The 57671-nt window shown below is 61.8% G+C and carries 48 protein-coding genes and 1 pseudogene (2 of these 49 running past the window's edge); 28 read left to right on the top strand and 21 right to left on the bottom strand.

Going from position 1 to position 57671, the window contains the following annotated elements:
• A protein-coding gene (locus R8871_RS30865; protein WP_175053854.1) for a DNA phosphorothioation-associated putative methyltransferase crosses the window boundary here: on the bottom strand, positions 1 to 2343 show its 5' portion. It extends 261 nt beyond the left edge of the window; only the first 2343 of its 2604 coding nucleotides appear in the window; it begins with the start codon at positions 2341 to 2343; its stop codon lies off the left edge, out of view.
• Positions 2344 to 2474: 131 nt separating this feature from the next.
• On the opposite strand from R8871_RS30865, the pseudogene R8871_RS38885 reads away from it, so the two are divergent.
• Positions 2475 to 2965: pseudogene (locus R8871_RS38885) on the top strand (YqaJ viral recombinase family protein); the annotation flags it as partial.
• A gap of 293 nt (positions 2966 to 3258) precedes the next feature.
• On the opposite strand, the gene gyrB reads toward R8871_RS38885, so the two are convergent.
• The 3 genes from gyrB to dnaA form a co-directional block, all read right to left on the bottom strand.
• A complete protein-coding gene (gyrB, locus tag R8871_RS30870; protein ID WP_054037059.1) occupies positions 3259 to 5730 on the bottom strand; it encodes a DNA topoisomerase (ATP-hydrolyzing) subunit B in 2472 nt (823 codons plus the stop codon).
• Positions 5731 to 5844: 114 nt separating this feature from the next.
• Positions 5845 to 6948, bottom strand: coding sequence for a DNA polymerase III subunit beta (gene dnaN, locus R8871_RS30875; protein ID WP_054037057.1), 1104 nt, complete (start codon positions 6946 to 6948; stop codon positions 5845 to 5847).
• 219 nt (positions 6949 to 7167) lie between these two features.
• On the bottom strand, positions 7168 to 8805 hold the full coding sequence (dnaA, locus tag R8871_RS30880) for a chromosomal replication initiator protein DnaA (RefSeq protein WP_217468926.1): 1638 nt from the start codon (positions 8803 to 8805) through the stop codon (positions 7168 to 7170).
• A 403-nt stretch (positions 8806 to 9208) separates the two neighbouring features.
• Here dnaA and rpmH point away from each other — a divergent pair, with 403 nt between their 5' ends.
• The 4 genes from rpmH (at position 9209) to yidC (ending at position 11895) form a co-directional block, all read left to right on the top strand.
• Positions 9209 to 9343: a 50S ribosomal protein L34 gene (rpmH, locus tag R8871_RS30885; RefSeq protein ID WP_004198824.1), complete on the top strand. Its 135-nt coding sequence runs from the start codon at positions 9209 to 9211 to the stop codon at positions 9341 to 9343.
• Between the two features lie 13 nt (positions 9344 to 9356).
• The gene (gene rnpA / locus R8871_RS30890) at positions 9357 to 9854 is read left to right on the top strand and encodes a ribonuclease P protein component (protein WP_175053855.1); all 498 of its coding nucleotides are present in this window, start codon (positions 9357 to 9359) and stop codon (positions 9852 to 9854) included.
• Positions 9855 to 9972: 118 nt separating this feature from the next.
• Complete coding sequence (gene yidD, locus R8871_RS30895; RefSeq protein ID WP_007180115.1) at positions 9973 to 10203, top strand: membrane protein insertion efficiency factor YidD; 231 nt, start codon at positions 9973 to 9975, stop codon at positions 10201 to 10203.
• A gap of 30 nt (positions 10204 to 10233) precedes the next feature.
• Positions 10234 to 11895: a membrane protein insertase YidC gene (gene yidC / locus R8871_RS30900; protein WP_175053856.1), complete on the top strand. Its 1662-nt coding sequence runs from the start codon at positions 10234 to 10236 to the stop codon at positions 11893 to 11895.
• 108 nt (positions 11896 to 12003) lie between these two features.
• On the opposite strand, the gene R8871_RS30905 is transcribed toward yidC, so the two are convergent.
• Positions 12004 to 12480 carry an XRE family transcriptional regulator gene (locus R8871_RS30905; RefSeq protein WP_244864164.1) on the bottom strand — a complete coding sequence of 159 codons (477 nt, stop codon included), beginning with the start codon at positions 12478 to 12480 and terminating at the stop codon, positions 12004 to 12006.
• Between the two features lie 349 nt (positions 12481 to 12829).
• Between R8871_RS30905 and mnmE the strand changes: the two genes are divergently transcribed.
• The 3 genes from mnmE to R8871_RS30920 all read left to right on the top strand — a co-directional run bounded on the left by mnmE (position 12830) and on the right by R8871_RS30920 (position 16063).
• Positions 12830 to 14224: a tRNA uridine-5-carboxymethylaminomethyl(34) synthesis GTPase MnmE gene (mnmE, locus tag R8871_RS30910; RefSeq protein ID WP_175053857.1), complete on the top strand. Its 1395-nt coding sequence runs from the start codon at positions 12830 to 12832 to the stop codon at positions 14222 to 14224.
• 174 nt (positions 14225 to 14398) lie between these two features.
• On the top strand, positions 14399 to 15610 hold the full coding sequence (locus tag R8871_RS30915) for a tyrosine-type recombinase/integrase (RefSeq protein ID WP_175053858.1): 1212 nt from the start codon (positions 14399 to 14401) through the stop codon (positions 15608 to 15610).
• Positions 15611 to 15901: 291 nt separating this feature from the next.
• On the top strand, positions 15902 to 16063 hold the full coding sequence (locus tag R8871_RS30920) for a hypothetical protein (RefSeq protein WP_172737712.1): 162 nt from the start codon (positions 15902 to 15904) through the stop codon (positions 16061 to 16063).
• A 96-nt stretch (positions 16064 to 16159) separates the two neighbouring features.
• On the opposite strand, the gene R8871_RS30925 is transcribed toward R8871_RS30920, so the two are convergent.
• Positions 16160 to 16501, bottom strand: a complete 342-nt coding sequence (locus R8871_RS30925) for an ecotin precursor (RefSeq protein WP_175053859.1) — start codon at positions 16499 to 16501, stop codon at positions 16160 to 16162.
• Between the two features lie 269 nt (positions 16502 to 16770).
• Between R8871_RS30925 and R8871_RS30930 the strand changes: the two genes are divergently transcribed.
• From R8871_RS30930 to R8871_RS30960, 7 genes are all read left to right on the top strand, one after another.
• Positions 16771 to 18396, top strand: a complete 1626-nt coding sequence (locus R8871_RS30930) for a methyl-accepting chemotaxis protein (protein WP_175053860.1) — start codon at positions 16771 to 16773, stop codon at positions 18394 to 18396.
• A 77-nt stretch (positions 18397 to 18473) separates the two neighbouring features.
• Positions 18474 to 18938: a chemotaxis protein CheW gene (locus tag R8871_RS30935; RefSeq protein ID WP_175053861.1), complete on the top strand. Its 465-nt coding sequence runs from the start codon at positions 18474 to 18476 to the stop codon at positions 18936 to 18938.
• Positions 18935 to 20461 carry a CheR family methyltransferase gene (locus tag R8871_RS30940; RefSeq protein WP_175053862.1) on the top strand — a complete coding sequence of 509 codons (1527 nt, stop codon included), beginning with the start codon at positions 18935 to 18937 and terminating at the stop codon, positions 20459 to 20461. The genes R8871_RS30935 and R8871_RS30940 overlap by 4 nt, the downstream gene beginning before the upstream one ends.
• On the top strand, positions 20454 to 21137 hold the full coding sequence (locus R8871_RS30945) for a chemotaxis protein CheW (protein ID WP_175053863.1): 684 nt from the start codon (positions 20454 to 20456) through the stop codon (positions 21135 to 21137). The genes R8871_RS30940 and R8871_RS30945 overlap by 8 nt, the downstream gene beginning before the upstream one ends.
• Positions 21134 to 23674, top strand: a complete 2541-nt coding sequence (locus tag R8871_RS30950; protein ID WP_175053864.1) for a hybrid sensor histidine kinase/response regulator — start codon at positions 21134 to 21136, stop codon at positions 23672 to 23674. The genes R8871_RS30945 and R8871_RS30950 overlap by 4 nt, the downstream gene beginning before the upstream one ends.
• Positions 23675 to 23691: 17 nt before the next feature.
• Positions 23692 to 24708, top strand: coding sequence for a chemotaxis response regulator protein-glutamate methylesterase (gene cheB, locus R8871_RS30955; protein ID WP_175053865.1), 1017 nt, complete (start codon positions 23692 to 23694; stop codon positions 24706 to 24708).
• Positions 24709 to 24779: 71 nt separating this feature from the next.
• The gene (locus R8871_RS30960) at positions 24780 to 25889 is read left to right on the top strand and encodes a diguanylate cyclase (protein WP_175053866.1); all 1110 of its coding nucleotides are present in this window, start codon (positions 24780 to 24782) and stop codon (positions 25887 to 25889) included.
• On the opposite strand, the gene mdeB is transcribed toward R8871_RS30960, so the two are convergent.
• Positions 25890 to 28652: an alpha-ketoglutarate dehydrogenase gene (gene mdeB, locus R8871_RS30965; protein ID WP_175053867.1), complete on the bottom strand. Its 2763-nt coding sequence runs from the start codon at positions 28650 to 28652 to the stop codon at positions 25890 to 25892. It lies immediately after the preceding gene.
• A 152-nt stretch (positions 28653 to 28804) separates the two neighbouring features.
• Here mdeB and R8871_RS30970 point away from each other — a divergent pair, with 152 nt between their 5' ends.
• The gene (locus R8871_RS30970) at positions 28805 to 29332 is read left to right on the top strand and encodes an Lrp/AsnC family transcriptional regulator (RefSeq protein ID WP_054037036.1); all 528 of its coding nucleotides are present in this window, start codon (positions 28805 to 28807) and stop codon (positions 29330 to 29332) included.
• Between the two features lie 30 nt (positions 29333 to 29362).
• Here R8871_RS30970 and R8871_RS30975 read toward each other — a convergent pair whose 3' ends face one another.
• The gene (locus R8871_RS30975; RefSeq protein ID WP_175053868.1) at positions 29363 to 30163 is read right to left on the bottom strand and encodes an SDR family NAD(P)-dependent oxidoreductase; all 801 of its coding nucleotides are present in this window, start codon (positions 30161 to 30163) and stop codon (positions 29363 to 29365) included.
• A gap of 174 nt (positions 30164 to 30337) precedes the next feature.
• On the opposite strand from R8871_RS30975, the gene R8871_RS30980 reads away from it, so the two are divergent.
• Together R8871_RS30980 and R8871_RS30985 are read left to right on the top strand one after the other, a co-directional pair.
• Positions 30338 to 31273, top strand: coding sequence for a GlxA family transcriptional regulator (locus tag R8871_RS30980; RefSeq protein WP_175053869.1), 936 nt, complete (start codon positions 30338 to 30340; stop codon positions 31271 to 31273).
• Positions 31274 to 31354: 81 nt separating this feature from the next.
• On the top strand, positions 31355 to 31825 hold the full coding sequence (locus R8871_RS30985; RefSeq protein ID WP_175053870.1) for an HIT family protein: 471 nt from the start codon (positions 31355 to 31357) through the stop codon (positions 31823 to 31825).
• Positions 31826 to 32054: 229 nt separating this feature from the next.
• On the opposite strand, the gene R8871_RS30990 is transcribed toward R8871_RS30985, so the two are convergent.
• Positions 32055 to 32234, bottom strand: a complete 180-nt coding sequence (locus R8871_RS30990) for a hypothetical protein (protein WP_175053871.1) — start codon at positions 32232 to 32234, stop codon at positions 32055 to 32057.
• Between the two features lie 277 nt (positions 32235 to 32511).
• On the opposite strand from R8871_RS30990, the gene speG reads away from it, so the two are divergent.
• Together speG and sap1 are read left to right on the top strand one after the other, a co-directional pair.
• Positions 32512 to 33051: a spermidine N1-acetyltransferase gene (speG, locus tag R8871_RS30995; RefSeq protein WP_093634539.1), complete on the top strand. Its 540-nt coding sequence runs from the start codon at positions 32512 to 32514 to the stop codon at positions 33049 to 33051.
• 448 nt (positions 33052 to 33499) lie between these two features.
• Complete coding sequence (gene sap1 / locus R8871_RS31000) at positions 33500 to 33838, top strand: surface attachment protein Sap1 (RefSeq protein WP_115781471.1); 339 nt, start codon at positions 33500 to 33502, stop codon at positions 33836 to 33838.
• A 290-nt stretch (positions 33839 to 34128) separates the two neighbouring features.
• Here sap1 and R8871_RS31005 read toward each other — a convergent pair whose 3' ends face one another.
• The 5 genes from R8871_RS31005 to R8871_RS31025 all read right to left on the bottom strand — a co-directional run bounded on the left by R8871_RS31005 (position 34129) and on the right by R8871_RS31025 (position 41307).
• Positions 34129 to 35862, bottom strand: a complete 1734-nt coding sequence (locus R8871_RS31005) for an IlvD/Edd family dehydratase (protein ID WP_175053872.1) — start codon at positions 35860 to 35862, stop codon at positions 34129 to 34131.
• Between the two features lie 57 nt (positions 35863 to 35919).
• On the bottom strand, positions 35920 to 36924 hold the full coding sequence (araH, locus tag R8871_RS31010; RefSeq protein ID WP_093634676.1) for an L-arabinose ABC transporter permease AraH: 1005 nt from the start codon (positions 36922 to 36924) through the stop codon (positions 35920 to 35922).
• 85 nt (positions 36925 to 37009) lie between these two features.
• Positions 37010 to 38560 carry an L-arabinose ABC transporter ATP-binding protein AraG gene (gene araG, locus R8871_RS31015; protein ID WP_175053873.1) on the bottom strand — a complete coding sequence of 517 codons (1551 nt, stop codon included), beginning with the start codon at positions 38558 to 38560 and terminating at the stop codon, positions 37010 to 37012.
• A gap of 107 nt (positions 38561 to 38667) precedes the next feature.
• The gene (locus R8871_RS31020) at positions 38668 to 39672 is read right to left on the bottom strand and encodes an arabinose ABC transporter substrate-binding protein (RefSeq protein ID WP_175053874.1); all 1005 of its coding nucleotides are present in this window, start codon (positions 39670 to 39672) and stop codon (positions 38668 to 38670) included.
• A gap of 186 nt (positions 39673 to 39858) precedes the next feature.
• On the bottom strand, positions 39859 to 41307 hold the full coding sequence (locus tag R8871_RS31025) for an aldehyde dehydrogenase family protein (protein ID WP_175053875.1): 1449 nt from the start codon (positions 41305 to 41307) through the stop codon (positions 39859 to 39861).
• Between the two features lie 177 nt (positions 41308 to 41484).
• On the opposite strand from R8871_RS31025, the gene R8871_RS31030 reads away from it, so the two are divergent.
• Positions 41485 to 42462: a LysR family transcriptional regulator gene (locus tag R8871_RS31030; protein ID WP_093634533.1), complete on the top strand. Its 978-nt coding sequence runs from the start codon at positions 41485 to 41487 to the stop codon at positions 42460 to 42462.
• Between the two features lie 153 nt (positions 42463 to 42615).
• Positions 42616 to 43173 (top strand): YaeQ family protein, encoded by a 558-nt coding sequence (locus tag R8871_RS31035; RefSeq protein ID WP_054037178.1) that lies wholly within the window; start codon positions 42616 to 42618, stop codon positions 43171 to 43173.
• 42 nt (positions 43174 to 43215) lie between these two features.
• Here R8871_RS31035 and R8871_RS31040 read toward each other — a convergent pair whose 3' ends face one another.
• Positions 43216 to 43641 (bottom strand): VOC family protein, encoded by a 426-nt coding sequence (locus R8871_RS31040; RefSeq protein WP_175053876.1) that lies wholly within the window; start codon positions 43639 to 43641, stop codon positions 43216 to 43218.
• 397 nt (positions 43642 to 44038) lie between these two features.
• On the opposite strand from R8871_RS31040, the gene ada reads away from it, so the two are divergent.
• The 4 genes from ada to R8871_RS31060 all read left to right on the top strand — a co-directional run bounded on the left by ada (position 44039) and on the right by R8871_RS31060 (position 48854).
• Positions 44039 to 45214, top strand: a complete 1176-nt coding sequence (gene ada, locus R8871_RS31045; protein ID WP_175053877.1) for a bifunctional DNA-binding transcriptional regulator/O6-methylguanine-DNA methyltransferase Ada — start codon at positions 44039 to 44041, stop codon at positions 45212 to 45214.
• On the top strand, positions 45211 to 46128 hold the full coding sequence (locus R8871_RS31050; RefSeq protein WP_175053878.1) for a DNA-3-methyladenine glycosylase family protein: 918 nt from the start codon (positions 45211 to 45213) through the stop codon (positions 46126 to 46128). Before ada ends, R8871_RS31050 begins: the two co-directional genes overlap by 4 nt.
• Positions 46129 to 46461: 333 nt before the next feature.
• Positions 46462 to 48078, top strand: a complete 1617-nt coding sequence (gshA, locus tag R8871_RS31055) for a glutamate--cysteine ligase (protein WP_175053879.1) — start codon at positions 46462 to 46464, stop codon at positions 48076 to 48078.
• A gap of 275 nt (positions 48079 to 48353) precedes the next feature.
• Positions 48354 to 48854 (top strand): hypothetical protein, encoded by a 501-nt coding sequence (locus R8871_RS31060; protein ID WP_175053880.1) that lies wholly within the window; start codon positions 48354 to 48356, stop codon positions 48852 to 48854.
• A 423-nt stretch (positions 48855 to 49277) separates the two neighbouring features.
• Here R8871_RS31060 and R8871_RS31065 read toward each other — a convergent pair whose 3' ends face one another.
• A complete protein-coding gene (locus R8871_RS31065) occupies positions 49278 to 50840 on the bottom strand; it encodes a DHA2 family efflux MFS transporter permease subunit (RefSeq protein ID WP_175053881.1) in 1563 nt (520 codons plus the stop codon).
• 135 nt (positions 50841 to 50975) lie between these two features.
• A complete protein-coding gene (locus tag R8871_RS31070) occupies positions 50976 to 51518 on the bottom strand; it encodes a MarR family winged helix-turn-helix transcriptional regulator (RefSeq protein WP_175053882.1) in 543 nt (180 codons plus the stop codon).
• Positions 51519 to 51770: 252 nt separating this feature from the next.
• Here R8871_RS31070 and R8871_RS31075 point away from each other — a divergent pair, with 252 nt between their 5' ends.
• Both R8871_RS31075 and R8871_RS31080 read left to right on the top strand, forming a co-directional pair.
• Entirely contained in the window at positions 51771 to 52133 is a 363-nt protein-coding gene (locus R8871_RS31075) for a hypothetical protein (protein WP_175053883.1), read from the top strand.
• 249 nt (positions 52134 to 52382) lie between these two features.
• Complete coding sequence (locus R8871_RS31080) at positions 52383 to 53951, top strand: efflux transporter outer membrane subunit (RefSeq protein WP_175053884.1); 1569 nt, start codon at positions 52383 to 52385, stop codon at positions 53949 to 53951.
• A 91-nt stretch (positions 53952 to 54042) separates the two neighbouring features.
• On the opposite strand, the gene R8871_RS31085 is transcribed toward R8871_RS31080, so the two are convergent.
• The 4 genes in view from R8871_RS31085 to gspK are tightly spaced (at most 28 nt apart) and all read right to left on the bottom strand, a layout consistent with a single transcriptional unit that may run on beyond the window.
• Positions 54043 to 54822 (bottom strand): type II secretion system protein N, encoded by a 780-nt coding sequence (locus tag R8871_RS31085; protein ID WP_175053885.1) that lies wholly within the window; start codon positions 54820 to 54822, stop codon positions 54043 to 54045.
• A gap of 22 nt (positions 54823 to 54844) precedes the next feature.
• On the bottom strand, positions 54845 to 55348 hold the full coding sequence (locus tag R8871_RS31090) for a type II secretion system protein M (RefSeq protein WP_175053886.1): 504 nt from the start codon (positions 55346 to 55348) through the stop codon (positions 54845 to 54847).
• Positions 55345 to 56766, bottom strand: coding sequence for a type II secretion system protein GspL (gene gspL, locus R8871_RS31095; RefSeq protein ID WP_175053887.1), 1422 nt, complete (start codon positions 56764 to 56766; stop codon positions 55345 to 55347). Before gspL ends, R8871_RS31090 begins: the two co-directional genes overlap by 4 nt.
• 28 nt (positions 56767 to 56794) lie before the next feature.
• Positions 56795 to 57671: the 3' portion of a type II secretion system minor pseudopilin GspK gene (gene gspK / locus R8871_RS31100; RefSeq protein WP_407673239.1), read on the bottom strand. It continues 482 nt past the right edge of the window; only the last 877 of its 1359 coding nucleotides appear in the window; the start codon falls outside the window, past its right edge; its stop codon occupies positions 56795 to 56797.

Here is a 57671-nt window from a genome sequence, read left to right on the forward strand (position 1 = left end):
GTGTTGATCCAGCTTTGGCGCGATCCGCCCGTTTATCTTTGATGCCAAGGCTGGAGAACAAAAGCCGAACGTCAGTTTAACCATGCCGAAGTACTCGATGACTGGGTCAATTACGTGGGAAGCCAGATCAAAGATCGCATTAAAGCTTTCCGGCTCAAGTGGCATATTTTCGATATCCAATGCCGCCTGCGTTTCACCGCATTCAATTAATTCCCGAAACGTCAAATAACGCCCACATTTCTGATCCAATGACGGAATCGATTTAGATCGAATCAGCCTATAGCCATCTAAAACCAATCGCATCTCATCGATTTTTTTGTTAAACGTCTCAGCATTCGGCCCGTAACCATCAAAGTTGAACACCCCTAACTCATCTAGCATGGACTCAAACAACACCTGCTCGGCAAAAAAAGGCGATTCCTCGTTAAGGAAGCGAGATTTTCTATATAAATACGGTTCAAGGTAGGCATCCCCGTAATCGAAAATGGTCAATTCTTGCTTACGCAAATTAATCTTTACTCGTTGAATCATTCGAGGTAGAGGTGATCCAAAAAAATCGTCAAATTTCATCATCGTCAGCTTTCCAGACGAAATATGGATCTTCAACAGATCTGCGCTCGTGACATCGCCATAAAGAACCGTACCGCAACCAATATAGGCACGCAGGATTGGAGGCAGTCGCTCAACAAGGCCCGTATGGAGCTGAAGAGAAACACCGTCCTCCAGCCATCCTAGACCTTGCTCCGCCGCCTGAGCGCACGCACTAGATATCTGCGCCACATCCGCCAAGCTGAACAGTAGCTCTTTGCCGGCGAAAAGTGCACCCGGATAGCTGCCGAAGAATGCTTTCACGTCAGCCTGGAGTTGAGGCTCGAGCCTGCTGTATGGGGAACGCTTATCGAATTGCAGTAACGCGAAGTAGACGCGGAGATCATCCGCGCGAGAGGACGCCGCTTGCTCAAGGAGGAGCGTGGCATCATCCTTTGTCTCTTTAAGAAACCTGATGGCGGCAGCTATCGATCCGAACGCGCCAACCTCTTGCTGCAGCTCCTGCAATTCGTTTCTGACCGGATCGCGACCGAGCGTCAGGCAAAGTCGCCAGAGCTCATCGAGAGACTCCCGATGACGTTCATACAGCAGCTCAAGGCGATTTGTCTTGCGCTTAACAATAGGATTTTCGGCAGGGCTTCGAGCCACCGGACGTGCCAAGGACCTGGGCGGGACGGTTCGCCGCTTACTTTTGACTCGAGCAAAACGAAAGCGCTGCTCCTGATCCTTATCCTTGAAGACAAAAAATACACCCGGCCCAACGGCTATGGCATCGTTCCCCGTGACGCGATCGATGAAGGCCTTCAATTCCGCTTGCGAGTAGTACTTTTGGAAAGTATTTCTCGAAGTTAGGACGCCGTCACCATAGGGAACACCGCGGACAGGATCCTGATTGGAAAGCATGGCTGAAACGACAAGGATCTCGTTCGACAGAGAATACGATGTCTTAATAGCGAGTTCACGTTCAGCCAGGTTCTCAATCACATTTATGACAAATCCAAGATTAACGATGGAAGCAGATGTGATCGGCTGCTCATTCGCGTAGTGAGGGTCCCAGCCCGCGGCGTCAACGCCAAGCCCCTTGAGTCCTCTTATGTCGTCCCCTCGTCCGCAACCGTAATCGAATAGCGAGCGCGTACCGTCGAGAAATCCAAAGCGGGAAAGCATCTGTATCGGCGCCGACAAGCTGTAGCGAGACAACGCAGTGCGATGACGTTCGATTAGACCGCTACTGCTTGCGCCCTGCGAGTCCTCCGGTTCGTGGTTCGCAATCGGCACGAGCTCGTGATCCGACAACCGGTAGCCCCGCTGCTTGATGAGAGCTTCGAAATTCTGGCGGAAGCCAATACGAGCTGGATCGTCGAATAGCCCTATCTGCTCAGCCACATCGGTCAACTGCCTGAAGACTTCCCAACGCGGATGATCACGGGCTATGAGCAATTCCTTACGATGCAAGATCGGTGGGTTGATCGACGATTCGTAGCTCCGAAACCGGCACTTCTTCTGATCAAGATCAACAGACCAACTGCGCTTCAGGACGGGGAAGGCCTCGTCAAAGAACCTCGGGTAGTCGAGCAAAGACATATTCGCCATGGACAGTCCTATCCGAATAACATTGAAATCGCTCCCGGCAGTCAGGCTCGTCAGCGAAATACCTTCGTCTATGCTGCGCCGCAACGTATCTGGAAGGCGCGCCAGAAGAGACACATGAAAATATGCGTCGCTCGCAACGACCTTTCCGATCTCGGCACCTAGATGCGTCAAAAAATTTTCCCTGATGGTTGTCAAGCTCATCTCGTAACTCTCGACACTGGAATCACCGTTCTCGCGCGCCTGCCGCCTTCGTAGAGGGCCACCTAGCTCGACCTCACAACAGGATAACGCGCCTCAAGATGACAAGTGCTCTACCGACCGATCGAATTGCAACACTAAAAACCGGCAACCGTGTGCGGCGCGTCAAGCCGTTCTACAGCATCCGCCATTACCGTGGATGCTCGCCAACGTCGATCGAGAAGTCGTCGGAAACCGCGACGTGGAACTGCTCGAATGCAAGACCGCTGGGGAATTCGGCGCACTCTCGTGGCGCGATGGCGTTACCGGCGTTACTCTGGGAATCCTCGTTCTTCGTTCGCGGTATAGGTGGCGTTCTATGATGAGCGTGTGGGTCTTAGAAGACTCAACGGTTCTACGGCACCAGAGCATCATGATGATGGATCGGAGTGGATCTGAGCGGACCGAATCCGGGTACACAGCGGTTACACGGCATCCAGAAACAAAAAAGGGTTACAGGCAAGCCGCCTGTAACCCTTTGATTTTATTGATGGAGTGGAGGAGGGTCGAACTCCCGACCTTCCCATTGCAACAGCGACTTCCGCCTATTCGCGGTTTCTGGCACGTGCCAGCCTCAAAACTGTGACGTCAGTCCCAAATTAATCCCACGGGCCCCGCCTGCGATTGGCGGTCATTTGATTCTGAACGAGGCCAGTCACATTAATCCCGTCCCACAGTCGCATAGCTACAGCGCCAGTCGCACTTACTCTGTCGCCCTACGATCAAGAAAACGACGACTACATCAACTAGATGCCCGACGCTCTTCAGGCCATGACGTCAATCGCGTTCGCCGTGTGAGCTATCGGGTCGCATCCATCGATAAATGTCTCAATAGACGCTTCCCAAAATCTCATATTATGGTTCCTGCTACAAAGAACATCAAACATCAATATTCCCCGCCCGCAACGCATTCGACTCAATGAAAGCCCGACGCGGCTCCACATCATCCCCCATGAGCGTCGTAAAGATGCCATCAGCCGCAATAGCATCCTCAATCTGCACCCTCAGCAAGCGACGCACAGTCGGATCCATCGTCGTTTCCCAAAGCTGCCCAGGGTTCATCTCACCGAGACCCTTATAGCGCTGCTTCGAGATATTCCGTTCAGCATCAGCCAGCAACCACTTCATAGCGCTCTTGAAGTCGGTAACAGCCATACTCCGTTCGCCGCGCTTGATGACAGCACCAGTCCCAATCAACCCCTTAAACGTATTAGCGGTATTGATCAGCTGCTGGTAATCAGCAGTGAGCTGAAAATCCTGATCCAACACAGAAATCTTCTGATTCCCGTGATGAGTCCGCGCAACGCGCAGCGAGCGCAGCTCACGCACCGGGTCATACATCGTCGTGACCTTAACCTCAGGCTTCAACGCATCATCCCGCAACTTGGCCTCAAGAGCCGCCGCCGACACCGCAGCCGCTTCCTCACTGGACAGGTCAATAACAACCCCATCCATCACAGCCTCAAGCGCCCCAGCGTCATATAACCGGCTCAGACGATTCACCACAGCTTGAGCCAGCAAATAGGCCCGAGCCAACTCACCAAGCGCATCGCCGGTGATAGGCGTAGCGCCTTCGGAAGCCAGCAGTTCAGACCCCTGCAACGCCAGCTTCAGGATGTGAGCATTAACCTCAGCCTCATCCTTCAAATACCGTTCATCCTTACCCGCCTTGATCTTGAACAGCGGCGGCTGCGCGATATAGATATACCCACGCTCGATCATGTCCGGCATCTGACGATAGAAGAACGTCAGCAGCAGCGTGCGGATGTGCGCGCCGTCCACGTCAGCATCGGTCATGATGATGATGCGGTGATAACGCAGCTTATCGAGGTTGTAGTCTTCCTTGCCGATGCCACAACCCAAGGCAGTGATCAAAGTCACAATCTGCTCCGAAGAAAGCAGCTTGTCATAGCGCGCCTTCTCCACGTTGAGCACCTTGCCGCGCAGCGGCAAGATCGCCTGAAACTTCCGGTCACGCCCCTGCTTCGCCGAGCCGCCAGCCGAGTCACCCTCGACGATATAAATCTCAGACTTCGCCGGATCCTTCTCCTGGCAATCCGCCAGCTTCCCAGGCAAACCCACGCCATCCAGCACGCCCTTACGACGCGTCATTTCACGCGCCTTCCGAGCCGCATCCCGCGCCCGCGCCGCATCAACAATCTTGCCGCAGATGATCTTCGCGTCGTTCGGCGTTTCCAGCAGGAATTCTTCGAGCGCCTTCGCGACCACATCCTCCACCGGTGCGCGCACTTCCGACGACACCAGCTTGTCCTTGGTCTGCGCGCTGAACTTCGGCTCCGGCACCTTCACCGACAGCACGCACGAGAGCCCTTCGCGCATGTCGTCGCCGGCCGTTTCGACCTTCGCTTTCTTCGCGACTTCGTGATCGGTGATGTACTTGTTCAACACGCGCGTCATCGCCGCACGCAACCCGGTCAGGTGGGTGCCGCCGTCGCGCTGCGGAATGTTGTTCGTGAAGCACAGCACGTTTTCGTTGTAGCTGTCGTTCCACTGCATCGCCACTTCCACGCCCACGCCGTCTTTCTCGCCGCTGATGTGGAAAATGTTCGGGTGCAGCACGGCCTTGTTCTTGTTGATGTACTCAACAAAACCCTTCACGCCGCCCACGAACGCGAAATCTTCTTCCTTGCCCGTGCGCTGGTCGGTCAGCTTGATTCGCACGCCGTTATTCAGGAACGACAGTTCGCGAATCCGCTTGGCCAGAATGTCGTAGTGATATTCGACATTGCCGAAAATCGTCTCGTCAGCCAGGAAGTGCACTTCGGTGCCGCGGTTTTCGGTGTCGCCAATCAGCTGAATCGGCGAGACAGCCACGCCGTCGATCTCTTCGATCACGCGGTTCTGCGGCACGCCACGGTGGAATTCCATGAAGTGCTTCTTGCCGTCGCGGCGAATGGTCAGGCGCAGCCACGCCGAGAGCGCGTTCACGCACGAGACGCCCACGCCGTGCAGACCGCCGGACACCTTGTAGCTGTTCTGGTCGAACTTGCCGCCGGCGTGCAGCTCGGTCATCACGATTTCAGCGGCGCTGCGCTTCGGATCGTGCTTGTCGTCCATCTTCAGGCCGGTCGGCACACCGCGGCCGTTGTCGGTGATCGAGATCGAGTTGTCCGCGTGAATGATCACCTGGATATCGTTGCAATGCCCCGCCAACGCTTCGTCGATGGAGTTGTCCAGCACTTCGAATACGAGGTGATGCAAACCGGTCCCGTCTGACGTATCCCCGATGTACATCCCCGGCCGCTTGCGTACCGCCTCCAGACCTTCGAGGATCTGAATCGAGGAGGCGCCGTAGCTGTTATCGGGTTGCGAATTGTTCGTTTCAGTCATGGATTTTTTCCGGTTCTGCGTTACTGCAAGGTTGCTGCTCGGGACTTTTCAAAACACCATAAAAACGCCAAAGGGGCACTGCGCCCCTTGGTGTGTTCTTTGGTTTTGGACGCGTTAGATGCGCATCGGCATCACGACGTATTTGAATTCGTCGTTCTCGGGAATCGTGATCAACGCGCTGGAGCTGGCGTCGCCAAGGCTCACTTGCAACATGTCGACTTTCAGGTTCGCGAGCACGTCGAGCAGATACGTGACGTTGAACCCGATATCGACGCTGTCGCCGTCGTACGCGATTTCCAGTTCTTCCTGCGCCTCTTCCTGATCGGCGTTGGTCGACATGATCTTCAACTGGCCCGGCTCGATGATGCAGCGCACGCCCTTGAATTTGTCCGACGTCAAAATCGCGGCGCGTTGCAGCGAGCGCTGCAGTTCTTCACGGCCGATCACGAACTGATTCTTGTGCGACTTCGGAATCACGCGCTGGAAGTCGGGGAATTTGCCTTCCACCAGCTTCGACACCAGTTCGACCTGGCCGAAGGTGAACTTCACCTGCGTGGGCGCGATGTCGATCTTCAGCGTGTCGTCGATGTCCTCCAACAGACGCTGCAGTTCGAGAATCGTCTTGCGCGGAATGATGACTTCCTGGCGCGCGAACGAGCCTTCAATCTTCATCGACGAGAACGCGAGGCGGTGGCCGTCTGTTGCGACTGCCATCAGCTGGTCGCCGTCTACCACCAGCAGCATGCCGTTCAGGTAGTAGCGGATGTCCTGCTGGGCCATCGAGAAATGGACCATGCCGAGCAACTGGCGGAACGTTTTCTGGGGAACCACCAGGTTCGCGCCGTAGTCTTTAGCCTGAGCGACGGTCGGGAACTCGTCGGCCGCCAGGGTTTGCAGCGCAAAGCGGCTCTTGCCGGATTGCACGGTCAAACGCTTGTCGTTCAGCGTGAGCGTGACCTGCCCGTCGGGCATGGCACGCAGAATGTCGAGGAGCTTTCTTGCTGCCACCGTGGTCGCGACCGAATCGCCGCCCACGCCAAAATCGGCACGCGTGGTGATCTGCAACTCGAGGTCGGTCGACAGGAACGACACTTCAGGGCCGTTCTTGGTAATCAGCAAATTGGCGAGGATCGGCAACGTATGGCGGCGTTCGACGATGCCGCTCACGGTTTGCAGCGGCCTGAGGAGGTTATCGCGTTCGGTCTTGACCAGTTGCATAGAGTTCCTTCGTTGATATAACGGCCTGCGCGCCTGACTTGCCAGCCTTACAGCGCGCAACCGCGGCTCCCCGCCGGCGCTACGCAGCGCCTGTCACGGCGTGAATTCCGCCCGCGGCCGCCGGGCGGTTAAACCTGTATTGTGCCTGAAAACGGAACCGCTCCACTAAAATGGGGGCGAGTTCCGAAATAAACAGATCGAAATTTCCTTCCAGGCTGCTTAACCTTTCAGCGTTTGCTCCAGCACGTGCAGTTCGTGGTTCAACTGCGCGTCCGTGCCACGCTCGGCAGCGATCTTGCGCACCGCGTGCAGCACGGTGGTGTGGTCGCGCCCGCCAAACAGCTCGCCGATTTCCGGCAAACTCTTCTGCGTCAGCTCCTTCGCCAGATACATCGCGATCTGCCGCGGCCGCGCAATGTTCGCCGGACGCTTCTTCGAATACATGTCCGCGACCTTGATGCTGTAGAAGTCAGCCGTGGTCTTCTGGATGTTTTCCACCGAAATCTGCCGGTTTTGCACCGTCAACAGGTCTTTCAGCGCTTCTTTTGTCACTTCGATCGTGATTTCGCGGCCGTGGAACTTCGAATACGCGAGGATCTTGCGCAGCGCGCCTTCCAGTTCACGCACGTTCGAGCGCAGATGCTTGGCCACGAAGAACGCAACGTCTTCATTCAGGCTCACGAACTCGGATTGAGCCTTGCGCATCAGAATCGCGACGCGCATTTCCAGCTCGGGCGGCTCGATCGCGACCGTCAGGCCGGAGTCGAAGCGCGAGATCAGACGGTCGTCGATGCCGGAGATTTCCTTCGGATACGTGTCGCTGGTGATGATCACCTGCGCCTTGTTCGCGACCAGCGCCTCGAACGCGTAGAAGAATTCCTCTTGTGTGCGCGACTTGCCTGAGAAAAATTGAATATCGTCGATCAGCAGCAGGTCGAGCGAGTGGTAGTAGCGCTTGAAATCGTCAAACGCCTTGCGCTGGTAGGCCTTCACCACGTCGGACACATACTGTTCCGCGTGGATGTAGCGAATCCGCGCGCCGGCTTTGTCCATTAGAAGCTGGTTGCCGATTGCGTGAATCAGGTGGGTCTTGCCGAGACCCACGCCGCCGTACAGAAACAGCGGGTTGTACGAGATCCCGGGGTTGTCCGCGACCTGAATCGCCGCGGCGCGCGCCAACTGGTTGGCCTTACCGGTCACGAAATTGTCGAAGGTCAGCACGGGGTTGAGCTTCGAACGCTCGTACATCGAGTCGTTGTCGCCGTTACCGTTCGAACTCGCGCTTTGGCCCGGACGCCACGTGCGGCGTGCGGCGGCGGCTTCGTTCGCGTCGAGGCTGGGGAGATCGAGGTCGGCGGCATCTTCGGCGACCGCGCGTGCGTTCGCGTTGTGGTCGGCCGCAGCGCGTGCATTCGCGTTGAGGGTCGCCATCGCGCTGTTCGCGCCATTGGCGCGCGCGGCTTGCGACGCCTGGACGGCGCCGACGGCTGCGTCCACGGCGGCCCCACCACCGTTTGCACCCGACGAATGGCCACCGCCCATTGCGCCCGACGCAGAAGATGGACGCGACGGAGCCGGCGACGACGTCGCCGCTGGCGCGCGCATGCCTGCTTTCGGGTCCAGCACAAATTGCACATCGACCGGCGTCTGCCAGAAATCGCGGGCCATATCCGCGATGCGGCCGGAGAACTGGCTCTTGACCCAGTCGAGCTTGAAGCGGTTCGGCGCAGCGATGCTAAGCGTGTTCGCAGCGGCGTCGAAGGCGACCGGGGCCAACGGTTTGATCCACGTCACGTACTGCTGGGGCGTTAGCTCGCGCTCCAGCAATGCGGAACAGTGTTGCCAGAAATCGTTCATCGAGTTGCTGTCGTTATGATGTGCACGGCGGTTCGCCCCTGCCCCTGTCGCGCGTACGCAACAAGGCCCTGAGCAGTCAGGCCGAACCAGGCGTAATGGCTCCAGGCGCTTGTGCCACAAGGGTTTGCGGGGCAAGCGAGCCGGAGCGGCGTGCAGAATTTTTGGGAAGTAAGGCGAGATTCTAACGCCAAATCGTCGGCGAAAGGGAGTTATCCACAGGGACGGATCATCGGGCGAACTCCTCTTGGGGTCAGGCCGAAGCAGGCTAAACTATTGACGGCCAAAAGAAAACCGGTTTAAATAGCGGGTTCCGCGAAAACCAATTCTGCACAACCTCCGGCCATTGCCGCTTCAGCGATGATCGTGCGGTTAATTTTCGATCAGTCGATCAAGTGAGAGCAACATGAAACGTACTTACCAACCTTCCGTTACCCGTCGCAAGCGCACCCACGGCTTCCGCGTTCGCATGAAGACAGCAGGTGGCCGCAAGGTCATCAACGCACGTCGCGCGAAGGGCCGCAAGCGCCTCGCCATCTAAGGTAGCGAGCGGATTGCGCGCTCCGTCTGTGGCAAGCGATGCCCGCGGCGAAGCGGGAGCGGCTGGGGCGCCGCAACTGGGCTCGGTTCCGTTGCGAGCGCAAGCCGCCTTCCCCAAAGCCGCAAGGCTACTGAAAACGGATGAATTTTCATCCGTTTTTCGTTTGCGCCCGTGGCGTCGCACCGCGCACTTCGTGGTGTACGGCCGGCCCACCGGTAACGACGCTCGCTTAGGTCTCGTGATCGGCAAGAAGTATGCGCCGCGCGCGGCCACGCGTAATCTTGTACGTCGACTCGCGCGTGAAGCCTTCCGGCTGCGTCGCGCGGAATTCGGCGGTTGGGATGTGCTGTTGCGTCTGCACACGCGCTTCGACAAGAAGGCTTTGCCGAGCGCCTCGTCGCCGCCGTTGAGGGCGCTGTGCCGCAGCGAAATAGAGACGCTGCTCGATAAAGCAGCGCGCGAAATTGTCCGTCGCGAAGCGCCACCTGCGGAAGCGCCCAAGACGGAATGACGCTCAAGTGAGTGCCCGCTTCGTAGCTATCCGGTTCACCAGGATAGCTACGGCAGCCAAGCTGCGCGGGCCTCACCCGGTACTCCACGTTGCGCGGCGCCGTTAGGCCGCACCAGTCATGCAAACGGTACTCATCGCTTTATTGCGTTTCTACAAGGTTGCCGTCAGCCCCATGCTCGGCAACCGGTGCCGTTTTTACCCTTCCTGCTCTGATTACGCGCGCGAAGCAATCCAGTATCATGGCGCCGCGCGCGGGACTTATCTCGCCGCCAGGCGTATTTGCCGCTGCCACCCGTTTTCCGCGGGCGGCATCGATCTCGTCCCGCCTCCCACTTCTGAAAAGCGCTGACGCGCCGTTCCATCGACACTGAGACAACGCATGGATATCAAACGCACCGTCCTATGGGTCATCTTTTTCATGTCAGCGGTCATGCTGTTCGACAACTGGCAACGCGACCACGGACGCCCGTCGATGTTCTTCCCGAGCGCCAACCCGACCAAGACCGTCGGTAGCGCCGCACCGGGAACCACGACGCCGGGAACCCAATCTGCCGATCTGCCGGCCACCAACGCTGCTGCGCCGGGCAATGCGCCGGCAGCTGCGGCTCAGGGCCAGCTGATCAGCTTCAGCACCGACGTCTATAACGGCGAGATCGACACCCGCGGCGGCACGCTGTCGAAGCTGTCGCTCGTCAAGCAAGGCGACGGCAAGCAGCCCGATCTGGTCATCACGCTGTTCGACCGCACCGCGAACCACACGTATCTGGCGCGCACCGGTCTGCTCGGCGGCGATTTCCCGAACCACACCGACGTCTTCACGCCGGTGCCGAACCAGCCGCACGATCTGACGGGCGACGCCAAGTCGTTCCAGCTCAGCCTCGAATCGCCGGTTAAGGGTGGCGTGAAGGTCATCAAGACCTACACGTTCACGCGCGGCAGCTATGTGATCGGCGTCGACACGAAGATCGAAAACGTCGGAACCGCGCCGGTTACGCCGTCGGTCTATATGGAACTGGTGCGCGACGACACGCCGGTGGAAACGCCGCGCTTCTCGCACACGTTCATCGGACCGGCTGTCTACACCGACCAGCATCACTTCCAGAAGATGACGTTCAGCGACATCGACAAGAACAAGGAAGACTTCGTCAATTCGGCCGACAACGGCTGGATCGCGATGGTGCAGCATTACTTCGCGTCGGCATGGATTCCGCAGCAAGGTGCGAAGCGCGACATCTATGTCGAGAAGATCGATCCGACGCTGTATCGCGTTGGCGTGAAGCAACCGGTGGCAACCATCGCCCCGGGCCAGTCGGTTGACGTGTCTGCGCGCCTGTTCGCCGGTCCGGAAGAAGAGCGCATGCTCGAAGGCATCGCGCCGGGCCTGGAACTGGTGAAGGACTACGGCTGGGTCACGATCATCGCGAAGCCGCTGTTCTGGCTGCTCGAGAAGATCCACAGCTATGTCGGCAACTGGGGCTGGTCGATCGTGCTGCTCACGCTGCTTATCAAGGCCGTGTTCTTCCCGCTGTCGGCAGCAAGCTACAAGTCGATGGCGCGCATGAAGGCGATCACGCCGCGTATGCAAGCCCTGCGCGAACGCTTCAAGGGCGATCCGCAGAAGATGAATTCGGCGCTGATGGAGTTGTACAAGACCGAGAAGGTCAATCCGTTCGGCGGCTGTCTGCCGGTCGTGATTCAGATTCCGGTGTTCATCTCGCTGTACTGGGTGCTGTTGTCGTCGGTTGAAATGCGCGGCGCACCGTGGATTCTCTGGATTCACGATCTGTCGCAACAGGATCCGTTCTTCATCCTGCCGGTGCTGATGGCCGTCTCGATGTTCCTGCAGACCAAGCTGAACCCGACGCCGCCGGACCCGGTTCAAGCCAAGATGATGATGTTCATGCCGATCGCGTTCTCGGTCATGTTCTTCTTCTTCCCCGCCGGTCTGGTGCTGTATTACGTCGTGAATAACGTGCTGTCGATCGCCCAGCAGTACTACATCACGCGAATGATGGGTCAGACGAAGACGAAAGCGGCCTGATTGATGTCTTGCCGGAGGCGGGTGGTGGTAGCGCCCGCTGAGTGACAGGCATGAACAGACGCTTGCTGTAGAAAAGCCGCCCGGTGTAAAACCGGGTGGCTTTTTTTATTACTCGGCCGATTGGCCCTTGTCTTTCGATGTCGTTGTCGATGCGTCTTCAGGCGCGGCGTCGGTTTCCTGTTGCGTGCCGCCGTCGAACTCCGTCATCAGTTCTTCCACCAGATTGCGCTGCCTCGGCGACAGACCCACGAAGCGGTTAGCCATCTTCGTGACCAGTTCGATCGTTTCCGGCGTCATCGGATATTTCTCGCCACGGGCAAGCGGCTTGGCCTTGCCGGAGGGCGTCGGCCCGTAGTGCAGCCAGTGGACGTCCTTTTGCAGCCACGTCGCTAAAACCTGCAACTTGTCGCGCTTCGGAATCGTCGTGCCCGCGAGCCATTTGTGCGCGGTTTGTGGTGAGACGGCAGGGCCACTGCTATAAAGCAGATTGAATTCCCTGGCTAAATCGGTCCCACCCTTAATATCTTTGGGGAGTGAGTCTTTCAGCCGTTTGGCGAAAGCTGCTTTTTCTTTAGAGGTCGGCATGGGCCCGATTGTGCAATTCGGCGCATAGTCAGTGGACAACCAAACGCGCAATTTTATTGCTCAAATAAGCTATTTTTAGCCTGAAATCGGTACCTAATAACGCGTTTCACGATTTTATAGAATTCCGTCTTTTCCTTGTGTGGTGTGCGTTTTAGGCATTCGAAGGCGTCCATCTGTCGCAAATGCGTCTTAGGCTATCTTAGCTTATGTGAGATAAATCCTGATTTGTCTTATCAAACTCATGGCGCGTTAAGAATCGGGCCTGAGCCCAGAGCCGGTGAATGCCCCCGCGTTACAATGCCCGGCGCTTACTCGTGCGCATTCAATCCCTTCTGACAGCCTCGTTCCCATGCTCGCCACCGATTCCGATCCGATCGTCGCCATTGCCACCGCCCCCGGCCGAGGCGGGATCGGGGTCGTGCGGATTTCGTTCGGCCGTGCCGGGGAAGCCGCCGCACAGCCGTTGATGCAAGCACTCACTGGCCAGGCACTCGCGCCGCGCCATGCGAGCTATGTGCCGTTCCTCGACGACACCGGCAGCGCGCTCGATCGCGGCATCGCCCTGTACTTTCCCGCGCCGCACTCCTACACCGGCGAACACGTGCTCGAGTTGCAGGGCCACGGCGGTCCGGTCGTGCTCCAACTGGTGCTGCAGCGGTGCATCGACGCCGGCCGTGCTTTCGGACTGCGCCTGGCGGAACCGGGCGAATTCACGCGGCGCGCGTTTCTCAACGACAAGCTGGATCTGGCGCAAGCGGAAGCTGTCGCCGATCTGATCGAGGCCAGCACCGAGGCCGCCGCGCGCTCGGCGGGCCGCTCGCTCGACGGCGCGTTTTCGCGCGACATCCACGCATTGGTCGAAGAAGTCATCACGCTGCGGATGCTGGTCGAAGCGACGCTCGATTTTCCGGAAGAAGAAATCGACTTTCTCGAAGCCGCCGACGCCCGCGGCAAGCTCACACGGATTCGCGAGCGCCTCGTGCACGTGCTGAGCGAGGCACGCCAGGGCGCGTTGCTGCGCGAGGGTTTGTCGGTGGTGCTGGCGGGGCAGCCGAACGTCGGCAAGTCCTCGCTGCTGAACGCGCTGGCCGGCGCGGAATTGGCCATCGTCACGCCGATCGCCGGCACAACACGCGACAAGGTCGCGCAGACCATTCAGATCGAAGGCATCCCGCTGCACGTGATCGATACGGCCGGCCTGCGCGATACCGAAGACGAGGTGGAAAAGATCGGCATTGCACGCACGTGGAGCGAGATCGAGCGCGCGGACGTCGTGCTGCATCTACTCGATGCACGTACCGGCATGACCGCCGAAGACGAAACGATTGCTGCGCGTTTTCCAAGCGGCGTGCCGGTGGTGCGCGTGCTGAACAAGACGGATCTGACGGGGCTCGCACCATCCGTGACGCCGCTCGACGCGGATCTCGAACTCAGCGAAGTGGGGCTGTCGGCGAAACGGGGCGATGGCGTTGCGTTGCTGCGTGAGGAATTGCTGCGAATCGCCGGCTGGCAGGCCGGCGCGGAGAGCGTCTACCTCGCGCGCGAGCGGCATCTGATCGCGCTGCGCGCGGCTCAGGAGCATCTGTCGACGGCTGCGGCGCACGCCGATCAGAACTCTCAAACGCTCGATCTGTTCGCCGAGGAACTGCGTCTCGCGCAGGATCAACTGAACTCGATCACTGGTGAATTTAGCTCGGACGACCTGCTCGGCGTGATTTTCAGCCGGTTTTGCATCGGCAAGTAGGAAGGATCGAAAATTTCGCATGAAAGGCTTATCTGGCCTTGCCAAAAAGGCCTTTCGGCGCAACCTCCATGGCGCACATCAAATGCCATCTGTTGACCAAAACTCTCACATTTCTTTGGTACACAAAAGACAACCGGTTTAAAATCCCGCCGTCCGTGTATCAAACGATCCGCCATGCCAAAACTAGCCGCGCCCCTCACCGAAACGCAAATCCGCGCGCTCGAACCGCGCGCCACCCGATATTGCGTCGCAGACGGCAACGGCCTCGTCATCGAAATCATGACGACGGGCACCAAGGTCTGGCGCTTCCGCTATTCACTGAACGGCAAGCGTCAGCCGCTCGTCACGATCGGCGACTACCGGATGATTTCGCTGCGGGTTGCGCGCGCCAAGGCACAGAAGTACGCGGAGATGGTCGCGAGCGGCGTCTCGCCGGTGGCGACCGCGCGTCGCGACCGCGGCGCGGAAAGCAAGGCAGAGGTGCTGCGCGAAGGCGCCGAACTCTATCTCGCGACGGAGATGGCCGGCAAGTCGGCAGAATATCAGCGCACCACGCGGCGCGCGCTCGAAAAGGACGTGCTGCCTGCCATTGGGGCCAAGCCGATCAAAGCCGTGACGGACGACGACATCCGCGCGATCTGCGACCAGATCAAAAGCCGCGGCTCGCCAAAGATGGCGCTGCACACGCGCAACGCCGTCAAGCGGCTCTACGAGTACCTGATCGCCCGGCAACTGGCTACGACCAATCCGGCAGAACTCATCCCAGCACGCTTCATCGCGACGCCGGACAGCCGCACCCGCGTGCTCGATCCTGACGAAATAGGCGCCACGCTCCGGGCGATCTACGCATCGAACATTCGACGCCCGCTGAAGTTGGCTTTGCACCTGCTGGTGCTAACGATGGTGCGGAAGTCGGACCTCGTCGAAGCAGCCTGGTCCGAATTCAACCTCGACGCAGCACGATGGACGATCCCAGCTGAGCGCATGAACAAGGACCGCAAGCACGTGGTGCATCTCTCGCATCAGGCGGTCGCTTTGCTTCGCGAGCTTCAGGACACGAAAACCAGCCGGAATTTCGTATTCCCGAGCGTCAGGGGCGACGACAGGCCGATCGCGAAGAGCACGCTCAATCAAGCGGTCAAATCGCTCGGGCTCGACGTCGAGCATTTCGTCCTACATGACTTTCGACGCACCGCCGCGACCCACTTGCGCGAGATGGGGCAGTCTGTGAACGTGATCGAGAATGCGCTGGCGCATACCGTCAAAGATGCCCCGGATGGAGGCAATCACGCTGAACACACCGCAGAACGGCGTCAGACCTTGCAACTATGGGCAGATTTTGTCGACGCCCAGATCGGGAGCAACCGACAAGGCGTGAAAGGCTAAATGCAGCGGGCGCTGTAAACGCCGCTAGCGTCAGGCCACCCGCCGCATCTCTCCTCGCCCTTGGCCACCAGTACACTTTTGGTACACAGAGAAAGATGAGCAAGACGTAAGTACCAATCCATAAAAAGAAAACTACCTCTCTCACTAGGTTCTCAATATCCCCACACCGCGCCTCACAAGCCCAATCACGTCAATCCCGGCGCGCCGGCAGCCAACCGTTTAAAGCGACCTTTTTTCTCGCCGTTCATCGTCTAAACTAAAACATCGATGCACATCGGGACGGAGGCTCCCATGTCTGAACCGTTAATGGCTTATTTGCTGGGACCCCTGGTGATGCTGGTGGTCGGCGTGGCGATCTGGGCCGCGTCCCACTATCGCGAGAAGACGAAGCCGGAGCGCCTCGAACGCTGGCTCGATACGCATTATGCGGAGTGGCTGCATCACAAGCACTGAGCAGAGATACCCAACAAGAAAAGGCCGTCGCACACTGCGACGGCCTTTTTCTCTGTAACGCGCGAGCATCAAAGCTGCGCGCGTCCGCTCACGTCCTTACCAGCCCTGCTGAGGCTGCTGCGGATACCCATACTGTGCGGGCGGCGGCGCACCGCACGCGACATACGCGCGCTGGTACTGGTCATAGCAGTATCCCGGCGGCGGCCCCGCGTACACCGGCGCAGGCTGATACACCGGTTGCGCATAAACCGGCTGCGCATAGACCGGCTGCTGGTAAGCGACCACAGGCGCCGGATTCAATACGGACGTCACCACCGCGCCGAGCACGGCGCCGCCGATCAGCGCGCCGACCACATCGCCGCCATTGCCATGCGCCGACGCTTGACCCGCCACGCTCAGGCTCCCCACCATCACCAACGCCACCGCAATCTTTTTCATGTTTCGCTCCCGCCGTTCAGGCATGGAACAGATTGTGTAGGGCGCGCGCGGAAATAGATGCTGCAGTTGGTAACCGGGCATTACGGCTGTAACGCGTTGCTGGGCAACCGCCTCGTTGACCGCCATCCATTCCCACGATCAATGTAAAATTCGCCGCATGACCCGTCGGACAAATCCGACGTCTGCAAAGCTTTCCGATCCTTCGACCCCGAGACCTACAAGTCGACATCGGGCGTCGAGCCCAAGCAAAAAAGTTAAGGGGCGTGCGCGTGAAACAATGGACCATCCGGCAACGGATTCTGTGCAGCTTCGGGATCGTGCTGATCGTGATGCTGGCAATGGCAATCGTCACTTTCGAGCAACTCGGCGGCATCGACCGCGACGCGAAGAGTCAGCAGGAAGACTCGATGCCCGGCCTCTACTACGCGACCGCGATGCGCGCGGCCTGGTTCGAGAACTACACCGTCACGCAGCGTCTCATTTACGTGGACGCGGACCCCGACTCCATCAAGCGCGACGACGCCCGCTTGCAGGAAACCGAGCAGATACTTCAAAAGCTCCTCGGCGACTACGGCGCGACCATCTTCCGCGACAACGATCGCGAGTTCTTCAATGACTTCCGTCAGCAACACGCACAGTACCTGCCGATCCAGACGTCCTTGTTGAATGCGTTGCCGGGTTCGAAAGAGAACGCCGCACAGATTTTCAACACGCAACTCACGTCTGTCTGGGAAACCGGCCGCGTCTCGGTGCGCAAGCTGGTCGACAACAACAAGGCCGACGCCGACAAGGCCGCCGAAAACATCCGCAACTCGGTTGAGACGACGCGCATCGTGCTGCTCGTGATGCTGCTGATTGCCGCCATTGCCGCCGTGCTGGCCGGCTACTGGCTGCTGCGCGCGGTCACCACGCCGATGGCGAAGGTGCTGCAAGTGGTCGACGTCATGCGCACGGGCGACCTCACGCAACGTCTGCAGCTGAACCGCGCGGATGAAATCGGCGCGCTCGAAGCAGGCTTCAATCGCATGACCGACGAGCTCACGGCACTGGTCGGCCAGGCGCAAAAGTCGGCGGTTCAGGTCACCACGTCAGTCACGGAGATCGCCGCGACCTCGCGTGAGCAACAAGCCACCGCGAACGAAACCGCGGCGACCACCACAGAGATCGGCGCGACGTCGCGCGAAATCTTCGCAACCTCGCGCGATCTGCTGCGCACGATGAACGAAGTCTCCGAAGTAGCCGGCCAGTCTGCGGCGCTCGCGGGCACCGGTCACGCCGGCCTCGCGCGCATGGAAGACACCATGCGCCTCGTGATGGAAGCGGCCGGCTCGGTCAACGCGAAGCTCGCGATCCTCAACGAGAAGGCCAGCAACATCAACCAGGTCGTGGCCACCATCACCAAGGTCGCGGATCAGACCAACCTGCTCTCGCTGAACGCGGCGATCGAAGCTGAAAAAGCCGGCGAATACGGCCGCGGCTTCGCCGTCGTGGCGACTGAGATTCGCCGCCTCGCGGATCAAACCGCCGTGGCGACCTACGATATCGAACAGATGGTCAAGGAGATCCAGTCGGCGGTGGCTGCGGGCGTGATGGGCATGGACAAGTTCTCCGAAGAGGTCCGGCGCGGCATGCTCGACGTGCAGAACGTGGGCGGCCATCTCACGCAGATCATCCAGCAGGTGCAACAACTCGCGCCGCGCTTCTCGATGGTCAACGAAGGGATGCAGACGCAAGCCACCGGCGCGGAGCAGATTACCCAGGCACTGACGCAGCTTTCGGAGGCCGCGCAGCAGACGGCGGAATCGCTGCGCCAGTCGACCCAGGCGATCGACGATCTGACGCACGTCGCCAATAGTCTGCGCACCGGCGTATCGCGCTTCAAGGTGGTGGCCTGACGCGCCGCGGCGGGCTCACCGAAGCACGCCGACGCCGATCCGCCCATACGCCTCTCTAACAGCCCAAGCCCACGCCGATGCTCTTCATCCTCTTCACGCTCGATAACGAACGCTACGTGATCGACGCGACGCAGGTGGAGCGTCTGATGCCGCTCACGCCCCAGTCGCCACCCAAGACGATCCCCGGCGCGCCGTCGTGGGTCGCGGGCGTGCTCGATCACGAGGGCGCGCCGCTGCCGGTGATCGATCTGCCGGCGCTCGCGCTCGGCCGCCCCGCCGCGCAGTTGATGTCGACACGCGTCGTGCTGGTGCGCTATCCGCATGCGGGCACGGTGCGCCTGCTCGCGCTGCTGCTCGAAGGCGCAACGCGCACCATCCGTCTGGAAGCCGACGCGTTTCATGACGCCGGCATCGACATGCCGAATGCGCGCTATCTGGGCCCAGTCGCAAGCGAAGCGGGCGGTCTGGTGCAATGGATTCGCGTCGAGCATCTGTTGCCCGATGAGGTCAAAGCCCTGCTGTTTCCCGAGGCGCACGCATGAACGCGCATCACGACAATGCGCCGCTCTATCGACGCTTCGCCGATCTGCTGCATCGGACCATCGGGCTCGATGCAGCGTCGCTCGGTCATCAGTCGATTGAGCGGGCGGTCGATCAGCGCGCCGCGGCCTGGTGCGCGGATGGTCACGCCGAAGCCACGCTCGCCGACTACTGGGAAGCCACCTACGCGTCGCCCTCGATGGTGCAGGCGCTCGTCGAAACGGTGGTGGTGCCGGAGACCTGGTTCTATCGCGATGCCGACGCGTTCAGAGCGCTCGCGCGTCTTGCGCACGAACGCCTCGATGAGCGCGGCACCGCGCTGCCGCTGCGGATTCTGAGCCTGCCCTGCTCGAGCGGCGAAGAGCCGTACACGATCGCGATGACGCTGCTCGACGCCGGCATCGACGCCGCGCACATGCGCATCGACGCAATGGATATCAGCGAGCGCTCGCTGGCTCTCGCCCAGCGCGCCGTGTACAGCCGCAACTCGTTTCGCGGCAATGCGTTCCCATTTCGCGACGCTCACTTCACCCGCACCGAAGACGGCTGGCGTCTCGCGCCACGCATCGTCGACGCGGTCCGGTTCTCGCGCGCGAATCTGATGCAACTCGATGCCACGGCGCTCGGCGTCTACGACTTCGTGTTCTGCCGCAACGTGCTGATTTACTTCGATCGCGACGCCCAGCAGACGGCCTTGCAAGCGCTCAACGGCGTGCTGGCCGAAAACGGCACGCTATTCGTCGGCCCCGCGGAAACCGGGCTGTTGATGCGTTATGGCATGCAGTCGGCGAAGATTCCGCTGGCGTTCGCGTTCCATCGCGCCACGGCTGCCGAAGCGCAGATGAACAGCTGGCACACCGCCCCGCTTGCCACGGCCGCGGCACTCGCGATGACGCATTCGCCAGTGCCCGCGCTCGCGCCGTTGCAGGTGTTTTCGGCCGAGCCTTTTGCGTGGCCCGATCCCGTTGCGCGCACGTCGTTCAGCGGCGGTTTGGCGCAGACGCAGTTAAACGCGAGGTCGCCGCACATGCCGTTGGATGCAATCTCGCAACGCACGTCATTGAACGGTATTTCCCAGAACATGCCGTCGAATGACGTTTCACAGCGCACGCCTTTGAGCGGTATTTCGCAATACACGCCGAAGCCATCCAAAGCCGCGTCGCAGTCGCACGAGTTCATGTCACTGCCCATCACCTCGCCGACCAACGCCTCACGCGACACGCTGCAAGCGGCGCACGCGCTAGCCGACGCGGGACGTCTGACGGAAGCCGCGAACGCGATCAACGTCTATCTGGAACAGCACGCCCCGCACGCCGACGCGTTCTATCTGCTCGGCGTGCTGGCCGACGCCAATGGCGATACGAACCTCGCCCGCGGCCAGTATCGCAAGGCGCTCTACCTCGACCCGCAGCACGCCGAGGCGCTCGCGCATCTGGCGACGCTGCTCGAACTCGAAGGTGACCGTAACGGTGCGCGTCTGTTGATGGACCGCGCATCGCGCGCACAGGGAGCGCAACGTGGTTGAAGAACGCACGGTGACCTTCGACGATTGCTGGAACCGCATCGGCGTGCGCGGCGATTCGTCGTGCGAGCGGCTGGAAGAATACGTGCGCTGTCTGAATTGCCCCGTGTTTGAAGCCGCTGCGGCCAAATTGCTTGAGCGTCCGATTCCACTCGTGGATCTCTCGCAGCACGAGTCCCGCACACCGGCGCATCCGCAAAGACATGATCAGCAAGACGCGAGTGAGTCGTTCCTTATCTTCCGTATCGGTGGCGAATGGCTCGCGCTGCCCACGCCGATCTTCAAGCGCATCGTGCAGACGCGGCCGATTCATACGTTGCCGCATCGGCAGCATCGCGCGGTGCTGGGCGTGGTGAATGTGCAGGGCGACTTGCTGGTGTGCCTGTCGCTCGCGCATCTGCTGGGTTTCGAAGCCGACACCACCGCAGACGATGACAAAGCGCGTCACGATCTGCCGCGTTTGCTGGTGGTATCGCGCACCGAAGAGCACGCGGTGTTTCCCGTCGATCAGGTCGACGGCGTGCATCGGATCGCGGTCTCCACCTTTTGCCCGCCGCCTGCGACGCTCTCGCAAGCCGCCGCTGCGCATACGCGCGCCGTGGCGCCGTGGCGCGGCATGACGGTCGGCCTGCTCGACGCAGATGCACTATTCGATACCTTGAACCGGAGTCTCGGATGACGGACGACCCGCGCCGCCCGTCGCTGATCGATCTCTTCCGCGAAGAAGCGCGGACCCAGGCACGTGTGCTCAACGACGGCCTGCTCACGCTCGACCGCGCACCGCGCGATGCCGCCGCGCTCGAAGCCTGCATGCGCGCGGCGCATTCGCTGAAGGGTGCGGCGCGTATCGTTGGTGTGCAGGTGGGTGTCGAGCTCGCGCACGCGATGGAGGATTGCTTCGTCGCGGCGCAGGAAGGTCGCGCCTTGCTCGATGCGGCCTGGATTGATGAGTTGCTGCGCGGAGTCGATATCGTTGCGCGCATCGGTAATGATGAGGACGAGTCGGCGCGTGATGCGGTCAGCGCGTGCGTGGCGTCGTTGCAAGCGCGGATGGTGGGTGTGGTGCCGCATGGAATGGCAATGCGAAGGGATGCTGTGCCACCGGTTGCTCCTGGGGCTGCTCGCGACGACGGTTCTGCATCTGCACCCAGCATAGCCACCAAACCGCAAACCGCATCGGCCGACTCTGACCAGGACGCTGACGCCGCATTCAATCTGCTAGCCAACGCCCTGCGCGCCGAAGCAACACCCGCTTCTGCCGCACCGGCCAGCGCGACTGCAAACGCATCCGTGCCCGCCTCGGGAACCTCGTTTGCTCCTGCAAGCGCGTCCGCCCCTGCGACCCCGTTCGCTTCTTCAAGCACCTTAGCGTCCGCCGCCGCAACCCCGGCCGATCCTGCAAGCGCCTCTGCGCCGTCGACCGCAACCGCATCCACCTCGCACGAAGCAAACACCCCAGCAACAGACCCCGGCCGCATGCTGCGCGTACGCGCCGACAACCTCGACCGGCTGCTCTCCCTATCCGGCGAATCACTGGTCGAATCGCGCTGGCTCAAACCCTTCGCGCAATCGATGCTACGCGTCAAACGCGTCCAACGCGACGGCACACGCGCGCTTGATCAGCTACACGAAACGCTCGCCGACCTGAAGCTCGACCCGCGCGCGCACGCCGCGCTCGAAGAACTGCGCCGCCTCACAGCAGAATCGCAACACCTGCTCGCCGAGCGCCTGGCCGATCTGGAAAGCTTCGACCGCCGCTCGACCCATCTGTCGCAACAGCTGTACGACGCCGCACTGCAATGCCGCATGCGCCCCTTCGGCGACGGCACCAGCGGTCTCGCGCGCATGGTGCGCGACGTCGCGCGTTCGCTCGGCAAGAAGGTGCGCTGGCAACTGGTCGGTGAATCGACTCAGGTCGACCGCGACATTCTCGATCTGCTCGAAGCGCCGCTCGGCCACATGCTGCGCAACGCGATCGACCACGGCATCGAAGCGCCTGCGGTCCGTCTCGCGCGCGGCAAACCCGAGGAAGGCACGCTTACGCTCGACGCCCGTCACACCGCCGGCGCCCTGCTCATCAGCGTCTCCGACGACGGCGCGGGCATCGATCTCGACGCACTGCGCGCGTCGATCGTTCACAAGAAGCTGGCGAGTGCGGAAACGGCTGCGCAGCTGTCCGAAACCGAGTTGCTCGAATTCCTCTTGTTGCCCGGCTTCTCGCTGCGAGATCAGGTCACCGAGGTGTCGGGCCGTGGCGTCGGACTCGACGCGGTGCACGACGTCGTCAAGCGCGTGCGCGGCACGGTGCGCATCACGCATGAACCCGGTGTCGGCACACGCGTGCAGTTGCAGTTGCCGCTCACCCTCTCGGTGATTCGCAGCCTGCTCGTCGAAGTCGCGGGCGAGCCGTACGCCGTACCGCTCGCCCATGTGAACCGCACGCTGCACGTAAGCCGCGCGGATATCGAATTGCTCGAAGGCCATCAGCACATCGCATTCGACGGCCGCCGCGTCGGCGTCGTCACCGCGCATCAGATTCTCGACACCGCGCCGCCCGCCAACGAAGGCGATACCGTCAGCCTGATCGTGATCGGCGACGGCGAAGAAACCTACGGCGTGGTGGTCGATCGCTTTCTCGGCGAGCGAATGCTGGTCGTGCAGCCGCTCGACCCGCGCCTCGGCAAGATCCGGAACATCACCGCCGGCGCGTTGATGGAAAACGGCGACCCGGTGCTGATCGCGGATGTCGACGACTGGCTGCGCTCCGTCGAAAGGCTCGTCGCGGGCGGTGATCTGAAACATACGCAGCACGGCGCCACCCTCACCGCCCGGCGCGTCACGCGACGCGTACTGGTGGTCGACGATTCGCTCACCGTGCGCGAACTCGAACGCAAACTGCTGGCTACGCGCGGCTACGACGTGACGATTGCCGTCGACGGCATGGACGGCTGGAACGCGGTACGCGGCGAGCGCTTCGACCTCGTGATTACCGACATCGACATGCCGCGCATGGACGGCATCGAACTCGTCACGCTCATCAAGCGCGATCCGCAACTGCAGTCGCTGCCGGTGATGATCGTCTCGTACAAGGATCGCGAAGAGGATCGCCGCGCCGGCCTGAACGCGGGCGCGGATTACTATCTGGCGAAAGGCAGTTTCCACGACGAAGCATTGCTCGATGCGGTGCGTGATCTGATCGGCGAAGCTTACGGTTAAACCCACGGGTAAAACGGATGAAAATCGGAATCGTCAATGACCTGCCGCTCGCCGTCGAGGCACTGCGCCGCGCGCTTGCGGCACGCCACGACTACGAGGTGCTATGGGTCGCGCAGGACGGCCAGCAGGCGGTCGATTTCTGCAGCGCGCAGCGGCCCGACATCGTGCTGATGGATCTCGTGATGCCGAACGTCGACGGCATCGAAGCCACGCGCCGCATCATGGCGAAGGCGCCGTGCGCGATCCTGATCGTGACCGTCGACGTGGGCGCGAACGCGTGGCGCGTCTACGAAGCGATGGGCGCGGGCGCGCTCGATGCGGTGGATACGCCTTCGCTGAGCGGTCCTGACGCGAACAAAAGTATCGCCACCCTGATTGCCAAGATCGATCGCATCGCCGCACTGGTCACGGAACGCAACGCGCCTGGCGCAGCAGCCGCCGCGGCGCCCAGAACCGCGACGAACCGCGATACGCCGCTGGTTGCGATCGGCGCTTCCGCTGGCGGCCCGGCGGCGCTCGCTACCTTACTCGCCGGCTTGCCGAAGGACTTCCCGGCGGCCATCGTCATCGTCCAGCACGTCGACGCGGCCTTCGCCGCCGGCATGGCCGACTGGCTGAACCAGCAGTCGGCGCTGCCGGTGCGGATCGCCAATGAAGGCGACCGGCCGCAAGCGGGCATCGTGCTGCTCGCCGCCACCGATGATCATCTCCACCTGAAGCTGCCCAACGTGCTCGGTTACACGAACGTGCCGGCGGAAACGCCCTACCGGCCATCCGTCGACGTGTTTTTCCATAGCGTCGTCGCACGCTGGCCGGCTCGAGCGATCGGCGTGCTGCTGACGGGCATGGGTCGCGACGGCGCAATCGGGCTCAAGGCGATGCGCACCAAGGGCTATCACACAATCGCGCAGGACGAAGCGACCTGCGCCGTGTACGGCATGCCGAAGGCGGCCGCGGCGCTCGACGCCGCCGCCGCGATCCTGCCTTTACCCCGTATTGCCGCGGCGCTCACTGCCGCCGTCGGCACACGTTAAGGCCAGGTAGGCGCACACTAGCCGCACATTAGCCCGCTACGACTCACTGACATTCATTCTGGCTGACCAATATGGACACTCCTAAACCGCTTCAGACCGCCACCGCGCCGGAGCTCGCAGAACAGGACGCGAACGCGCAGGCATACGCGGAAGACGGACCTAATAGCGCCATCGACGACGCGTTAGAGCGCATCCTCGGCAATCCGCCCGCGGCAGAGTGCCCGATTATGGTGTTGCTGGTCGACGATCAGGCGATCATCGCCGAGGCGGTTCGCCAGGCGCTGGCCGACGAAACGAGCGTCGACTTCCATTACTGCGCGTCGCCCGAAGAGGCAGTGCGCTGCGCCGAGGAAACCCGCGCGACGGTGATCCTGCAGGACCTCGTCATGCCCGGCACCGACGGCCTCACCCTCGTGCGGCAATACCGGCAGAAACCGGCGACGCGCGATATTCCGATCATCGTGCTGTCGACCAAGGAAGAGCCGCTCGTGAAAAGCGCGGCCTTCGCCGCCGGCGCCAACGACTACCTCGTGAAGCTGCCGGATCGCATCGAGTTGATCGCGCGGATTCGCTATCACTCGCGCTCGTATCTGAACCTGTTGCAGCGCGACGAGGCGTATCAGGCCCTGCGCCAGTCGCAACAGCAGTTACTCGCGACTAATCTGGAGTTGCAGCGTCTCACGCATTCGGACGGTTTGACCGGTTTGTCGAATCGACGCTACCTCGATCAGTACCTGGCCGCCGAATGGCGTCGCGGCACGCGCGACAAGACGGCCCTCGGCTTTCTGATGATCGATGTGGATAACTTCAAGGCCTACAACGACACCTACGGACACGTTGCCGGTGACGAAGTGCTCAAGCGCGTCGCGCATACCGTCGAGTCGTGTCTGGGACGCTCGCCCGATCTCGCGGCCAGGTTTGGCGGCGAAGAGTTCGCGGTGGTGTTGCCGGGAACATCGTCGGGCGGCTTGCGCCTGCTTGCCGAGAAAATCCGCCTTGCGATCGAAGGGCTCGCGATTCCGCACGCCGGATCGGCGGCGGGCGTCGTGACGATCAGCATCGGCGCGGCGAACATCGTGCCGTCCGCAACCGAGCCGGTGACAACGTTGATCGAAGCCGCCGACGTCGGACTGTATCGGGCGAAACGCGATGGGAAGAATCAGGTCTCGGTGAGCGGCTGATCAACATTGCCACGAAGCAGCGCCCACGGGCGCATCGCTTCGATACTTGCTGCGTGCTTCGGCCAGCACGCTCGCATCGATTGCGCCTTCGTCTACCAATGCCTTCAACGCCGCGATCACGATCGACTTGCGGTCCACTTCGAAGAACTCGCGCAAAGCCTGGCGCGTGTCGCTGCGACCGAAGCCGTCCGTGCCGAGCGTGACATAGTGGCGCGGCACGTAGGCGCGGATCAGTTCGGGCACCGCGCGGACATAATCGGTCGCGGCGATGATCGGGCCGTGCGATGCTTCGAGCGCTTTCGTGACGTACGGCGCCTCGGTCGGCTCGCCAAGACGCGCGTTTCTCTCCGACGTCATGCCGTCACGCTGCAACTCGGTGAAGCTGGTCACGCTCCACACTGCGGCTTCAATCTGCCAGTCGTCCTTGAGCAACTGCTGCGCCGCGATGACTTCACCGAGAATCGCGCCCGCGCCGAGCAGTTGCACTTGCGCTGAAACTTCCGATGCTGCCGCCTGCTCTTGCGCTTGCGCTTGCGCACCAAGCGGATAAATCCCCTTGAGGATACCCTCACGCAGCATCGTCAAATCACCACCCGGCACCGAAGGCTGCGCGTAGTTCTCGTTCATCACCGTTACGTAATAGAACACGTCGCGTTGTTCTTCGACCATCTCGCGCATGCCCTCGTCGACGATCGCGGCAACCTCATAAGCGAACGCCGGATCGTATGCGCGGCAGTTCGGAATCGTCGATGCCGCCAGATGGCTCGTGCCGTCCTGATGCTGCAAGCCTTCTCCACCGAGCGTCGTCTTGCCCGACGTCGCGCCAATCAGAAAACCTCTCGCGCGCTGATCCGCCGCCGCCCAGATCAGATCGCCGATCCGCTGGAAGCCGAACATCGAGTAGTAGATGTAGAACGGCAGCATCGGCAGGTTATGCACGCTGTACGAGGTCGCCGCCGCAATCCACGACGACACCGCGCCCGCTTCCGAAATCCCCTCTTCGAGAATCTGCCCTTTGGTGTCCTCGCGGTAGTACAGCATCGAGCCGAGGTCTTCTGGCTCGTACAACTGCCCAAGCGGCGAATAGATGCCGACCTGACGGAACATGTTCGCCATGCCGAAGGTGCGCGCTTCATCGGCCACGATCGGCACCACGCGCGGACCGACTTCGTTGTCCTTGAGCAGCGCGGTCAGCATGCGGACCAGCGCCATCGTCGTGGACATCTCGCGGCCGTTCGAGTCCAACGCGAATTGCCCCCAGGAGGACATCGGCGGGACGATCAGCCCCGTCGATGCCACTTTCCGCCTTCTGGGCAGATAGCCTCCCAAGGCAGCCCGGCGAGCATGCAGGTATTGCATCTCCGGGCTGTCGTCCGCTGGCTTGTAAAACTTCACCTGTTCGACGTCCTCATCGGTGAGCGGCAGGCGAAAGCGATCGCGAAACGCCTTGAGGTCGTCGAAGCCGAGTTTCTTTTGCTGATGCGTGGTCATGCGGCCCTGGCCCGACGTGCCCATGCCGAAGCCCTTCATCGTCTTCGCGAGAATCACCGTCGGCTGGCCGCGATGCGCGAGCGCCTTCGCATACGCCGCGTGCAGCTTGCGCACGTCGTGGCCGCCACGACGCAGACGGTCGATGTCGTCGTCGCTCAGTTGCGCGGCGAGCGCGGCAAGCTCCGGGTTCTGGCCGAAGAAACGCTCGCGGTTGTACGCGCCGTCGTTCGCCGAAAAAGTCTGGAACTGGCCGTCGACGGTATGGGCGAACGCGCGCAGCAATGCGCCGGTGCGGTCGCGTGAAAACAGCGCGTCCCAATCCGAGCCCCACACCACCTTGATCACATTCCAGCCGGCGCCGATGAAATGCGCTTCGAGTTCGTCGATGATGCGGCCGTTGCTGCGCACCGGACCATCCAGGCGCTGCAAATTGCAGTTGATCACGAACACGAGGTTATCGAGCCCCTCGCGCGCCGCAATCGAGAGCGCGCCGGTTGACTCCGGCTCGTCCATCTCACCGTCGCCGAAGAAGCCCCACACCTTGCGGCCTTCCGTTTGCACAAGGCCGCGATTGGCGAGATAGCGCATGAAGCGCGCCTGGTAAATCGCGTTGATCGGGCCGATGCCCATCGAGCCGGTGGGGAATTGCCAAAAATCCGGCATCAGCCACGGATGTGGATACGAGCACAGCCCCGGCCCGCCGATCTCGCGACGGTAATGCTGAAGATGCTGTTCGGAGAGAAAACCTTCGAGATAAGCCCGCGCGTACACGCCCGGCGACGAATGTGGCTGGAAGTACACGAGGTCGCCCGTGCCCTCCTCTCCGCCCGGCGCCGCAGCGCGAAAGAAATGGTTGAAGCCCACCTCGAACAGATCCGCCGCCGACGCATAGCTCGCAATATGGCCGCCAAGTTCGCCGTACGCCTGATTCGCGCGCACCACCATCGCCAGCGCATTCCAGCGCAGCGCGCCGGCCAGACGTTCTTCGAGTTCGAGATTGCCCGGATAGCGCGGCTGTTGATCGAACGGGATCGTATTCTGGTACGGCGTGACGTTGGTCCGCGCCGATTCCACACCCAGCGACAGCGCATGGCCCGCAAGCTTGTCGAACAGAAACTGCGCGCGATCCCGGCCGACATGCGCGACCACGGCGTCGAGCGCTTCCAGCCATTCGGCGGTTTCCTGCGGATCGGCATCTTCCGGCTCCGCACGCTCCGCGCGCTGGAGATCCAAAGACCGCAACTGCTTGCTACCGCTGGACAAATCCGTCATGGCACCACTCCCGCATCAACGCGTTCGGCTCAAGATCAAGTGAGTCAATGGTAACCACGTGCTCACAAAATGAGCATCTCATTTGCTTGTGATCCCGCACTGGGATAGGCTATTTATTCCGGATTTTGCCAACACGACAGAATATTTACTCTATGACCACGCCACCCAGACGTCTCGACCGCATCGACATCGGCATCCTGAGCCAGTTGCAGCAGAACGCGCGCATCACCAATGCGGATCTGGCCCGTTCGGTGAATCTGTCGCCCACGCCCTGCTTCAACCGCGTGCGCGCGCTCGAAAAGCTTGGCCTGTTCAAGCAGCAGGTCACGCTGCTCAATCCAGAGCCGCTCGGGCTGCGCATCAACGTGTTCATTCAGGTGAGTCTGGAAAAGCAGGTGGAAGACGCGCTGACTCGCTTCGAGCAGGCGATTTCGGAGCGCCCCGAGGTGATGGAGTGCTATCTGATGACCGGTGACGCCGACTATCTGTTGCGCGTCGTGATGCCGGATATGCAGACGCTGGAGCGCTTCATCGTCGATCATCTGACGAAGATTCCGGGCATCTCCAACATCCGCTCGAGCTTTGCGCTCAAGCAGGTGCGCTACAAGACGGCCTTGCCGCTGCCGTCGTCGGGACTGACGCTAGTCGATCCCGACGACGTTTCAACCGACTGGCGCTAAGGGTTCGCGAGGCGAGCTCCTAGCCAGCGATTACCCGCGTGCGTAACGCGCAGCCGGCAGGCTGCGTGACAGATTCGGCCCCAGATGCTGGCGAGCGGTGTTGAAGCGCTCCCAATCGGCCGCGTCCGGCAAGGACGGAATCGTCACGAGTTCGTGCTGATCGAGGCCCACGAGCGCGGCGTCTACCATGTCCTCGGCGGTCATCACGATCTCCGACGGCAGATGTTCGACCGCGAGACCGGCGCGGTCCCAGAACGCGGTGCTGGTGGCGCCCGGCAGCACAGCTTGCAACTGCACGCCCTTGCCACCCACTTCGTGATGCAGCGACTGCGTCAGGTTCAGCACATAGGCCTTGGTGCCGCTGTAGGTGCCGTTCAGCAACTCCGGCGAGAGTGCAACGACGGACGAAATATTGATCAGGACGCCATTGCCCCGCTCCACGAAACCCGGCACGGCTGCGGCCGTCAGGCGCGTCAGCGCTGTCACGTTCAGCTCGATCATGCCGTCGAGGTCGTCGATATTCGAGTCGATCAGCGAAGCCGTCGCGCCGACGCCCGCGTTGTTGACCAGCATGGTGATGCCGCGGTCGGCGCGCAAACGCTCCTCGATACGCCGCTGGTCGGCCTTGACGGTCAGATCGGCGGCGATGGTCTCGATATGGCGGCCGGTTTCCGCGCTCAGACGCTCGGCTACGCCCGCCAGACGTTTGACGTCACGCGCCACCAGAATCAGGTCGTAACCGCGCCGCGCGAGGCGGTCCGCATAAACCGCACCGATGCCCGACGATGCGCCCGTAATCAATGCCGTGCCCTTGTTTGCTTGCGTTGCCATGGTGAATCTCCTTGCGGGCTTAGCGCGTCATGCCTGAGCCCTGATCGATGAATGGGGAAACTGAAACCTCCGCCGCTGCGCCTTTTTTGTGGGCATCGCGGTGTTGACGAGTGAAGTCTAGGCGCGTAGTCTTTTGTCTCAAATGTCGTATTTACCTCGTTTTAGGACATCGCAATGAAACGCGTCGGCGTGGTGGTTTTCCCCGGCTTCCAGATCCTCGATATGGTGGCGATCTCCGTGTTCGAGCTGGCCAACCTCGAGGTCGGTCAGCCGGAATACCAGGTGGAAGTCATCTCCGAACAGGGCGGGATGGTGCGCAGCTCGGCGGGCGTCGAGATTGCGACAAAGGCATTCGGCGACCCCGCGTACGACACGGTGGTCGTGACGGGCGCGATGCAGATCGAGCCGTCATCGGCGGGATTGCTAGCGTTTTTGAACAACGCCCTCGCGGCCTCGCGCCGCACTACCAGCATCTGCACCGGCGCGTTCATACTGGCCGAAGCGGGCATTCTCGACGGCCGGCATGCCACGACCCACTGGTTCCACTCCCGCGACCTCCAGCAGCGCTTTCCCGATACGCGTATCGACGAAGACCGCATCTTTATCGTCGACGGCAGCGTGTGGACCTCGGCCGGCATGACGGCCTGCATCGATCTGTGTCTGGCGCTGATCGAAAGCGATCTCGGCGTCGAGGTCTCGCGCGCCGTCGCCAAGAAACTCGTGGTCTATCACCGGCGCACCGGCGGCCAGTCGCAGTTTTCGGCCATGCTCGACCTGGAGCCGAAGTCCGACCGCATTCAGGACGCGCTGTCATACGCGAAGAACCATCTGCGCGAGCCGTTGACGGTCGAGCAGCTCGCCGACGTCGCGCATCTGAGTCCGCGCCAGTTCAGCCGCGCGTTTCGCGACGAAACGCGCCAATCGCCGGCCAAGGCCATCGAGGCGTTGCGTGTGGAAGCCGCCCGCGCCATGCTCGAAGCGGGCCGTCACTCGATGGAAGCCGTCGCGGCCGAAACCGGCTTTGTCGATACCGAACGGATGCGGCGCGCCTTTCTGCGCGCGTTCGGCCAGCCGCCGCAAGCGATCAAACGCGCGGCGCGCGCGGTATAGCAGCGTGTTGTAACAGAGGTAGAGGACAATATCGCCGACGGCATCCCCACTTTGAACCGTACGGCAACTAGAGGACGCGTGATGAACTACGACGACAGCAATCCCTTCGCGAAGATTCTGCGCGGCGAACTACCCTGCATCAAAGTGGCGGAAAGCGATGCCGCGCTGGCCTTCATGGACCTGATGCCGCAAGCTGACGGCCACCTGCTAGTCGTGCCGAAGGAAGCGGCGGTCGAGATTTTCGAGTTGTCGGATGCCTCGACGGTGGCCTGCATGCGCATGACGCAGAAGCTGGCCATCGCCGTGCGCGCGGCCTTGCGCCCGGACGGCGTGTTCATTGGACAGTTCAATGGTGCGGCAGCGGGACAAACAGTGCCGCACGTGCATTTTCACGTGATCCCGCGCTGGGAAGGACAGCCGCTGCGCATGCATGCACGCGAAGTTGCCGATGCGGCCACGCTCGAAGCGCTCGCCGCACGCATTCGCAATCATTGGCGCGCCCCAGCAGATGGCGCGAACGCCGAAGACGACGCAACTGGTCACGCCCCGTAATATGTGTAATGGCTGGTGAAACCAGCCGCACGCGCTAGACGGCTAGACTGGCGTCTGCCTTGTACCCGCAAGGCATTGAGTGTGGATCTCTTTTTAGCCTGCCCGAAACGGCAGGCTTTTTTATTTGCGGGTCTCAGTTGCAGGACTGTCATTCACGGGCCTCACGCGAAGCACCCTCGCCTGGCAGCGATGCTTGCAGCGCGATGATTCACGCATTCCCCTGAAAGGGTCAAACCCGATGCCGCGAGCGGCGCAGCGGATGCCGCCAGTCGATACGGCGAGGCTTCGTGGGCTCAAGATGCAGGTCGTGCAGATGCCGATGCTCCTGCCACAATTCGTCGGAGAAAAGAAACGCGACGATGAGCAGCGGGATGACCAGAAAGGCGCCTAATATCAAGTGCTCGATCACGGTAGCCTCCATCGCAAGAGCATGATTTCATTGTAGAGCACCGCATGTGCCCACACGGTGCCGAGCCCCTCACAAATTTGCGATAAGCAGCCTGCGACAACGCGACGCCCCTCCCTTGCCGAACCCGCGCGACGCCTCGCGCTTCGCAAGAACGGTCTGCGCGGACGCGAGGCGTTGTAAGAACTCCCTGCGCCGAGCCCTGACTAACAGAAAACGCAGGCTTGAGTTCTCACGGCGAGCCTGTGCAATCAAACCAATAATTCTCAAGGGGAATCCAATGACTATCGAACGCAGCAGCGAACTGACCCTGCGCCCGCTCGAGCGCACCGATCTGCGCTTCGTCCATGAAGTGAACAACAACGCAAAGATCATGCGTTACTGGTTCGAAGAACCTTATGAAACGTTCTCCGAACTGACCCAGCTGTACGACCAGCACGTGCACGACCTGCGCGAGCGCCGCTTCGTGGCGATCGACAACGACGGTCAGACCGTCGGCGTCGTCGAATTGATCGAGCTGGACTATATCCACCGGCGCGGCGAGTTTCAGATCATCATCGCGCCCCATGCGCAGGGCCGTGGCTATGCCACCGTCGCCACGCAACTCGCAATCGACTACGCGTTTTCGGTGCTGAATCTGCGCAAGGTCTACCTGATCGTCGACAAGTCGAATACCGCTGCCATCCACGTCTATGAGAAGTGCGGTTTCCGGCACGAGGCCGAGTTGATCGAGGAGTTTTTCGGCAACGGCCGCTATCACAATGCATTGCGCATGTGCATGTTCCAGTCCGAGTTCTTCAAGACCAATCAGCACGGCTGAGTACCTTCAAACTGCGTCACCCAGGCGCGCCATGCTGCGTCGCCTGGGGCACCTGGCACCTTTTATCTTCTGTATACGCACCGTTATTTCGTGATTTTTGATTAGTCGGGTGAATGACTTTGTGTGCAATGCACCAAACACCGGCATTAATTGTAGTAAATCACTTAATTGGTGCCTCTCGTTTACGCCAATACGCACCGCAAAGCTTTACTGGTTAAAGCGGTGCACCCTGCCCGTCTTTTAGTTATCCGTTTCAATCAGCTCTGTTTAAGCGGCTGCTCAAGGCTTAAGCAGGTGCGACAGGTGGTGCGACAATTCGCCGCTGTTGCGACCGCACACAAGATGTGCTTGTCGTTCTTGCGCGTTCTCCTAAAGTGCAAGGTGCGGGTTCGACGTTAAAGTTAAATACATAGCTAACCTGAGTAATTCAACCCGCACCGGAGGAAATATGAAAACGCGAATCGCCCTTGTTTTCGCCATTGCGGGATTGGCTGCCGCTTCTGTTCAGGCTCAAGACGCCATGGTCAAGCCGCAGCAAACAATCCAGTTCAAGGCCAACGCGTATGGCTGTCTGTCGAAGGACAAACTCGACGCAGTCGACCAACACGCGCAAGCCGGGGAACAGCAAAAGATGCAGGAATTCTTCTCGGGATATCAGTGCGTTTCGACGCCGGAAAACTCGAGTTTCCGTGTTGTTCGCGTAGTCGGCCATGACGTCGAATTCGTGAATGCCGGCAATAGCGATACGCAAGGCCTCTGGGCAAACGATCGATTCATCAAACAATAAGCTAAACGCCAAAACACCGGGTAAACGCCCGGTTTGACGGGTTTTAAACTACGCTGTAAGCCCTCAGATATTAAAAGCTGAAGGGACTGCGAACCTGCGAGTTAAAAATCGGCTGGGCATTGCGTGCCCGGCCGCTTTTTATTTCTGAGCGCGCTTTCGATAGCGCGCTTTCCATGCGCGTTCTCCATAACCTGACGCCGATAAAAAAGCCGATGCGGGCTTTCGATCCGCATCGGCAATACGCCTTCTCGCAAAGCGCAGGGAGAAACGGCTAACCGTTCAAAAGACCATCAATGTGAGTCGCGCGGCACCGGTGCGCCGCTCGATCCGACCAGGAAGTCCAGATCTGCGCCCTGGTCCGCTTGCAACACGTGTTCGACATAGAGCTTGTAGTAGCCGCGCGTGGGCGGCGCAGGCGGTTGCCAGGCGGCGCGGCGGCGCGCGAGTTCTTCGTCGGTGACATCCAGATGCAGGCGGCGGGCGTCGACATCGAGTTCGATCATGTCGCCGGTTTGCACGAACGCAAGCGGGCCGCCCGCGGCCGCTTCCGGCGATACGTGCAGGACCACCGACCCGTATGCCGTGCCGCTCATGCGGCCGTCCGAAATGCGCACCATGTCCGTGATGCCCTTCTGCAGCACCTTCTTTGGCAGCGGCATGTTGCCGACTTCCGCGAAGCCCGGGTATCCCTTCGGCCCCGCGCCCTTGAGCACCATGATGCAGTGCTCGTCGATATCGAGCGATTCGTCGTCGATCTTCGCGTGCAGCTCCTCGATGTTCTCGAAAACCACCGCGCGGCCGCGGTGCTTCAGCAGATGCGGTGTCGCCGCCGACGGCTTGATCACCGCGCCATTCGGCGCCAGGTTGCCCTTGAGCACGGCGATGCCGGCCTTCGGCTTGAACGGCTCGGCGAACGTCGTGATGACCTTCTCGTCGTGATTCGGCGCATTGCGCACGTTGTCCCAGAGCGTCTTGCCGTTCACCGTCAGGGCTTCGCGATGCAGCAGGCCTTGCTCGCCGAGTTGCTTGAGCACGGCGGGCAAACCACCCGCGTAGTAAAAGTCTTCCATCAGGTACTCGCCTGACGGTTGCAGATTCACGAGACACGGCACGTTCGAGCCCAGCTCCCAGTCTTCCAGCGACAGCTCCACGCCGATGCGTTTGGCCAGCGCGATCAGATGCACAACCGCATTGGTCGAGCCGCCGATCGCCGCATTCGTGCGGATCGCGTTTTCGAACGCCTGACGCGTGAGGATCTTGTCCATCGTCAGATCCTCGCGGACCATATCGACGATGCGCCGGCCGGCCAGATGCGCAAGCACTTGCCGGCGTGCATCGACGGCGGGAATCGCCGCGTTGTGCGGCAAACCCATGCCGAGCGATTCGACCATCGAAGCCATCGTCGACGCCGTGCCCATCGTCATGCAGTGGCCGCGTGAGCGGTTCATGCAAGATTCGGCTTCGGTGAACTCTTCCTGCGTCATCGTGCCGGCGCGCACTTCCTCGGACATCTGCCAGACGCCCGTACCCGAGCCGATGTTCTTGCCGCGAAACCGTCCATTGAGCATCGGGCCGCCCGACACGGCCAGCGCGGGCAAATTGCACGACGCCGCGCCCATCAGCAGCGCCGGCGTGGTCTTATCGCAGCCCACCAGCAGAATCACACCGTCCATCGGATTGCCGCGAATCGACTCCTCGACATCCATCGAAGCGAGGTTGCGAAACAGCATCGCCGTAGGCCGCAGATTGGTCTCGCCGAGCGACATCACCGGAAACTCGAGCGGCAAACCGCCCGCTTCGTGCACGCCTTTTTTCACGTACTCTGCGAGCTCGCGAAAATGCGCATTGCAGGGCGTCAGCTCGGACCACGTATTGCAGATGCCGATCACCGGGCGTCCGTCGAATTCGTCGTGCGGAATGCCCTGGTTTTTCATCCACGAGCGATGCAGAAAGCCGTCGCGGTCTTTGAGGCCAAACCACGCCTGGCTGCGCAGCGGCTTTTTAGTCTGGTTGGAATCAGCCATGAAATCTCCTGTTGGCAAGCATATAGTGGGGCGCCTGGCCCGGGGCGTAGGTCAGCGTCAGTGCACGCGCTTGCTGCGGCGGTACTGATCGAACAACACCGCGAGCAGCAGAATCCCGCCGCGAATCAGATATTGGTAGAAGGTCGGCACATTCATCAGGCTCATTGCGTCCTGCACGGAACCCATGATCAGTACGCCGACCAGCACACCGGAAATCGTTGCGACGCCACCCGTTAGCGAAACGCCGCCGAGCACGCACGCGGAGATCACGCCGAGCTCGAGACCGACCGACGTCTTCGGATCGCCGAGGCTCATGCGTGACGCCAGCATCACGCCTGCAAAGCCCGTTACGAGACCCTGCAATACGAACACTGTGATCTTGATTCGGGTGACCGGCAAGCCCGCGAGCAAAGCGGCCTCGCTATTGCCACCCACGGCCAGCACGTTTTTGCCGAACACGGTTTTCTTCAGCAGAAAACCGAACAGCACGAAGCCGACAATGTTGCTCCAGATCGGATAGGAAATACCGAGGAACGCGCCGCCGCCGAGGTCGAAGAAACGCTCTTCGGAAATCATCACCGCGTCGCCGTTCGACGTGATGAAGGCGAGGCCGCGCACGACCTCCATCATCGCGAGCGTGACGATCAGCGAGTTGATCTTGTAACGCGCAACCAGCACGCCGTTGACCAGTCCGACCGCGCCACCCGCGAGCACGCCGGCAGCGATGCCGAGCGTCACGCTATGCGTCGCGGTAATCAGGGTGGACGCCACCACGCCCGCGAACGCAACGATCGACGCCACCGACAAATCCACTTCGCCCAGCGCGAGCACGAACATCATCGTTACGGATATCGAACCAATTAGCGTGACGGATAGCAGCAAGCCCTGGATGTTTCGTGAGCTCAGGAAATCCGGCACGGTGAACGACAAAGCCGCGAACAGGATGATGAACACCATCACGATGCCGGACTTGTTGATCAGGTCCCAGGTGCGCGCGGCGCGCGCGCTCAGGCCTGAGGAAGCGATGGCTGGCGTAGAGGAGTCGGTTGAGGGTGTCTGCATGATGTCTATTCCGTTTTCGATGGCGCGACGCAGTTGCCGTCGGTTGCATTCAGTGGCCTTCGGTTGGCTGGCGAGCGCGGCGTCCTTAGCGTGGCAGCGCAAGTTTGATCAGCGCATCCGGCGTGGCCTGCGCTTTCGGCAGATTGCCGACAATGCAGCCTTCCTTCATCACGATCACGCGATCCGCCACACCGATCACTTCGGCCAGATCGCTCGACACGACGATGACCGTGCGGCCCGCTTCGGCGAGCCCATACAGCAGGCCGTAAATCTCGCTGCGCGCGCCGACGTCGATGCCACGCGTCGGTTCGTCCATGAGGAACACGTCGATGTCTTCGGCAAGCCAGCGCGACAGAATCACTTTCTGCTGATTGCCGCCGGAGAGGGTGCCGATCGGCGTTTCGCCGTTACGCGTTTTGATCGAGAGCTTGCCGATGAACTCTTTGGCGGTCTGCGCTTCCTTTCGACCGTTGAGCACGTTGAAGCGGCTGAAGTGACGGCGGCAACTGATGTTGAGGTTGTCCGACACCGAAGCAATCGAGACGATGCCTTCCTGTTTGCGATCTTCAGGACACAGTGCGACGCCGGCACGCACGGCATCGCGCGGCGTAGCGAAACGCACGCGTTTTCCCTTGAGTACGATCTCACCGGCGCTCGGTTTGACGGCGCCGTAAATCAGCTTCATCAGCTCCGAACGGCCTGCGCCCACCAGGCCGAAGAAGCCGACGATTTCACCTTTACGTGCGGTGAACGAAGCCGGTTCGCGCAAGCCGCGTCCCATCAGCCCCCTGACTTCAAGTTGCAGGCCACCCAGTTCGCGTGTGCGGTAGCCGTACACATCGGCGATCGAACGACCGACCATGCAACTGATCAGGCGATCGCGATCGAGGCCGTCGCCGGCTTCGAACGTATCGATGCGGCGGCCGTCGCGAAACACCGTCACGCGGTCGCACAGTTCGTAGACTTCGTCCATCCGATGGGTGACGTAGATAATCGCGCGGCCCTCGGCCTTCAACGCGCGAATGATCCGGAACAACTGCGCGGTTTCGCGCGACGACAGCGAACTCGTCGGTTCGTCGAACGCAATCACGCGCGCATCGCGCATCAGCGCCTTGCCGATTTCGATCATCTGGCGCTGACCGATCGAGAGATTCTTCACCTGCTGCGACGGATCGATTTTTTCGCCAAGTCTTTCCAGCTCGCGCACCGCACGTGCAACCAGCGCCTTCTCGTCGAGCACGCCGAAGCGGTTGGGCAGGGCGCCGAGCATCAGGTTTTCAGCAACGGTCAGTTCAGGCACCAGATGCAGTTCCTGATAGATGATCGCGACGCCCGCCGCGATGGCCGCCTTGGTGGTGACGAACTGTTGCTCGACACCATCGAGCAACAAGGTGCCCGCCGCCGGCTGGTTCACACCGGACAGCACTTTGAGCAGCGTCGATTTGCCCGCGCCGTTTTCACCCATCAAACCGTGCACCTCGCCGCGCCGCACGTCGAGCGATACCTGGTCGAGCGCAAGCACGCCGGGAAAGCGCACGGTGATGCCGTCGAGTTGCAGATACGGATCAGTCGACGTAAGCGTAGGCGAGGGCGCTTGCGCAGAGAACGCCGTTTCGCCTGTGTGAGAAACCGTCATCTAAAGCCTCTAGCGTATGGACAACCTGTGCGGGCCGATCTCGCGTTGACGTCAGCGTGAACGTGAAAAACGTGAAGCGGCCCGCGGTGTGCAAACTCGAATACCGCTTAAATTCCGAGCTCTTTACGCACGTCCTGCCAGTTGCCGCGAACCATCAGCTTGCCGGTGGTTTGCGTGTCGGCGGGCGGCTGCTTGCCGTCCTTGATCCACTCGACGAGGTTCTCCGTACTCTCCTTGCCGTGCATCGTCGAGCTCACGGCGATCGTGCCGTAGAAGCCCGTCGGTTCCTTCTTCTGGAACTCGGCAAACGCTTCGCCTGCACCGTTGATGCCGACGCCGATCACGTCCGCCGCCGGAATGTGCAGTTGTTCAGTCGCGCGCACGCCGCCCAGCACGCTTTCCTCGTTCAACGCGAAGATCACCCACTTCTTGATGTTCGGATGCTGCGCAAGCACCGGCGATGAGGCGTTGAAACCGCCTTCGTCATCGGTGGTCTTTTGCGGCGCGTCGAAGATGTTTTCCTTCTTGAAGCCGCCGGCCAACAGCGATTCCGTTGCGCCGTCGGTGCGCAGTTTGGCGGTCGGCAGTTCGTAGTTCGTGATGCGCAGCGCGCCGACTTCTTCCGGCTTCCAGCCGCGGCGCTTCATCTCTTCGGAGATCGCCGTGCCGACCTGATTGCCGATCTTGAACGCTGACATGCCCAGATGCGGCACGTTCGGCAGCGGCTTGCCGGTGGAGTCGACGAGTTGATCGTCGACGGTGACGAACTTCATGTTGTAGCGCTTCGCACGCGCCTGGATCGCCGGTCCGAGCCGCACGTCGGGCGCGCAGATCACGAAGCCTTTGGCGCCTTGTGCACCGAGGTTATCGATCGCGGCCAGCACCTTTTCACCGTCCGGCGTGCCGATGTTGACCACCGAAAAGCCGTCCTTCTGGCCGAGCGCGGTGGCGGCTTTCTGTTCGTTGATGAACCACGCCTGTTCCGGCATCTTCACGAGGAAGCCGACTTTGAGCGGCGTGTCCGCGTGTGCGGCAAATTGCGAGGCAAAGGGCGCGGCGAGCGCCGCAGCGGCGATCGCGGATAGCGTCAAACGGCGAAGCTTGCTGGTCATACTTGTCTCCTGAGGTTGAAAAGCTGCATTGGTTTCGTTTATTTGCAGCGGGGAATGCACGGCGGCGTCAGCCGGGGCGTGGATAGGCGATGGGGTGAACCATTCGGATCGTGGCAGCGCGCGCTGTGCCATGCGCTGCGGAGCGAACCGCGGGAGAAGTGAAGAAGTGAGCGCGCCTCATGGCCATCAACCCGCAACGTAGGCCGTTTTCACGGCCGTCCAGAAGGCTGCGTCGGTTGCGCCATAGGCCGATGCCTTGCGACCGCCACCAGGCGCGTGATGCTCGACGGTAGTCGTCGGCAGATTGATCGTGACGAGTCCGCATTGCGCGTGGCGGCGGAAATGCCGCGCGCGGCTCAAGGAGCGTGTGCAGATGCCGGCGCATAGACCGTAAGCGGTGTCGTTCGCGAGATGCAACGCGTGGTCGTAGTCGTCGGCTTTCAGCACGACGGCGAGCGGACCGAAGATCTCGTCTCGTGCGATGCGGTGTTCGGGTTCGCCGATAAACAATGCCGGTTCGAAAAAGTAGCCACGTGTTGCGCGCTCGAGCTGTCGGCCGCCGTGCAGCCGTTGCGCGCCTTCTTCCTGACCAACGCGGACATAGTCGAGATTGCGCTCCAACTGCGCGGCGTTGGCGACCGGACCCATATCCGTGCCGTGCTTCAGTGCGTGATCGACGTTGAGTCTCGCGAGCTTCGCCCGCAATGCGTCGACGAACGGCTCGAACACCGCACGTTCGACGATCAACCTCGACGCAGCCGTGCTGCATTGCCCGGCGGAGCCATACGCGCCGCTGAGAGCGGCATCGACGGCGCCGTCGAGATCGGCATCGGCCAGCACCACGAAGGGATTCTTGCCGCCCATTTCCAGCTGCACGCGGGCTTGCCTTGCAGCGGCAACCTGCAGCACACGTGTGCCGGTTTCTGCCGACCCGGTGAAACTGATCGCCGCCACCAACGGATGCGCGGCGATCCGCGCGCCGACCTGCCGGCCGCTGCCCATCACGAGATTGAATACGCCGGCCGGCAAACCGGCGCGGCTGACAATCGACGCCAGCGCCGCCGCGCAACCCGCAGCCGATTCGGCCGGTTTGAAGACCACGCAATTGCCGTGGGCGAGGGCGGCGCCGATCCTGGCGGCGGCAATCGCCAGCGGCGCACTCCAAGGCGCGATGATGCCGATGACGCCGAGCGGTTCGCGCGTCACGTCGATCTCGACACCGGCGCGCGCCGATGCCACAGGCTCGGCAAACGCGCGGAGCGCCTCGGCGGCGAAGAATTTGAAAATCTGGCCGGCGCGCGTGGCTTCGGTCAAGGCTTCGGGCAACGGCTTGCCGATCTCGCGCGCGAGCAGCCGACCGAGTTCGTCGCGTCGCGCCAGCATCTCGCTGCCGATCGCATCGAGCGCATCCGCGCGGCGCTGCGCCGAACCCAGCGACCATTCGCGGAACGCCGCGCCGGCAGCTTCGATAGCCGTATCGGTTTGCCTTGCATCGGCCCGCACGTAGTCGCCGACCGGTTCATCCAGATCCGACGGATTGAGCGACACGCCGGTGGTCGCGCCCGTCTCCCATCCGCCATTGATGTAATGGCGGAACGGACTGGCAACGAGCGGGACGAGCGGATCGCGATTCATCGACGGGAGGGCGCCACATGGGGAAGCTCAGAAAGTCCACGAATGGTATGAGCCGCCCCAATAACTTTCCAATCCCTTTTTCGGCCATCCCGATATCAATTTCGATATGGCATGATGGTGACTCGACGACGGCAAATCGTGCGATAGACGGCATCGAGCCGCATAGGGAGACAGGCCATGACGCGTAGCTACTCGAACTGGTTCGTGCGGGCGCGGCTTAAAACACGGCAGTTGCTGCTGCTCGCGGCAATGGAAGAGGAGGGCAACGTCCGGCGCGCCGCCGACGTGCTCGGCATGACCCAGCCTGCCGCGTCGAGGCTCCTGAAAGAGCTGGAGGACATGCTGGAGGTGAGTCTGTTCGACCGCACGCCGCACGGCATGCACGCCACGCTGTATGGCGAAGTGATGATCCGTCACGCGCGCATGGTGCTCTCGAATCTTAGCCACGCGCACGATGAAATCTCGGCACTACGCGCCGGTCTGGCCGGCCAGGTGCGGATCGGCGTGATCGCCGCGGCCGCTGCGACGATGGTGCCGCGCGCCATCGCCAGCGTGAAGGAGCGCTATCCGCAGTTGCAAATCTGGGTAGAGGTGGAAACGTCGGACGTAATGTTGCCGAAGCTCGCCGAAGGCGAACTGGATATCATGATCGGCCGGGTGCTGGAGCGGCAGAACCAGTTCAAGGCGGAAGTCCGCTACGAACCGCTCGCCGACGAGCCGTTATGCGTGGTGGCGCGTCCCGGCCATCCTCTCGAAAATGAAACAGGTTTGACACTGCGCGGAATCGTCAACGCGAGTTGGGTTTTGCACCCGCCGGGCAGCGTATTGCGCCATCGCTTTGATCTGATGTTTTCGCAGATCGGACTGAATCCGCCTCAGAACGTCGTCAATACCAACAATTTTTTGGCGATTTCGAGCTTATTACTTCAAAGCGACATGTTGGCGGTTTTACCTGACGAAGTGGCGCGTCAGTACCAACAGTACGGTGTTCTCAAGCAGGTACCGATCGATTTACCGTGCAGAATGGATACATTCGGTATCATCACGCGCCAGTCGCATCTGCTTTCGCCAGCGGCCTCCGTCGTGCTCGAAGCCTTACGGGCAGCCGCTGCCGAGGTGTATGGCACCGCTTTCGAGCCGACAGTGGCGCGATAAATGCTTCTCCCGTTGCAATAGTCGCAATTGCAGCCGGTTTTTTCGGCCCGGGAGGAACACGCGATGTACAACAAACACGGAAAACGGCAACGCGCCGTCGACGATTCTTTTTCTGTTCGCTCCGGTGGAGCGAGCGCCTGGTTTAGTAACGGCATGGCTCTTAAATCGACGATTTACAAGGCGGAACTGCAGATCGCCAACATGGACCGGCACTATTACGCCGACCATTCCCTGACGATCGCCCGCCATCCCTCGGAAACCGACGAACGGATGATGGTCCGCGTCGCCGCGTTCGCGCTGTTCGCGCAGGAACGGCTTGAATTCTGCAAAGGTTTGTCGGACGTCGATGAACCGGACCTGTGGCAGAAGGATCTCACCGGCGCGATCGAAACCTGGATCGAAGTCGGCCAGCCGGACGAACGGCGCATTGCCAAGGCGAGCGGCCGCTCGAACGAGGTGATCGTGATCGCCTATGGCGGCCGCACATCGGACATCTGGTGGCAGGGTGTGCGCAGCAAGGTCGAACGCATGCGCAATGTGACGGTATGGACGCTCGGCGAAGATGTCGCCGCCGCGCTCGGCTCGCTGGCCGAACGGACCATGCGTCTGCAATGCACCGTGCAGGACGGCGAAGCATGGCTCGGCAGCGCCGATGCCGATGCGGTGAAGATCGAGTGGACGGTGTTGAAGGCGCCGGCCAACGCCTGGTAGGCTGACAGGTTCACGGCCTGCTAACGGCCTTGGCAGCGCCCGCTAAAGCGACGTGACACGCGCCGCGTCGGGTGGCCCTTTGAGTTCGACCATGTTGCCTTCCGGGTCGAACAGATACAGCGATTGCCCAAACCCATCCGCGCCATAGCGCAAAGCCGCCTCGCCAGGCCGCGCACCGTGTTCGGCCAGATGCGCCGTAAGCGCCTCGGCGTCGAACGGCTCAACCCGCAAGCACACGTGGTCCATATTTCGCCCCGCGCCCGGCACACCGTTTTCGGGGTGATCGAGCTTCGCACCGACCTTTAACAGATCGATCAGCGAGCGCCCCGCGCGCAACTGCGTCAGGCCCAGATCGGGCTGCTCCTTCTCGACGCTGCAACCGAGCACCTCGCAGTAGAAGCGCGTCATCTCCGGAACGTTCGACGCCCGAATGACAATGTGATCGATCTCGCGAATGTGGATTTTCATATCGAACGCCCCAAGATTTGCTCGCAGAACGGATGAACAGCCACCAGTGTAGGAGAAAGGACGGCACCGCGAGAGCGGGCGATAAACCCGCCACGAGGGGCAGATCAGAAATGTTCAGACGAAAAAAAGCCCGCTCTATGTGGAGCGGGCTGAATCCATATCAGGAGGAGACATGGAGGAGACAGGTACTAATATACACATGGGGTTGATGCGACGCAATAACTTTTTAAGGGAAAACCCGATATCGGGCCAAATTGTCGCAGTTTGAGGCGAAACGGGCGCCCGGCGGGGCTTCGGGCCCTACGAGGAAGCGCAATGACAGAGCAAGAACCGGGGCGTAGTGTTTCAGCATGCGGCCTACATTGGTGAGCATCGACACCGACATTCCGGGACCATCATGAACCGCACCGACACTACCGAAATCAGCAACGAAGCCGCCGCCAGCACGTCGCGCTGGACCACCGACGCTGAGCGTTGGGAGGCGGTCACCCACCGCGACCCGCAGGCCGACGGCGCGTTCTTCTTCGCCGTCAAAACGACGGGCGTGTTCTGCCGTCCGTCGTGCGCGTCGCGCCAGCCGCGTCGCGAGAATGTCGCGTTCTTCACGGACGCAAACGCCGCGCGCGCTGCGGGCTATCGCGATTGCAAGCGTTGCCAGCCGGGCGGCCTGCCGCGCGAGCTGGAGATCGTCAATCGCGCGTGCGCCGCGCTGGATGCCGATCCGCAGCAACGCCTCACGCTCGCGCAGTTGAGCGACGCGGTGCACGTCAGCCCGTTCCACTTGCAGCGTCTGTTCAAGCGCGTGGTGGGTGTCTCGCCGCGTCAGTATCAGGCCGCGCAGCGCGGCGCCGCGCTGCGCGATGCGCTGCAGAGCGGGTCGGACGTGACGCGCGCCACGCTCGACGCCGGCTTCGGCTCGCCATCGCGGATGTACGACAGCGCTTCAGCCGAATTGGGCATGGCGCCATCCGCGTTTCGCCGCAAAGGCGCCGGGCTTACCGTGCGCTACGCCAGCGCGCCGACCTCGCTCGGCTTCGTCCTGATCGCGGCAACCGACAAAGGCATCTGCAAAATCGGTTTCGGCGACGACGCGGCGATGCTCGTCGACGATCTGCGCGGCGAGTTTGCCAACGCCGAACTGGTCGAGGACGCAACGCGGCTCGCACCGTTCATCGCCCAGATCGATGCCTATCTGCGCGGCTCCCGCCAGGACTTCGATCTGCCGCTGGATATCGCCGCCACCGCGTTCCGGCAACGTGTATGGGACGCGCTGCGGCGCATTCCCTACGGTGAGACGCGCAGCTATTCGCAGATCGCGGAAGCGGTCGGCTCACCTCGGGCCGTACGCGCAGTGGCGAGCGCGTGCGCGACGAATCCGGTCGCGCTGGCGATTCCATGTCACCGTGTCGTGCAGAAGGGTGGGGCGCTGGCGGGATATCGCTGGGGCCTGCCGCGCAAGGCTGCACTGCTCGACAACGAAGCCCAGCACGCAGGCGACGTTTCGCGCGACGAACCCAAGCGCCGCGAGCACGCGGCCATCACAACTACCACCAACCTGGACCATGCCGCGTGAGCACGCTTGACGACGTCGCAACACTCGAACTGCCTTTCAAACCACCCTTCGACTGGCCGCGCCTGCTGCGCTTTTTCGGCGGGCGCGCGACGCCTGGCGTCGAAGCCGTCGAAGACGGCGCGTATCGCCGCGCGATCGATTGGGCCGGCGACAGCGGCACGCTGACCGTGCGCCTGCATCCGCGCAAGCGCTGCATCGTCGCGAACATCGACGGCCCTGCGAGCCGTCACGCCGAGGCGCTCGCCGCGCCGATCGCGAGGATGTTCGACCTGCACGCCGACCCGAAGAAGATCGGCAACGAACTGGCCGCCGACCCATGGCTGTCGCCCTTGATCGAAGCGGTGCCGGGTTTGCGCGTACCGGGTGCGTGGTCGGGTTTCGAGCTGGTGGTGCGCGCGATCGTCGGGCAGCAGGTTAGCGTGAAGGCGGCGACCACGATCATCGGACGATTGGTGCAGCGTGCCGGCGAGCGCATCGACGGTCATCCGCATGAGAACACCGCGTGGCGCTTTCCCACGCCCGCCGCGCTCGCGGCAGTGGATCTGGAAAAGATCGGCATGCCGGGTAAACGCGTAGCGGCGTTGCAGGGATTCGCGCAGGCGGTCGCTTCGGGCGACGTGCCGCTCGACAGCAACGTCGCCGATGCCGACAGCCTGCGCGCAGCGTTGCTTGCACTGCCTGGCATCGGGCCGTGGACCGTCGAGTATGTGGCGATGCGTGCATGGCGTGATGCCGACGCCTGGCCCGCATGGGACCTCGTGCTGATGCAGTCGATCTGCGCGCGCGACCCGTCGCTCGTGCGGCCTACGCAGCAACGCACCCGCACCGACACATGGCGGCCGTGGCGCGCGTACGCGGCAATGCATCTGTGGAACGAGGTGGCGGATCGGGCCGGCGCCGCGCGCGGGGGCTGACGTGGTGTTGTAGTCGGCGAGAAGGGCCGCACGGAACTGACGCACCGTGGGCAGGCGGCTAGCGCGGCAGCGGCACTCGGGACGGACGACGCTACGCGAATCGCGCGTCGCGGCGCGTGAAGGGTAGCGTAAGGCGCAGGGCGGCCCATTTCGTACCGGAATCAGGCCAGCTTGTGTCGTCGGAAGGCCGTCCGGAGTGGCCTCAAGCAGCCGTCGTGGCGAGATGTTAAAGTGCCCGCTACCCGAAAATTCCGCCGAACGTTGTCAACCGCGCAGTGCTGCACCTGAGCAGTGAAGCGGCACATGGCGGCCGACAACGCCCGACTCGCATCAATGCCAAACACGACACCTTCCCGCACGAACGACGCGTTTTCGCACCGCCTGTCCGTGCTGACCACAGGCCCGCAGCGCGACGCGCTAATACGCGGCCTGCGCGGCATCGAAAAGGAAAGCTTGCGCGTGACGCACGACGGCAAGCTCGCCATGACGCCGCATTCGCGCGCGCTCGGCTCGGCGCTCACGCATCCGTCGCTCACCACCGACTATTCCGAAGCATTGCTCGAACTGATCACGCCGGCTGAACACGACGTCGCGATCACGCTCGAGAAACTCGATACGCTGCATCGTTTCGTCTACGCAGAACTCGGCGACGAGATCTTGTGGAACAACTCGATGCCCGGCCTGCTGCCTGAAACGGACGAAGGCATTCCGATCGCGCATTACGGCACGTCGAATATCGGCAAACTGAAGTACGTGTACCGCATTGGCCTCGCGCTCCGTTACGGCCGCACGATGCAGTGCATTGCAGGCATCCACTACAACTATTCGCTGAACGAAGAAGTGTGGCGGGTATTGCATGCCGACCAGCAATCCACGGCAAACGCGGTCGATTTCCAGTCTGACCGTTACCTCGCGCTGATCCGCAATTTCCGCCGCACCAACTGGCTGCTGATGTACCTGTTCGGCGCATCGCCGGCACTGGATCGCCGCTTCCTGCGCGATCGCCAGCACACGCTCGAAACATTCGACGCCGACACGCTGTATCGCCCGTACGCGACCAGCTTGCGCATGAGCGACCTCGGCTACTCGAACACTACAGCGCAAGCCGCGCTGCACGCCGACTACGACACCTTGCCCGGCTACCTCGACGCGCTCGCGAAGGCCGTGAGCCAGCCGTATCCCGCGTACGAGGCGATCGGCACGCAACGCGACGGCGAGTGGGTTCAGATCAACACGAACGTACTGCAGATCGAAAACGAGTTCTATTCGACGATCCGTCCGAAGCGCGTCACGCATCCCGGCGAGCGCCCGCTGCACGCGCTGGCTGCGCGCGGCGTGCAATACGTCGAAGTGCGCTGCATGGACATCGATCCGTTCGAGCCGACCGGCATTTCGCTGGAGACGTCACGTTTTCTGGATGCCTACCTGCTGGTCTGCGCACTCGACGACAGCGCGACGCTGCCGCCGGACGCGTACGCGGAGGCCAATCAGAACTTCGGCCGCGTAACGATGGAAGGCCGCAAACCGGGCCTCGAACTGACGCGCGACGGCAACCCGATCGCGATGACAGACTGGGCAAACGAACTGCTCGTCAAGATCGACGCGGCTGCGGCAACGCTCGATGCGCTGCACGGCGGCGACTCACACGCACGCGCCGTGGCGGTTCAACGGGCAAAACTGGCGGATGCCTCGCTGACACCGTCCGCACGCGTATTACAGACAATGCGCGACAAGCAGCAGAGCTTCCTCGCCTTTGGCCTTGAGCAAAGCGAAGCGCACGCCGCCTATTTCCGCGCGCGCCCGCTGGATGCCGCGCAGACAAAAGAATTCGCCGACCTCGCGACGCAATCGCTCGCGGAGCAAGCCAAGCTCGAACGGGAAGAGGTGGGTTCATTCGACGCATTCGTTGCGGCCTACAGGGCGTACACGTTGAACCGGTTTAGCGTCTAAACGACGAACGCAGGCAGCACGTCGGAAAAAGCAGGCTAAGAACCAATGCCGTTCAGTTATCGCTGAACGGCATTTTCATTTGCGAAGCAGGAAGCGGCCTCGGCAGGCCGCTTTTTTATTGCGCCCAGGTAACGTCTACGCAAAGCGCCGCTGTTGGCGCGACCGTATCGGCAAAATCTCCGTCCGTTTAACCATTCGCAAATGCGTATGAAACACCGTGCCGGGGATACGGTCCAACTTAGACGACACGCTCCAGAGAGGGAGGCTTCACCGCGATGAAAAAAGGTCTGTTAGCCGTAGTGTGCGTAGTGGCGGCGGGGTGTTCGACGCAGGGGCAGGTGAACCCGGACGTGATGCAGATCGCGACGACGCCGTTGACGTGTTCGAGCAAGACCGAGTGTGATATCTGGTGGCAGCGAGCCCAGACGTGGGTAGCCGGCCATTCGACGTACAAGATCGAGTCGTCGACTGACACGTTGATCCAGACATCGGGCCCAGACGGCGGCAAGCGCGCGCTGGCGTACCAGATAACGCGGACCCCAAATCCGGACGGCACAGCAACGATCGGTTTCGCAGCACATTGCGACGGCTCGATGGGTTGCAAACCGAACCCATGGGAGGCGGGCGCCGACTTCAAGCAATACGTACGAGGCAACATGCCGGGCGCGCCGCAAAGCGACGCAAAACCATCGCAACCAGCACCAACCGCGATGCACCCCGACGCCTCGCAGGGACAATCGGTGCCAGGAGCAAGCGGAGAAGCGATAACGCAGTGAGAAGTAAAAAACGGCAACGCAATCAGTAACGAATCAGCTCGCGATCCTCTGCGAGGATCGCTTCACCAGACATCGCGTGTAGAACTATCCGATCGGCATTGCGCACAAAAATCAGACACTCCACCCAACAACACAAAAGCACGACAAGTGGTTTTAAGAGCGACTCTTCGTCGCGCGCAGCGCCGCCGGAAGAATGACACCCTTGTCACAAGCATGTGCAGGTGCACGAACCCAGATTCCAGTCGCACCACTACCCGCAGCAGACCACGGTGCCCACTTAGCATTAGCGGTTTGAGCTGCTTTCTTTTGCCTACTTTTCTTTGCAGCCGGCAAAGAAAAGTAGGTGCCGCCCCGCACAGGGGCAACGCTAATAGACCACTAACAAAACAAGGAAAGGCACCAAACCCGAAGGCAAAAAACCCCTCAATGCCCCATAGAAGGCCCAACCCCCTTCCTGGGTTTAGTAACCCAAACAAGCACAGCCAACACAAGAAACGCCGCACAAGAAATGCGGAAAAAATCATTAGTGGCCATCATATAAGCCTGCGCAGTAACAACCTGATTCAACTGAGCAGTAAGACTATCCCCAGAAAGCCCAAGACTCCCCAACGCGCTGGTATAGGCATTGGTGTTAGCCGCATAAACGTTCACAGAATCCGTCAGCATCGCATGATGATAGATGGTGTCATTCTCCCAGTACGTCGTGCTAATCGCCGTCCCAATCGCCCCAGACAAAGTCCGAAAAAAGTTCGACAACCCGGAAGCACTAGCAAGCCGCTCATCCGACACGCTGGACAGTGTAATAGTCGTCATCGGCACAAAGAAACAGGCAACGCCAATCCCCTGCACCAACCGCGGCCAGATCACATGATTGAACGGCACATCGAGCGTAAAAGTCGAATTCCAGAACGACACGAACGCAAACACGATGAAGGCAAAACTCGCCACCACCCGCAGATTCAACCGATGCATGTTCTTGCCGATCATCGGCGACAAAAACAGCGCAAGAATGCCGACCGGTGCCGTCGCCAAACCGGCAAGCCCGGCGGTATACCCCATCACCGTCTGCAGCCAGAGCGGGAAAATCACCACTGACCCGAAGAACGCCATAAACCCGAATGAAATGATCACCACGCCGAGCGCGAAGTTGCGATCCTTGAACAGCGAGAGATCGACAACGGGTTCCTTGTCCGTCATCTCCCACACCAGCAGGAACGCAATCGACACCACCGCGATAATGGCCAGCGTGATGATGAACGTCGAGTTGAACCAGTCGCGATCCTTACCGAGGTCGAGCACCATCTGCAGGCACGACACGCCGATCACGAGCAACGCGAGGCCGACTGCATCGATGCGCTGTTTGGTGACCTTGGTTTCGCGGCCGCGCAGCAGCAGGTACGCGCACACCGCCGAGAACAACCCGATCGGCACATTGATGTAGAAGATCCACGGCCACGTGTAGTTGTCGGTGATATAGCCGCCCATCACGGGACCGAAAATCGGCGCGCAAATCACCGTCATGGCCCAAAGGCCGAGCGCGAGCCCGCGCTTTTCCGGTGGGTAAGAACGCATCAGGATCGTCTGCGAAAGCGGGACCATCGGCCCGGAGACGAGCCCCTGCAGGAGCCGGAATGCGATCAGCGACTCGAAGTTATGCGCGAAACCGCACAGCGCCGAGGCGATCGTGAAAAGCAGAACGGACAGCGTGAACAGCCGCACCTCGCCCACGCGACGCGCCAGCCACCCGGTCAACGGCACGGCGATCGCCGAGGCCACGGAATACGACGAGATGACCCAGGTGCCCTGACTGGTCGCCACGCCGAGGCTGCCGGAGATAGTCGGCACGGCGACGTTCGCAATCGAGGTGTCGAGCACTTCCATGAAGGTGCCGAGCGCGAGACCAACGGTGAGCAAGGCCAGCGCCCCGCCTTTGAGCGGAGTGGGTTCGGCGGCGGGTAGGGCGTCGGCGGAAGCCGTGGCAGCCATGTGTGTTTCTCCTCAGCCTGGAAAGCTTGTCGCGGCAGCTTTATCGCACCCTTCAAGCGGCGCGCTTACATGCCGGATCACCCTCTGCCCAGACAGACATTTTCAAACGATGGCGCTTTCAAAAGCGCCTCTTGGTTACTGCCCGCCGTGACCTGGCGGAGGTTCTTCGGATGACTCTTCCAGCGAGTCCTGCGATGGTCCGAGGCCGCAACATGCACTTGCTCCCTCATCGATCCCGTTCGCAATGAAACGGCCGAGCAGGTCGAGCAGGGTGGCGTGGTCGGCGGCGGAAAATCCGCGCAACTGCTCGTTCAGCACGGCGGCTCCCAGACTGGGCAATTGCTTCGCCGCTTCGTGGCCCTGCGGCGTCAGCTCCAGCTTGACCATGCGGCGGTCGGCGTCGCTGCGCGTTCGCACGATAAAGCCTTTCTTTTCAAGGCGATCGAGCAGACGCGTCATGGATCCGCTGTCGTATGACATCACGCGCGACAACTCGAACGGCGTGCTCGCGCGTTGCGCGGATAACACCAGAATCACGCCGATCTGCTGGGCGGTCAGTCCTAACGGTTTGACCGCGCGGTCCATCCGCTCGACCAGCACGTTTCGCGCTTTCGTCAGGTAATAGCCGAGACTCGATTCGAGGTGAATCTCGTCCGCGTTGTAAGGGCCGTCTGGCATCGTGTATCCGGGAACATCGTCAAGCAGAACGGATTCTAGCTGCCTAAGCAGACAAGTCAAATTTCATTTCGCGTCGTGCGAACAGCGCAAAAAACAACACCGCGGCTGCGCGTGAGCAAAGTATCTTGAAATTTAATTGCATAGTCAATATTATTATAGGCAACGAGTTACGTGCGAACCGCGCCACCCGAGACCATGTTCTGACCGATTGTCTGCACGCCGCAATGGCGCCGTGCCAAAAGGATTTCCCCGATGCTGTACCTCAAAAACACCCTTGGCGGCTTGAGCCGCTCCCTGACCGATTCCGCGCTGAGCAACTTTCAAGGTCCGCATCGCTGGTGGAAGCTCGCGTTGTTCGCCGTGCTGTTCGTGCTGCCCGGTGGATCGGTGGGCGTCGCGGTGTTGGCGTGGGTGGAGCATCGGCGAGGGCAGAAGGGGACCAAGGCCGTCCCGGCGGAATCGGTGGGGTCCGTCATTGTGACGGGGAGTGTCGTCGCGACCGCCGCTGCTGCTGCAAGCCCGGTTGGCCCTTGCCAGGCACGCTCAGGCGCGGCCTGCCGCGCCGCGGCTGGCAAGCAGGCCCGGCAACCCACGTCATCGGATTCGCGCGTTTGATTCTCTAGTCGTAGAACCGGCCTTTGCTGCCTGTGCGGCGCTTTTCCGCCGCCAGAGTCAGCACGGCCGGTAACAGCACGTAACCATCCCGACACGCTAAGTAACACACCTCCGCCTTCCCCCGCATTACCCTTTCAGTTTCCCGCGTCCAAGCGGTCCCATACGCTAACATTCCGGCAGAGCCATGATCTCGCCCGGCCGGCAGCGCCGCCATCGGCCGCACTGCGGCGTCCAGAAGGAATCCATTGCATGCAGTTTGAACGAATCGCGCGCGCGCGGACGCTTGCGCCACGCGCCCTGACTATCGCGGTCGCCACGGCTCTCGCCACCGTGCTGGCCGGTTGTGTGGTCGGCCCCGACTACAAGCGGCCCGCGGCCGAGATCCCCGCGTCCTACAAGGAAGCCGCGCCCGGCTGGAAAGTCGCCCAGCCGGCCGATCAGCACGACCGCGGCGACTGGTGGACCATCTACCAGGACCCGCAACTCAACGCGCTCGAAGACCAGCTGAACGCCTCGAACCAGAGCGTCGCCCAATTTGCCGCCGCCTATCGCCAGGCGCGTGCGCTGGTGGGCGAGGCGCGCGCGGCGTATTTCCCGACCATCGGTGCGTCGGCAGGCGCAACGCGCTCCGGCAACGGTTCGTCGTCCAGTAGCAACTCGGCAACCGCGTCGAGCCGCTCCGGCATCAGCAATAGCTTCAACGTACAGCTCGACGCAAGCTGGGAGCCGGACCTGTGGGGCTCGGTCACGCGTTCGGTCAATTCACAGAAAGCCGGTCAGCAGGGCGCCGCCGCCGATCTGGCGAATGCGCGGCTGTCCGCCCAGGCCACGCTCGCGCAAACCTATTTCTCGCTGCGCGCGCTCGACTCCACCCAGAAGCTGCTCGACGACACCGTCGCGGCTTACCAGCGCTCGCTGCAGCTCACGCAGAACCAGTACGCGGCCGGCGTCGCCGCGCGCTCGGACGTGATCCAGGCGCAAACGCAGTTGCAATCGGCACAGGCGGCGGCAATCGACAACGGTGTGCAGCGCGCGCAGGACGAGCACGCAATCGCCGTACTCGTCGGCGAACCGGCCTCGACCTTCTCGATTCCGTCGATGCCACTCACCGCCACGCCCCCCGCCGTGCCCGAGCAAATGCCGTCGGCGCTGCTCGAGCGGCGCCCGGATATCGCATCGGCTGAGCGCAAGGCCGCGGCGGCGAACGAACAGATCGGCGTCGCGATTGCGGCGTTCTTCCCGACGCTGACGCTGTCGGCCACGGGTGGCTTCCAGAGTTCGGTGTTCTCGCAATTGCTGACCGCGCCGTCGCGTTTCTGGACGCTCGGCCCGCAACTCGCCGCCACGATCTTCGACGCCGGCCTGCGCGAGGCAAAGACCGAAGCCGCACGTGCAGCCTACGACCAGAACGTCGCCGCGTACCGCCAAACAATTCTGACCGCGTTCCAGGACGTCGAGGACAATCTCGCCTCGCAGCGCATCCTCGAACAGGAAATCGTCGTGCAGCAGCAAGCGGTGGATTCAGCGCGCCAGGCGCTGGCCATCGTCACGAACGAATACAAGGCGGGTACGGTTGGCTACGTCAACGTGCTGACCGCGCAGACCACGGCTTTCCTGGCTGAGCAGAAGCTGGAAAATATCGCCGGGCAGCGGATGGTGTCGTCGGTGGGTCTGGTGAAGGCGCTCGGCGGCGGCTGGGACGTGTCGCAAATGAACCGCGAAACGGGCGATATGGCGGCGCCCGCGCCGCAGCCGACAGCGTCGGCGACGCCGGTGGCACAAAGCGGAGTCGCGCCGCAATCGGCGCAGAGCAACTAGGCAGGGAACTCGTAAAGTCAAAGCCAAAGCGAAAAAGGCATGGCCGCGAATTGCAGCCATGCCTTTTTTTTGCGACCTGAGGCTCAGCGCGTCAGTGCACGAACGTCAACGCGACCGTATCCGGTCCGCTTGGCCGGCCCAGCAGATTCAGCAGTCCCGCGAGGTTGTCGCGCGCTTCCGGGGCGGCACTGGCTGTGCCACGAAACGATGTCGAGACGGCTGACACCGTGCCATTGCCGGTCAGCATCAGTGGCCCCTTGAGAGTCGTCAGATCCAGCGTGGACGACGCACCCTGCGCCTGGAACAGTAACCGGTAAGAACCCAGTGGCTTGACCAGCGAGACGCGCGAACTGACGTCGTTCAGGGTGACGGTCAACTGGCCGAACGCTTCCTGATTGAAGCTGCGCCAATCGGACCATGCTAGGCGCACGTCGCCTTGCAGATCGAGCGTATTGAACGGCGCGCCGAGGCCGCTCAGCAGCGAAGCCGGCACCGCCATCGCACCCGGCGTGATGGTCGCGCTGCGCAGGGTTGCATCGACGGTGATCGGGTCGGGCATCGCTTCGCTGTGCCGCATGGTCATCCGCACACGGCCGGTAAAGAGCGGCCAGAACGCCGTGCGCCATTCGATCCGCCCCGGCAGCAGGGTGGCCGCGCTCATGTCGGAACCGGCGGCGAGCATCAGCGTGGCCGAGCCGTGCCACAAGGAACCGGACGGATTGACGAGATTGACGTGGCCATGGGTTTGTCTGGCGAACTGCGGCGTGATCCAGGCAGCCGGCAACAACGTGAGCATCACGACTGCGTTCGCCAGCAGCGCGACCGCCAGCCAGGGTAGCGCGACGCGCAGGCGCCGCATCCAGTAAGTCATGCGAAATCCTGTAACGGCGCGGTCATTTGGCGGTAGACGGCTGCATCGACGCCGTCAGATCCACCTGGCCGTCTTCCTTGAGCGCGGTCACGTGCGCCTCGGCGACCTGCACCTTGAACTGCTTGCGCGCATCGTCGACCCAGCTCGTCCACGCGGGGAACGCCACGTTCTTCATCTGGATCTGCACCACGTTGCCGATCACCTGCACCTGGGTCGCGGCAAGGCCGTGATCGCCGAGCGAGGCGGTGAGCGCGTCCTTCAGCGCCGCGCCGGTCGGCGCGACACCTTGAGCCGCGGCGGAGAGCTGGCGCGCTTCGTTCGCCTGCGCGGTCATCTGCGCCAGTTGACGCTGCAAGGTGGGCAGCGATTCACGCAGATGCGCTCGGCCGTCCTGCGCCGGCGCCCACAGCACCGACCATGCGATCACCACGGCCAGCACCCCGCCGCCCCATGCCAGCAGCGTTTTTTCGCGCTCGGTGCGCTGGTCCCAGAATCCAGCCCAGCTTTGGGCGAGTTCAGCTTTCATTGTCCGTTCCTGATGGTCCACTTGCCGGTATTGCTGTCGATCGCGCCGGTCAGGCCGTTACGCGCGAGACGCTTGGCGAAATCGGGATCGAGTTTCACTTCGGGCTTGAAGGTCACATCGAGCCGCCGGTCGTGATAGTCGAGCGCGGCGATGCCGTTGACCGGCACTGGCGCCAACGAACGCGCCAGACCATCGGCAAGCGATAGAAAATCGTCCGGTGACAACTCGCCCGCCGCCACCCGCAACTGTTGCAACTGGCGCGACATCTGATCGGGCGCATCGAGCACGACCGTCGTCTTGGGGAAGGCGTTGAGGAGCAGCTCGGTCATCTGCGTGTTGATTGCATCGCGTTGGCGCGCGAGCATCAACCACTGCACGTTCGCGCCAATAATCGCGATCACCAGCGCACCGACCGCCAGCGCGACCGGCAGCCGCAGACGCCGCAAGGTCGCTCGGTCGAGCCGCCACGGCTGCGAGGCGAACTCGAATTGACACAGGTCGAAGCGGCACTCCAGCGCGCGGCGGGCGAGTTGCTCGAACGGCAGCGGGCTCGCCCCGTGGATATGGGCCGCGAGCTTCGCCGGGCTGGTTGCCGCGAGACTCGGCTCGTTGCCGGGCACTTCCGTCAACATGTACAGCGAAATCGGCGCAGCACCGGCAAGCGCGCTGAGCGTCGCGTTCACAGAATTAGCCGGCACGGCCAGCCCTTCGCCTTGCACGCCGCGCGCGATAGCCAGCTCGACGCGCGGTGCACCACTGACCGGCAAGCTTTCGACCTCGCTCCCAAGCAGCAATGCGGGCGCGGTCTGCACGACGGCGCCGAGCACGGCCGCCACCATCGGCACCACCGACGCGACGCCAGGCGCCATCACCGGCGCCACGCCCGGCAGCGACGTTGCCACGCTCGCCGAGCCCGCCATGACCGGCTCGCCCGCGTTGACCATTTCCGCGACTTCGGCGGGCGTATCAAGCGCGACGGCTTGCGGCAGACAGCGCGTAACCGGCACGGCACGCACGCTGCGATGGCCGGCGGCGGCAAAAGCCTCGCAGATGAAGCGGAACCAGCCGCGGTCGATGATCGCGAGCAACTGCCGCCCGCCCGCGATCGGTTGCGGATCGACGGCGATGTGACAGGTTTGCGGGTCCTGGATCAGCTGATCCTCGACGACGTTCGGCAGCGCCTGACGCAACCTCGGACCGCGCAAGGGCGGCAGCTTGGCGGGCATCATCAGCAGGTCGCGGGCGGCGACCATCAGCACCGTCGACGTAGCGCGCGGCAGCAGCGCGAGCGCCGAGCGGCCCGCGCGTTGGGTGCGGCCCGACTTGTCGAGCAGCACGAACGGCAACTCCGGCAGTTGCCATTCCTGCGATGGCACCGCCGGATCACGCGGCGGCAGTAGGACGATCAGTGTGCTCAAAGGCCACTCTCTCTGGGAAAGGCGTTATTCATAGTTGGTCTTGTACCCGCACGATACGCGTAGTGTGAGTCAATGCGTCGCGATAGACGAGAGTCGTGCGGTCCACTTCCGCGCGTTCGTGCTGCACGCGGCCGTGAATCAGAAAGTAGTTCGTGTTGACATCCATTTCATTCGGGTCGATCGCGACCGACTGAACGCCGGCGCCGCGCAAGGCGAGTTGCACATCGCTGACGTTATGGAAAAACACTGTCTGCCGACGCGCGACGAACGCCTGCGCGGAGGACAGGTTCATCCCCGGCACGATCGCCGCGATCACTTCGGCTGAGGCCGTATTCATGTTGACCGCCGACACCGTCGGCAGCACGGTGACGAACGGCCGCAAGCGCGCGACCATTTCCGGCGTATAGCCGGGGATATCCAGCAGCGAATCGACGCTGGTCATTTGCAGCGGCGCGACGGCCGCGTTGTCGTCGCTGTCTTCCATACCGGGTTTGTCGGTGAAGCTGCCGCTCGTGGCGCCGCCACCCGCGGTAATCGGAGCGGCCGGCGCACCGGTAGTGGACGTAACGGTCTGGAAGCGTGTCGCCGATTGACCAAGGCTCGCGCGCATCTGCACCGCGGTGTTCTTTGCCAGTTGGCTATTCACGCCGAGGGATACCAGCAGGCGTTGATAGGCGCCGATCTGCTCCGTGTTGATCTGCATGACGCCCGGTGCGGGGCTCGAGACCAGATTACGGAGGTTGAATTTCGCCTGGGCGTCTTCGATTGAGCCCGACAGATAGGTTGCCTGGCCTTGGTCGGCTCTGACTTCGCCGATTTGTCCGAGGAAATCCGACAGACGTGTTTTGGCGATGGGGACGCCCCATAGGCCGCCCAGGTACGTGATGCCTGCGGAGGTGTCGCCC

The sequence above is a fragment of the Paraburkholderia sediminicola genome (assembly GCF_902859805.1).
Lineage (GTDB): Bacteria > Pseudomonadota > Gammaproteobacteria > Burkholderiales > Burkholderiaceae > Paraburkholderia > Paraburkholderia sediminicola.

Coding starts and splice junctions, on each gene's coding strand:
- gyrB (WP_054037059.1), bottom strand. CDS start 5,730: ATGACTGAAACGAACAATTCGCAACCCGATAACAGCTACGGCGCCTCC.
- dnaN (WP_054037057.1), bottom strand. CDS start 6,948: ATGCAACTGGTCAAGACCGAACGCGATAACCTCCTCAGGCCGCTGCAA.
- dnaA (WP_217468926.1), bottom strand. CDS start 8,805: ATGAACGATTTCTGGCAACACTGTTCCGCATTGCTGGAGCGCGAGCTA.
- rpmH (WP_004198824.1), top strand. CDS start 9,209: ATGAAACGTACTTACCAACCTTCCGTTACCCGTCGCAAGCGCACCCAC.
- yidD (WP_007180115.1), top strand. CDS start 9,973: ATGCAAACGGTACTCATCGCTTTATTGCGTTTCTACAAGGTTGCCGTC.
- yidC (WP_175053856.1), top strand. CDS start 10,234: ATGGATATCAAACGCACCGTCCTATGGGTCATCTTTTTCATGTCAGCG.
- R8871_RS30905 (WP_244864164.1), bottom strand. CDS start 12,480: ATGCCGACCTCTAAAGAAAAAGCAGCTTTCGCCAAACGGCTGAAAGAC.
- mnmE (WP_175053857.1), top strand. CDS start 12,830: ATGCTCGCCACCGATTCCGATCCGATCGTCGCCATTGCCACCGCCCCC.
- R8871_RS30915 (WP_175053858.1), top strand. CDS start 14,399: ATGCCAAAACTAGCCGCGCCCCTCACCGAAACGCAAATCCGCGCGCTC.
- R8871_RS30920 (WP_172737712.1), top strand. CDS start 15,902: ATGTCTGAACCGTTAATGGCTTATTTGCTGGGACCCCTGGTGATGCTG.
- R8871_RS30925 (WP_175053859.1), bottom strand. CDS start 16,501: ATGAAAAAGATTGCGGTGGCGTTGGTGATGGTGGGGAGCCTGAGCGTG.
- R8871_RS30935 (WP_175053861.1), top strand. CDS start 18,474: ATGCTCTTCATCCTCTTCACGCTCGATAACGAACGCTACGTGATCGAC.
- R8871_RS30940 (WP_175053862.1), top strand. CDS start 18,935: ATGAACGCGCATCACGACAATGCGCCGCTCTATCGACGCTTCGCCGAT.
- R8871_RS30950 (WP_175053864.1), top strand. CDS start 21,134: ATGACGGACGACCCGCGCCGCCCGTCGCTGATCGATCTCTTCCGCGAA.
- cheB (WP_175053865.1), top strand. CDS start 23,692: ATGAAAATCGGAATCGTCAATGACCTGCCGCTCGCCGTCGAGGCACTG.
- R8871_RS30960 (WP_175053866.1), top strand. CDS start 24,780: ATGGACACTCCTAAACCGCTTCAGACCGCCACCGCGCCGGAGCTCGCA.
- mdeB (WP_175053867.1), bottom strand. CDS start 28,652: ATGACGGATTTGTCCAGCGGTAGCAAGCAGTTGCGGTCTTTGGATCTC.
- R8871_RS30970 (WP_054037036.1), top strand. CDS start 28,805: ATGACCACGCCACCCAGACGTCTCGACCGCATCGACATCGGCATCCTG.
- R8871_RS30975 (WP_175053868.1), bottom strand. CDS start 30,163: ATGGCAACGCAAGCAAACAAGGGCACGGCATTGATTACGGGCGCATCG.
- R8871_RS30980 (WP_175053869.1), top strand. CDS start 30,338: ATGAAACGCGTCGGCGTGGTGGTTTTCCCCGGCTTCCAGATCCTCGAT.
- R8871_RS30985 (WP_175053870.1), top strand. CDS start 31,355: ATGAACTACGACGACAGCAATCCCTTCGCGAAGATTCTGCGCGGCGAA.
- speG (WP_093634539.1), top strand. CDS start 32,512: ATGACTATCGAACGCAGCAGCGAACTGACCCTGCGCCCGCTCGAGCGC.
- sap1 (WP_115781471.1), top strand. CDS start 33,500: ATGAAAACGCGAATCGCCCTTGTTTTCGCCATTGCGGGATTGGCTGCC.
- R8871_RS31005 (WP_175053872.1), bottom strand. CDS start 35,862: ATGGCTGATTCCAACCAGACTAAAAAGCCGCTGCGCAGCCAGGCGTGG.
- araH (WP_093634676.1), bottom strand. CDS start 36,924: ATGCAGACACCCTCAACCGACTCCTCTACGCCAGCCATCGCTTCCTCA.
- araG (WP_175053873.1), bottom strand. CDS start 38,560: ATGACGGTTTCTCACACAGGCGAAACGGCGTTCTCTGCGCAAGCGCCC.
- R8871_RS31020 (WP_175053874.1), bottom strand. CDS start 39,672: ATGACCAGCAAGCTTCGCCGTTTGACGCTATCCGCGATCGCCGCTGCG.
- R8871_RS31025 (WP_175053875.1), bottom strand. CDS start 41,307: ATGAATCGCGATCCGCTCGTCCCGCTCGTTGCCAGTCCGTTCCGCCAT.
- R8871_RS31030 (WP_093634533.1), top strand. CDS start 41,485: ATGACGCGTAGCTACTCGAACTGGTTCGTGCGGGCGCGGCTTAAAACA.
- R8871_RS31035 (WP_054037178.1), top strand. CDS start 42,616: ATGGCTCTTAAATCGACGATTTACAAGGCGGAACTGCAGATCGCCAAC.
- R8871_RS31040 (WP_175053876.1), bottom strand. CDS start 43,641: ATGAAAATCCACATTCGCGAGATCGATCACATTGTCATTCGGGCGTCG.
- ada (WP_175053877.1), top strand. CDS start 44,039: ATGAACCGCACCGACACTACCGAAATCAGCAACGAAGCCGCCGCCAGC.
- gshA (WP_175053879.1), top strand. CDS start 46,462: ATGCCAAACACGACACCTTCCCGCACGAACGACGCGTTTTCGCACCGC.
- R8871_RS31060 (WP_175053880.1), top strand. CDS start 48,354: ATGAAAAAAGGTCTGTTAGCCGTAGTGTGCGTAGTGGCGGCGGGGTGT.
- R8871_RS31065 (WP_175053881.1), bottom strand. CDS start 50,840: ATGGCTGCCACGGCTTCCGCCGACGCCCTACCCGCCGCCGAACCCACT.
- R8871_RS31070 (WP_175053882.1), bottom strand. CDS start 51,518: ATGCCAGACGGCCCTTACAACGCGGACGAGATTCACCTCGAATCGAGT.
- R8871_RS31075 (WP_175053883.1), top strand. CDS start 51,771: ATGCTGTACCTCAAAAACACCCTTGGCGGCTTGAGCCGCTCCCTGACC.
- R8871_RS31080 (WP_175053884.1), top strand. CDS start 52,383: ATGCAGTTTGAACGAATCGCGCGCGCGCGGACGCTTGCGCCACGCGCC.
- R8871_RS31085 (WP_175053885.1), bottom strand. CDS start 54,822: ATGACTTACTGGATGCGGCGCCTGCGCGTCGCGCTACCCTGGCTGGCG.
- R8871_RS31090 (WP_175053886.1), bottom strand. CDS start 55,348: ATGAAAGCTGAACTCGCCCAAAGCTGGGCTGGATTCTGGGACCAGCGC.